The organism is Dyadobacter pollutisoli (assembly GCF_026625565.1).
In the GTDB taxonomy this organism is placed as follows: domain Bacteria; phylum Bacteroidota; class Bacteroidia; order Cytophagales; family Spirosomataceae; genus Dyadobacter; species Dyadobacter pollutisoli.
In genome coordinates this window covers 6,977,028-7,034,698 of the sequence record NZ_CP112998.1, presented here as the reverse complement: position 1 = coordinate 7,034,698, position 57,671 = coordinate 6,977,028, and the positions used below count along the sequence as shown (strand labels likewise).

Sequence of the window (57,671 nt, the reverse complement as noted above, 5' to 3'; positions counted from 1 at the left end):
TGCCTGGTTTGATGGCGATCCGTGCTGAGTACGGCCCTTCACAACCACTTGCCGGTGCACGTGTGGCTGGTTGCCTTCACATGACTATCCAGACTGCCGTTTTGATCGAAACATTGACAGCTTTGGGTGCAGAAGTTACCTGGTCTTCTTGTAACATTTTCTCGACGCAGGATCACGCAGCGGCAGCAATCGCAGCAGCAGGTATCCCAGTGTATGCCTGGAAAGGAATGAATGAAGAGGAGTTCAACTGGTGTATTGAGCAAACACTTTTCTTTGGAGAAGACCGTAAGCCTTTGAACATGATCCTTGACGACGGTGGTGACCTTACTAACATGGTTTTTGACGAATATCCTGAGCTGATCGACGGTATCAAAGGACTTTCAGAAGAAACTACGACCGGCGTTCACCGTTTGTACGAGCGTTACAAAAATGGCACATTGCATTTGCCATCTATCAATGTAAACGACTCAGTTACGAAATCTAAATTTGACAACAAATACGGTTGCCGTGAGTCTCTTGTAGATTCTATCCGTCGTGCAACGGATTTGATGCTAGCTGGTAAAGTAGCAGTAGTAGCAGGGTACGGTGATGTAGGTAAAGGTTCGGCAGAGTCACTTCGTGGTGCAGGCTGCCGTGTATTGGTTACTGAAATCGACCCAATTTGTGCGCTTCAAGCTGCAATGGACGGTTTTGAAGTAGTAACAATGGACGACGCTGCTGAGCGTGCAAACATCTTCGTTACTGCAACTGGTAACTACAAAATCATCACAGATCGTCACTTCCTTAAAATGCGTGACAAAGCCGTGGTTTGTAACATCGGTCACTTCGATAACGAAATCGACATGGCCTGGTTGAATAAATCATACGGACATACGAAATCGCAGGTGAAACCACAGGTTGATATTTATAACGTTGAAGGGAAAGACATTATCATATTGGCGGAAGGCCGTTTGGTAAACCTTGGCTGCGCAATGGGCCACCCATCATTCGTAATGTCATGCTCGTTCTCAAACCAGACTCTGGCTCAGATCGAACTTTGGACAAATACAGCAGCTTACGAAAAGAAAGTATACGTACTTCCAAAGGCGTTAGACGAAAAAGTAGCAGCATTGCACCTTTCACACGTAGGCGCGAAACTGGAAACACTTTCAGAAGAGCAAGCAGCCTACATCGGCGTAACAACAGCCGGTCCATTCAAAGCTGAGACTTACAGATATTAATATAAGTTAAGGTTCAAAAATGCTAGACTTGCCAGGTTTTGAAAACCTGGCAAGTCTTTTTTTGGGGTTACATTAAATACAAAACACGAAAAACCCCTTCTGGTAATCCCCCTCTGCCGCCTGCTAATCCCTTTGCATTAAGCCGTTTAGATTCCGCATCTTTCTCTGGTAAATAAATCTGTGAACCCTCATCACAATGACCATGAGATACAATCTACCTCTTTCAGTAGCTTTTATTTTTTGCAGTTTTGTCGCATTTGCCCAAAACAGTCGCCAGCGCGAAATTGATGTATTCATTGCGCAAACAGGAGCAGTCGCGACAACAGATAAGGCAACCAACTCCCTCAATTTTCTCCGGTTTCCAATTGGCCAGGCATTAAACCTGGAAGGTAACACGCCAGAACAAAAAGCAATGGATTTTCTTACCAAGTATCCAGCACTTTTCGAAAAAAAGACTGACAAGGATTCCTACCTGGCCAAAGACAACAAGAGAGATAATTACGGTCTGGATCACGTCACATTGCAACAATACTACGACCGGGTTCCGGTTTTCGACGGCGTGTTGAAATTTCATTTCAATAAAGAAGGAGGCCTGACTTCTCTCAATGGAAACTTCATCATCGCCGAGAAATTAAACGCAACACCTTCTATTTCCAGCGAAGAAGCCGGGCAAAGAGCCGTCAAAATGGTTACCGGACAGAAAATGGGCAAGTTTTCAGCTCCCCTGAAAATCAACAAAAATACATTGCTCGTTTTTCAAAAAGGCCTTGCCCAAGGCTACAAAGGCGCTTTGCATCTAGTATACGAAGTAGAAGTGCGAAATGATGCGGATGTGAGAGAATTCCTGTACATCGACGCGCATACTAATGAATTGGTAGAGCAGTTCACAGGAATGCACGGCATCGACCGGAAGCTTTATGAGACCTCCGTTTCTGCTCCCAATTTGAAATGGGAGGAGGCTGACGGTATACCCGGTGCAAAATTCACTGCACTGGATCAATGGCAAAAATCTGAGATTGAATCTGCTGGTCATATGTATAATTTGATGAAGAATGCTTTTGGGTATAATTCGTATGATAATGCCGGGGCGACGATGGTTACGATTAATAATGATCCAAATGTTGGCTGTCCTAATGCAACATGGAACGGAATTTCGGCTAGTTATTGTACCGGCGTAGCGTCGGATGATGTGGTCGCTCATGAATGGGGACACGCATATACGGAATACACCAGCGGATTGATCTATGCCTGGCAGGCAGGGGCGTTGAATGAGGCATATTCGGACATTTGGGGTGAAACCGTTGATCAATTGAACGCGTATCTTGACAATGGAGAAAATAACGCTGTTCGAAATAGCTGTGCCAGCTCTGCAAAATGGCTGGTTGGAGAGCAAGCCAGTGCGTTTGGTGGGGCGATCAGGGATATGTGGGACCCGACTTGTAAGAATCAGCCTGGAAAAGTTTCTGATCCACAGTACGCATGCACTTACAGCTTATTTGATGACGGTGGTGGAGTACATACCAATTCCGGTGTTCTAAATCACGCGTATGCCCTGCTAGTCGATGGAGGAACTTATAATGGGCAAGTTATTACTGGAATCGGACTTACAAAGGCTACGCATATTTTTTGGCAGGCTCAGGCCGCCCATATGATTTCAACGACCGATTTTGCAGCACAGGCCGATATTTTAGAGGCCTCTTTGATTGAGTTGATGGGCATTAATTTGCCAAAATTGTCAACTGAACCGGGCATGCAGGTTTTGTCCAATACGGTAATCACCCAAGCGGACCTGGATCAGTTGACAAAGGTGATCGCTGCCGTTGAAATGCGATTGCCAAACGTTTGTGGATATCCGTTCTTATTTGAAGCTGTTGGACCACTATGCAAAGGTGCATTGCCTGCCAACGCCATTTTCTATGAAGACTTTGAATCAGGAATGGGAGGATGGACAGTGAGCAACGTAGGAAGCGCACCAACCTGGGCACCGCGCAATTGGGTAATTGACAATAGCCCACCCGCTGGTAGGGCAGGAAACGTTGCATTCGCCGATGACTATGAAGGCGGAGATTATGTATCGAATTTTCAGAATGGGTTGATGAGCTTATTCAGCCCGGAAATTGACATTCCAGCAACATCGCCGACACAGCTTTTTATGGCGTTTGACCATTATATATCATTGCAGGATTGGGCAGATGGAGGTAATCTAAAATTCAAAATAGACAATGGACAATGGTTATGGGTGCCCGATTCAGTCTTCATCGCCAATCCGTACAATAATTTTTTCGGCGGAGGTGAGACTAATCCCTTACAATATCAAGGTACTTTTACCGGCTCTGATTATGGTTCATTCACATCGAACTGGGGGCAGAGTCAAATTGATTTGAGCTTGCTGGGGCTTCTTCCAGGACATAAAATTCAGTTTCGCTGGGATTTAGGAACGGATCAGGCTATTGGTTGGGATGGCTGGTACATCGATGATGTAAGAGTTTACTCATGCGAACTTCCGACAGTTCAATTTGCTTCTGACAGTTCTTTTACTTTCGAGGGTGAAGCTTTCGTTACTGGTTCAACACCTAATGAATGCCTGCCTTATGTCGAGAAAATCATAAAAGTCGGGATTAATGCGGCACCCAGCCAGCCGGTTACTGTTAATTTAAACACTCCAACAGGTTCCGCCTCACAGGGCGTTACATTAGACTACAGCATAAGTCCAAAAAGTTTCGTGTTGCAAAACGGAGCTTTGTCTCAGGATCTAACCGTCCGCATCTACAATGATGCTTACATCGAAGGGAATGAAACCATTTCTTTGAGCTATACATTGGTCAACCCGGCTGGGGGAAATGCCTCACCAGAGACATTCAATCAAACTCACTTTATCACAATTGCGGACGATGACCTTTCGCCTGATGTTAAATCTCATACTGCTATTTATGCGGATTTCAATACGGGTCTGCCGGAAGGTTGGAGTGTGCTAGGGGGCAAAAAATATCCAAAAGCCTGGGGTGTTGACAAGCTATTCAATACCCTCTGGCTGGATGTCAATGGAAAACCTCTTCTATATATTTCGGGGACAGCAAAATATCCAGAACCTTGGGATGATATCATTGAAAGCCCCCCTTTCAGCTCTCTTGGAATGACATCAATCAACTTCTCTTTCTCTGAATATTTTCGAGTTGACTACTACGGGAATTATCACGCTGAAAAAGCAATAGTAGATGTTTGGGACGGCACCACCTGGCATAATTTGCTTACTCAAACTGAGAATACAGGCACGTCTGGTATATGGGGAGCTCCGGCCCTTCGGAACATATCGATTCCCGTTGCATACGCGAATGCCGCAATGAAAGTCAGGTTTCACTACATCGCTAAATGGGATAACAATTGGTGGGCAATAGACAATGTCAAAGTAACGGGCACATATGATACTCAGATCATGAACAGCCTGTCCCAAATACCGGACGAGCAATATTTAGGCCCTCATGCCACAGTTTATTTCCGCGACCCACAATCCCGTAACCTTATCGCCAAGATAAAGAATTTATCTTCACATGACTATGGTTGCACATCCGTACAGGTTGATCGCAGCGGTGTTGATGAAACGGCGTGGTTTGACAACTATAAGGTCACTAATAAGACATTCAAAGTAACTCCCACCAACAACAGTCCAGACGGCAGTTACGAGATATCGCTTTATTATAAAGAAAACGAGCTCCCCAATTTCAATGGCAATAGCATCAAATCAATGGTCAAAAGTCAGGGCTCCATCGCGGGAGGAACGCTTGCGAATAGTTTTACAGCGCCAGTCCAGATGACCCAGTTCGATACCGATTTCGAATTTAAATCCACCTTTGGAGCTGGATTCAGCGGCTTTGCGTTGTCCAATGCTCCAACAGGTGGTGCGCTTCCTGTTACTTTGACCCGGTTTGAGGGAAAGCATACATCCGAAGGCAACGAATTGATTTGGGAAACCTCGTCAGAAGTCAACAACGACTATTTTGTCATCGAGCGGTCGCGTGACGCCAGAAAGTTTGATGAGATTGCCAGAGTTGCCGGGTTTGGAACTTCCGCGGTTCGCAATGCATATTCTTTTACTGATTCCCGCTATGACAAAGGGATGAACTACTACCGATTGAAACAGGTGGATACGGATGGTTCGTTTGCTTACAGCCGGATGATTGCAATTGAGTCCGCGGGAATGAAGGAAATGAAATATTTCCCTAACCCTGTCCAGTCTTTGCTAAACATTGAATTGCCAGACCATAATATGCTGCAATGCAATGTCAAGGTTTTCAATTCAGCTGGACAATGTGTGTTGGTTAAAGAAAGGATAAAATTTAGTAAGGGTAAAATGTCGTTGGATCTCGCGAAATTACCTGCGGGTGTTTATCAGATTGTTGTCTCTGACGATATAAATATCCATAATTTTTCGGTAGTGAAGATTCCGTAATGATGAACGAGACTTGCCAGGTTTTGGAAACCTGGCAAGTCTTTTTGTGTTGTGTTGTATTTTTTTATTCTATCCGACCAGTCGGCACTTGCTCCACCGGCCGCACAGGCGTAGGAAAAGCAATATTATGCTCATCAAAAACCCGTTTCACAGCCTTCATAACAATGCTTTTTGCTGGGCCGGGGCCTATTTTGTCTTGGTTGATCCAAAAAAGGATTTCAAAATCGATGCTTTTTTCGCTGAACTTCATAAAGTTGAGCTCTATCGGTTTCAGCGGGTTCAAAAAATTGAGATCTTTCATGGCGGAAAGCGCCAGATTTTCGACAATGCTCAGATCGTCCTTATAACCAATGCTGCATTCCACCTGGACTCTTCGCTCGCCTGAATTTGTAAAGTTTACTATCGGTTTTTGAAAAATGTCCTTACTTGGCAGTTCTACAATTTGTCCCGCAAAATTGTCCAGCTTAACCGAACGTAAGCCTATCGAAAGTACCTTCCCTATAAATCCATTGGTCTCAATAATGTCCCCAACCTTGATCGGGCGTTGAATCGCAATGAACGCACCGGATATGAAGTTGGTCGTGAGGTCCTGGAACGCAAAACCCAGCGCCAAAGCCAGTACACCAGCACCTGCCAGCAGTGAAGTAACGGTTTTATCCAAACCTAATACCCCCAGTGCAAAAAACAGCCCGGTAGTAAAAATCGCGATGCGGGTTATCGCGGAGATCAGACTTACTAATGCAATATTCTGCGAAGCGTGACCTAATATCCTCTCCATAAACCTGCCCCCATACCTGGCAAGGGCCCTGAAAACAACCATGATCAGCACGGCCATGATCAGGTTGGGTAGCAAGCGGTATCCTTCCAGCGTCCACCTATCCAGTTTGACTGCTATCGGATCAATTATCTTCGAAATCTGTGCAAATATCATTGTTGTCATATAACTCCTCCCGGACGTCGCCGGGTCAACATTAAACTGGCTAACCGTGCAAATGTTGTATGTTTTTAACAAAAATAAGCAGAGAGGCCCGGAAATTCCAGGCCTCTCTGCTTATTACCCTAAACTTGCCAAGTTTTGGAAACGGGGTCGCCTAGACGGGGTCGCCTAGACGGGGTCGCCCAGACGGGGGCGCCTAGACGGGGTAAGTTTGTTACAACCTAGCCAGCAACTCTTGCTTTTTAGCTTTAAACTCTTCTTCAGTAATCTGCCCTTTTTCAAAAAGCATATTAACCTTTTCAATTGTAGCAATTATTATATCTTCTGGGCTGCGGTCAGTCGTACTGCGGTCAGCCGGGCTGCGGTCAGTCGTACTACTGCGCTCGCTTCTCAAATCCGCCGTAGACGTCATATCATAGGCAATTCCGGGCGTGGGTTGGGAAGGTTCTGTTGGCTCGGAAATCACTGACAAGCTACTCAGATCGACGTTTCCTTCCTGGCTCCTGAACTTGTAGGAACTACCCGGCCCCTGCTGCTGCGATATTCCGGTAATGTGATGATGCTTGGTATCGTATATAGTCGTTTTACCATTTTCCTCAATCACTAGCCTTCTTACCGGCGCAAAATAGGCGTAACGAAAGTTATTCTGAGAGCCACTGGATGTGGGATTTCCAAAAACGGATGGCCACGAACTGCTTACATTACCCACGAAATCACCATTCACGGGATGCTTTCCATTCGAAGGATCGGATGATTCTTCAAATAGCACTTTCGTTTTGACCAGTTCTGAAAGTTCGGTACAGAGCTTATCAACAGTACTTTTCAATGTGTTATTGAACATGTCCCCAACCATTGTCATACCGCCTTTCATCCATTGCCCGGTACCGCCAAGTTCCGGAATATTAAATTGGGCCATATTACCGTTGCCGCTAATTACGGCCTTTAATAACGACTCCACCGATTCTGTTTTGAGGTTATATTTGGCAGCAATGTCATTCACATTTTGCTGCCCTTCTTTTGTCAATGCTTTCATATTCTGATCAGTTCTTTTTCCTTATACGTCACAAAAACGGTGCCATAGCATTTCATTTTCCACTATTTATTCCAATATCAATCCATTTGCGCTGCAATTGCGACTGGTCGCGGATACCCGTCTGCTCGCGCGACATTGCTTTGGCATAAGTGATCCTTTCTTCTGTAAGCGGATGGCTGCTCAGTATCTCATATTGCCCTGCGTTGCCAGCGCTGTTTTTCAAAAGTTGGAACAAATCCACAAAACCTTTCAGGCTGATACCATTGCTCTGAATGACCTTCATTGCTTTTCTATCAGCCTCTGTTTCCAGCTCCCTAGAATAAGTAAGATTGACCAGCATATTGGAATTATCAGCCATGACAGCCGCTATACCATTGATATCATTCAAAAGAAGCGAAACAAATAAGTAGCCAGCCAGGCCCCTGAACATACTTTTTAAAGAATGCTGGTAATGCACGTGGGCCACTTCGTGTCCCAACAGGGCCGCCAGCTCTTCCTTCGATTTCATCTTTAAAAGAATCTGGTCAAAAACCACGACGTGCCCGCCGGGAAGCGCGAACGCATTGACTTCATTTTCCTTGACCACCGTTACAGTAATCGGATAGGCCGTTTTGAAGTTAATGGATTTCGCAAAATCGTTGACGCTCCGGGTTAGGGAATCATCCACGGTATACCCGGCGATCATGCCGTCGTATATGGCATCTCCTAATCTTTTCTCCACACTTTCAGGAATATTAGATGCTATTTTTTCCGCAACGAATGGCAGTATATACAAATACGCCGCCCCAAGTAATGCCAGCAGAAAAAGCACCAGGCCGATCAGAATCGTATTATTTTGCTTAAAAATGTGAGTAAGCTTCCTCTCAAAAAAGATTTTTGACGGGTACTTTTCTTTTAACGCACGCGGCAAAGCTTCTTCCTTGCATTCAATCGTCTGCTGCGGAAAATCACCGTACCGAAAAATAAACAGCGTAGTAAGATTCTGATCAGTGGTGATATTTTCCAGCTTCCATTTTACTGCCTGCAATTCTCCCGACTCGTCAACATAGTGAATCAGCCAGTGATCAGGCATTAACGTCAGGGTTGCGTCGTTAGAAAGTGAGACCGTGCCGTCGTAATAGCTGATACTGAAATGCTGCATAAATTATAAATGGTCATTTAAACAAGGCCAATATCGATCATGTCTGCCAGATCTTCGCCAGTCGCATCTTTATAACTTTCTTCCGTTTGTCTGATCGCATTGACATCCAGCGCACCTTCGATGACAATGTTGGAGAATACAAAGTTCAGGGTCCGCACTATCGCCCAGGGAGTTCCTAATCCCAATGTAAACAAAATGATAAGAATATTTCCGACAATCAGTTTAAAATAACCTCCTGCAGTGGCATTGGAACGAAATGTAAGCTTTTTGTCGTCCTGATACATGCGGATATTATCAATGTAATAATTGAACAGATCCCTGACATACCAGAAAGAATAAATCCCTAACGTGATCACCAACAGGAAGTATCCTTTCAAATGCAGCACGAAAAATGTTCCTCCATCGCCTTCATAGGAAAAAGTGAGGTTGCCAAATCGCAGGTGTTTAAAAATATATTTCCGGATTTCAATAATGAGCCAGAAAGAATAAATCCCTAATGTGAATATGGTTATTAAACTGCCAATTACGAATACTCTCACAAACTCTTTGAGATCCCCGCGGTAACCGAAATGAATGCCGCGCCAGGATGAACGGGACATTCTGTACCGCAACGAGCCATGAATAGCAACAGGTATCAGTAATAGCAATGCTCCATAAAAGATCAGCATGCCAATCAGGATGACGGCTGGTTTATTGGACAGGATAGCCAGGAAAAGCACACAATAAATCGCCAGAATAATGCCAATGGCTTTGATAAAACCAACAAACATCTCCCTGCCGGTACCATGAAAAGTAAAACGGCTTTGTTCAAATTCCGTTTCTTCATAAAGGTATTTGAGCATCGCAGCTTTGGCCCAGGGATAGTAAAGTCCTAGTGTAAAAAAGGTTAAAAGGATATTTACAATGTAAATCCCAAATAACTTAGCCCCTTCTCCATGAAAGGTAACCTGACGTCTTTCGTTGTAACTCTGTTCCATTTTTTGATCTGATCGGATGAGAGGATAAAATCAAATATAATTTTTTTCTGTCTAATGATATTATCCGATTATCCTAAAACAAAAATACCGCAAGACAATTATCCTGCGGTATAGCCGACACCACAACCTCAATCACAACCAAACGGGGTGGACGCAATGCTCTTATATATTCTTCAATGGGCCGTATTACAATGCATTCACATTGCCAGTCACCCTGTCGAGTTCGATTTTGGACGATAGATAATCGAAAACAGCTTCCAGATAATTCGCTTTCGCAGTGGTCAATGCAAATTCTGCATCCACCAGTTCAAGGCGGGAGGCTACTCCCTTTTCATATCGGTATTTGGTAATAGAGTAACTCAATTCAGCTGTTTTTGAAACATTCTGCTGCGTCTTGATCCTTTCCGTTGATTCCACCAGACTCGCCAGAACTTGCTTAACCTCCGTTTTCAGCTGTTCCTGCGCATTGTTATAAATGACATCAGCCTGCTGTCTTTCGATCTTTCCAAGAGCGATCCGATTGACGTGCTGATTCCCGCTAAAAATCGGTATTGAAAATTGCACCCCCGCAAAAAATACGGGAGGATAACCTGCATTGCCATATTTGAACTGGTTAGTCTGCGTTTGCAATTGATACTGGCTTACAAAATTTACTACCGGCCGTCGCGCTGATTTGTAAAGGTCAATTTCCTTGTCGTTAATCTCTTTGTTCAGGGTGAGTATTTGTAAGTCAGGGCGCTGATGAACCGATAATCTGTAAGTACCCGCTTCGCTGGGAATGGAGTCCGACGGATTCAGTTCCAATGAATCAGACAGTACATATTCGGTTTCCGAAACATCACCGAGCAGGTTCCTCAGCTGCTGCTGGCTGATTTGTAAAGCATAAGTCAGTCTCAGGACGTCGGGTTCAAGGTTTTTGACCGAAGTATAGGCCCGTAATGTGTCCACGCGCAATGCTTTTCCCTGTGCCAGCAGGTACCGCGAATCCTTCAATGCTTTTTCGTTTCTCGCAATGCTTTCTGTTTGAAGTTTTAGCCGTTCCGCCAAAACGAGTTGCTGCACGTAGTTTTGTTTTACTCTTGCTACTACATCCACTTCTTTTTCCTGAAAGATCAGTTTGCTCTGTTTTTCAAGCAGTTTTCTTCGCTGAATTTCATATCTGTTACCCGAATTGTAGATCGGCTGCACCAATGTGACCTGCGCGCCAGCCACATCTTCACCACCGATACGTGCATAGTCGATTTTTTCTGAATTCGCATTTCCATTCAAGCCAAAAAATACTGGTCTTTGAAAATAATGCTGAAACTGACCTGTGAGGCTAATATTTGGCATCAGCAGCCCGCGGCTGATCGCTGTTTGCTGGGCCGATTTGTGAATGCCCAGCGAATCAATGCGCAATTCACGGTTACGTACTTTGGCCTGATCAATGGCCTGCTCTAATGATAACGTCTGTTTCTGCCCCGACGCCAGGAAGGGACTGATTGCCAGGATCACGGCCAAAAGCTTTGTGATCCCGAAATGTCTATTCAAAATTGTGCTTTTCATGATTGAAATGTGCTGTTAATTTTCCTTGCGGGAATCAGTGCGTGTGTAACAATGCCTCTTCTGCCAAAGGCGCCTTCCCCTCTTCCTCACGTTTCCGCAATGGTCTTGATAAATATGAATAAATGGAAGGAATGACATAAAGCGTCAGTACCCCCGCGAAAATCAACCCGCCTACTACGACTATCCCTAGCGACTGGCGGCTTCCTGAGGCAGTTCCCAGTGAAAGTGCGATCGGTAATGTTCCGAAAATCATTGCCAATGTGGTCATCAGGATCGGACGGAAACGGGATACAGCGGCAATTTTAGCAGCTTCAAATGTAGTACTACCCTCTTCCTTGCTCTGGTTGGCAAATTCGACGATCAGGATACCATTTTTGGTGATCAGCCCGATGAGCATGATGATACCGATCTGGCTGAAAATATTAACCGTTTGAGCAGTGAACCATAAGCTGAGCAATGCACCGGTAAGTGCCATTGGAACGGTTAAAAGTATAATAAATGGATCCACCAGACTTTCAAATTGCGCCGCCAGTACCAGGTAAATGAGCACAATGGCAAATACGAATGCGAAGATCAGACTGGAACTACTTTCGGAATAGTCGCGGCTTTGGCCAGCCAATGCGGTAGTGAAACCTTTCGGTAATTCTTTTGCGGTGATCTTATCCAGCTCCTGAATGGCTTCTCCTAAACTTGTTCCTGCGGCCGGTGTGGCCGATATGGTAGCACTGTACGACTGGTTATATCGGTAAATAGCGGGCGGACTGATACCTTCATTTTGCTTCGTCAGGTTGTCCAGCGAAACCATTTCGCCGCTTCCCGATTTCAGGTATAACGATTTGAGGTCAAAAGGTGCCGAGCGGTCTTTACGGTCCAGCTGGCCGATTACTTCGTACTGGCGATCATTATGAATGAAGTAGCCGTAACGTCTGCTACTGAGCGCCAATTGCAGCGTTTGCCCGATCGATTGTGTCGAAATCCCAAGCTGAGCAGCACGCTGGCGGTCAATGTTAATGCTAATTTCGGGACGGTTAATCTTGAAATCCGCATCAGCAAAAACGAGTTTTTTATTGCTACCGACCGCAGTCATTAATTTCGGCATTACTCCAATCAGGCCATTCAAACTAGGTGCCTGGATTACGTATTGCACAGGCTGGGTATTTCCGTAGCCACCAATGGTCGGCGTTTGGACCGGAATGATCAATACATTTCTGAATTGCTGCGAGGCTACTACCAGTTTCTGGAAAATCTGCGCCTGGCTAAGCCCACTTTTACGTTCCTTAGGCTCTTTCAGGAATATCCATTGAAAACCTCCGTTGACCGGCTGTGCCAATGTTCCCAATCCTGCTGCCACAGCCGTGTAAGTACGTTCCGCGTTGAGGTCAGGAATGGAGTCGCTGATATAAGTCCCGATTTGCTTCATACTCTGCTCCATACTTTCAAACGACGTTCCCTCAGGAGCAATCACTGCCAGACCTATCATTGACCGGTCTTCCAATGGTGCCAGCTCAGAAGGAAGCTTCGGAGCGAGCCAGTAAGCAACACCGAATGATGCCAGCAGCAGCACGATGCCTACCCAGCGCACTTTCATAAAAGCATTCAACGAGCGTGCATATACATTGTTCATGGCGATAAACCACGGCTCTGTTTTTTTGTAAAGCCAATTGTGGGAAGTGCCCGATTTGAGCAGATAGGCACTCATCATGGGGGTTAATGTCAGGGCGACAAAAGCTGAAACGGTCACGGAACCTGCTACTACGATCGCGAATTCTTTAAACAAACGGCCTGTCAAGCCACCCAGGAACAAAATCGGCAGGAACACTGCTACCAATGTGATCGTCGTAGAAATTACTGCAAAATAGATTTCATTGGAACCCAGCCGCGCAGCCTGTACCGGCGACATCCCCTGCTCTACCTTACTATATATATTTTCCAAAACAATGATCGCATCATCCACCACAAGCCCGATTGCCAGTACCAGCCCCAATAGCGTAAGTACATTGATCGAGAACCCAGCTACGTACATGATAAAGAATGCTGAAATAATAGACACCGGGATCGCCAGCAAAGGAATAACCGTGCTTCGCCAGTCTCTCAGGAACACGAAAATGATCAGAGAAACGAGCGCAAAAGCGAGTAACAATGTTTCTTCAACTTCTGAAAGTGAGTTTCTTACAGGAATAGTAAAATCTTTCCCCAATGCAATTTCATATTCTTTTGGGGCCGACTTTTTGATCTCTTCAAACCGTTTGGTAAAATCATCCACGATAGCCAGGGAATTTGCTCCGCGTTGCGGGCTAACGCCAGTCCCAACGCCATACTCAGCCGTTTTACCATTATAAATGATCATGGCAGTACGCTCATTTTGCGACGACATAATAGCCTGACCTACATCTTTGAACCGGACAATAGCGCCACCGCTTTCACGAAGGATCATGTTGTTGAAATCTTCCTCGGTAACCAGTCGTCCCTGCGTCCGCAGCGTCACTTCCGTATTTTCACCTTCAATGCGGCCACTTGGCAAATCCACATTTTCACGTTGCAAGGCAGTCTGAATGTCCAATGGTGTCAGGCCGTAAGCCGCGAGTTTCACCGGATCCATTCTGAGTCGCATCGCCCGTTTTCTACCTGCATACGACTCCACCAACCTCACGCCAGGGATCGATTGCAAACGCTCCTTAATGTTGATATTGACAAAATCCGTTACGTCTTCGAGCGTCTTTGTCTTACTTTGAACAGTCAAAAACACCAGAATATCATTGGTACCGGCCTTTTCAACAACAGTAGGTTCAATGTCCGCAGGCAATTGCTGGCGTGATTTGGAAACTTTGTCACGCACATCATTAGCCGCTGCTTCCAGGTCCGCATTCAGTTCAAATTCAACGGTAATGATACTCACTTGTTCACGGGAAGTGGATGATACTGAACGTATTCCATTTGCTTCGGCAATAGCTTCCTCCAATGGTTTGGTCACCTGGGAGGCAATGATGTCCGCGCTCGCTCCCGGATATACCGTGGTTACCATCACGATCGGGGAATCTGTGACGGGATATTCCCGCGTTCCCAGAAAGGTATAACCAACGATACCGAAAAGTATAAGCAGTACAGACATTACCCCGGCCAGAACCGGCCGGGAAATACTTACTTGAGAAATCGCACTCATGACAAATAGATGTTTTTAATGAATTGAGACCAATTGTACGGCAGAACCGGGGGCCAAACGAAGCATATTGCTGGTGATCACCGTGTCGCCGGGAGCCAATCCCTTCGTCACATGCACGGAAAACGCATTACGCTCGCCCACTTCAATAGGTTTGAAACTTGCTTTATTATTATTGACAACAAACACACTATAACCTTGCGACGACGGGATTAGCGCCTGGTTGGGGACCATCAAAGCGTTACCGGTATTGCTTAAACGTAAGGTCAGTCTGGCACTTTGGCCCGGCAACAGTTCGTTGCTGCTGTTATTCGATACGGCACGCATTAACAGCGTCCTGGTTTTCTGATCAAGACCTGCGTCGTGCGCAACGATCTTCGCTTTGTAAATCTTGTCGTTGGACTCGACATTGTATTGCACTTCGTCTCCGGTTTTCAGCGTATTAGCATGTTTTTCGGGAATAGCGAAGTCAATTTTGAGGTGGCTGTTATCCGTAAGCACAGCCAGCGGGCTGCCGGGAGTAACATAAGCACCCGTGTGAACATTGACAATCCCAAGATTACCACTGAATGGTGCACGAATACTGGTCTTCGCGAGCGTCACTTTCAGCTGCTCGATTTTGGCTTGCAACACTTTCAGATTTGTAAATGCCTGATCGTAATCCTGTTGAATGGCAGCCTCGTTGTCAATCAATTCTTTAAGTCTCCTTTCGTTCAACAATACCAGTTTTTCCTGTTGTTTCAATTGCTCCAGTTCCGCGATCAGGTCCGCGTCGTCGAGCTTGAAAAGTATCGCTCCTGCATTGACGAACTTTCCTTCTTTCGCGTAAACCGCAACTACTTTCCTATTCAGCTCGCTGCTGATACTTACTTCCTGATTCGCCATCAGCGTTCCCGAAACGACCATTTCTTCATTTAACGATTCCGAGCGAAGTACCTGGCCGTCAACGGGCACACCTGTAGGTTGCTGAGCAGCCGGGGCTTTTGTGGTTGGTTTTTCTTTTTCTGAGGTATATCCTTTCAAATACACCGACAATAATATCACACCCGTAATAATGAGGCCTGATATGATTTTTGCAGAGTGGATTGTCTTTTCCATGGATTGATTAATTAATTTAAGTATTTAAATGTATCGATTTATTTGAGCGAGAGACTTGGCAAGTTTGCAAAACTTACCAGGTCTTGTTAAACCTGTAATGTGTTCAGAAACTGAACGTATTCATTCAGTACCAATTTGTTAAGCTTGTATTTTACGTTTCTTCCTTCTTTTTCCGTCAGGATCAGATCGGCGTCTGCCAGCTGTTTAACGTGGTGTGAAATGGACGGTTGGGTCAGGTCGATAAAATCGGATATTTCATGACAATATAAACAGTCCTCTTTTTCACGCAATTGTTGCAAAATGAGAATACGACTGGGATCGCTCAACGCCTTCGATATCCTCTCCACTTTTCGAACCTCCATGTCTCACTATATATTGATAGATTTGAATATATTAATAAACTGTACAGTGCGTACATTACATAATCAAAATTAAAATAATTCCAGGAAGTTGAAAATATTTTTAGGGCAATCTCAATTTTGTCCAAAAACAGGGCTACACACGGTCAAGGATAAAGTTTCCGTCAATACCCAATTTCTGATGAATGGCTTTCAGGAAATGTACATCAGGTTCGCGTTTTCCATTTAAGATCTGCGATACCTTGGCCGCACCCATCCCAAACATTTCCGCCAGTTTTCCCTGGGTAATATTCATTTCGCTGATTTTCTGCTGTACCACCGCGTTGATCGTCACGGTCAAAGGCATAATATTCAGCACATTGTCTTCGTAGTACTCCGCCAGCAAGGACAACTTTTCCAGCTCATCAGTTTCCTTCTCTCCCAACGAGTGAAACCCACCTCCATCAGTAGCTTGCTGAATGTAGTTTTCTATCAATTTCATGACCTGCTGGTACTGTATGTCATTTCTTATCTTATCTATCATAACGTATATCAGCAAAAGATCCCCAATGACATTTGTGGGTTATACTGTACCAATGATTCAAAGGCTCTGCAGCATTTGGATGCAATCTGGCCAATTCAGATAGTGTGTTTTTAGTAATGATAACCATTGACCAAAAGTACAAATTTTTCATATTTTGAAAAATATTTCATAAAATGAAAAATCACTTTCACTCCTACGACTAAAACAAACGCCAACAGCACGGTATATGACGGCAGTTTCACTTTCGGCAAATTGCTAAAACAAAACCGGAAAGAAACTGGAACGGTACGCTTGCTAACTACAAAGCCAATGTGTTCTTCCGGCATAATTATTTTATAAAAGCAACTGAAACTTTTATGCCGTACGGCAACTAAAAACCATGGACATTTATCAATTAGCAACCACATATTGGGACGACACCAGAGATGGCGGAGATCCCTCAGATCCAAAGGAAACGCCACCTTTTGACCCGCGACCCGAAGTGCCGGTGCCCGACGTCCCGGAAGAGACGCCCCCCTATGAAAAGGAACCGGAAACTCCACCCGTTGAACCCTCGCCCGAGCTACCGTCCACAGAACCGGTTGTCCCCGAGGTGGACCCATTGCCGGAGCCCGGAGGAGAGCCTGATATTCCGGCATTCAAATGATTGTCCCGCCGGAAATCGGGTTACATATCGGATCAAATTCAGCGCCCTATTTTCGTAGAATATTTTTCTTTTTTCTTTATAAAACAATATTACATTTGAGTTAAATCACTTGTAATATGAAATTGTCAAACCTCGGTTAGCGTTCGGCCAGATCGTCAATATGAACTTTGGCTTTTGCACATTGCATGTATTCGAATTAGTAAACATTTGAATTATGAACAACAATCAGATCGTTAACGCACTTTTTGATGCTGTGCAAAATAATAATCTGGACATAGCAGGTGCCGATAAAAAGTTCTATACCAAGCTGGTGCTCCATGCAGCCGAGATACGGGATCTCTACACCCAGCTTTACGCCAATCACCCCGAGTTCAGCACCAATTTCACCAGATTGATCGAGGTGCTGATATCCTCGCATCAAAACAGGACTGCTGAGCTGAAAGACCGGGACTACAAGAAAAATGAAAACTGGTTTCTCAGCAACGAGATCGCGGGTATGAGCCTATATGTGGACAGATTCAGCGGAAATCTGTCAGGGCTTCCTGCTAGGCTGGATTACCTGCTCGACCTTGGGGTTAATCTGCTGCATCTCATGCCTATTTTCCAAAGTCCCGAAAAAGAAAGCGACGGTGGTTATGCCGTGTCCGATTTCCAGAAGGTCGACAAACGGTTCGGGTCGTTGAATGATTTGAAAAAAGTAAGAAAAACAATGCACGACAAAGGAATGTACCTTATGCTCGACATTGTTTTGAACCATACTTCCGATAAGCATGAATGGGTAGAAAAGGCAAAAAAAGGTGATCCGAAGTATCTGGACTATTATTACTGCTTTGATGACCGTTCGCTCCCGGATCAGTACGAGCAAACCATGCCTGAGATTTTCCCTGAAAGTGCGCCCGGGAATTTCACATGGGTGGAAGAATGCCAGAAATGGGTCATGACCGTTTTTCATCGATACCAGTGGGACCTTAATTACAGCAACCCGCGGGTCTTTGTAGAAATGCTCGACAATGTTCTGTTTTATGCCAATCTGGGTGTAGACGTTCTTCGCATTGATGCCCCGGCCTTTTTGTGGAAACAGATCGGTACCACTTCGCAAAATCTGCCTCAGGCCCATACCATTTTACAATTATTGAAACAATGTGTTCAGGTTACGGCACCGGGCATGGCCCTACTCGGCGAAGCGATTGTGTCGCCCGGAGCTATTATGGAGTACTTCGGAGAAGGCCGCTACCTCGCTAAGGAATGTGATTTTGCTTACAATGCGACCCAAATGGCGCTGCAATGGGACGCGCTTGCCACCGGGCAAGTTTCCATTATGATGGCCGCCCAACCCATACTGGCCAAAAAACCCTTCGGTACTTCCTGGATCACTTACACGCGCTGCCACGACGACATTGGCCTAGGCTACGACGACTACATGATCCGCGAAGCTGGTTATGATCCGTTTGAGCACCGTAGGTATCTGAAGGAATATTTCTCAGGACAATTCCCGGGTTCGGTTTCCAGCGGGGCCTTGTTTTCCGTAAATCCAAAAACCCAGGATGCTCGGATCAGCGGAACACTAGCTTCCCTTTGCGGGCTCGAAAAAGCGATTATTGAAAAAAGCGAAAATCAGATAGAGCTCGCGATCCAGAAAATCATTCTCATGCAGGCCAATAGTTTTTTCCTCGGTGGTGTTCCCATGCTGTTTTACGGCGATGAAGCGGCCTATCTTAATGACTATTCTTTCATCGATTCGCCCGACAGAAACTACGACAACCGCTGGATGCACCGGCCCATCATTGACTGGCAAAAAAATGAACTGACCAGCAAAACAGGCACCATTGAAAACAGGGTTTTTGCGGCAACAAAAAGATTGCTTGAGATCCGAAAAAAATTACCGGTAGTCGCTGATCTTAAAAATATTCGATGGATTCCCCGGCACAATATTCATGTCGCAGGATTTGTACGAAACGGGAAGGAAAAAGCTTTGTATTGTATTTTTAATTATAGCCACGAAAGCGCGTATCTGACATGGCACACATTCCGGTATAATGGTTTCTCGCCCGAAAAACTATACGACCACTGGCGTCAGGAATACTTCCAGGTCGGCACCGATGCGGACTACTTAATTCTCGGACCTTATGCATTTTACCTGCTGGAAGTCACTGAGTAAACATTCTTTGCACTATCTTTAAAACATATTTTACTGGAAAATTAAGTCGAACGACTTTCGGGGAAATTTATTTCGTAGTAGGTAAAAATTAAATTTGAGGGGAACTAGAAAAGTTTCTACATTTGAAATAGGGTTTCTATAAAAAACCTTGTATCCCCTCAAAAAATTTAATGCTGATTTGAATGAAAAGATTTTTACTTATCTCCTTAATTTTTTGTACCCTCACCACGCTTGCCCAGTCGTATAAACCACTTCCAGGAAAGATCGAGGCAGAAGACTTCTCAGCAATGAACGCAGTAGGCACTGAGCCTACTACTGATGTGGGTGCCGGCCAGAATGTAGGCTGGATTCGCGACGGTAGCTGGATGGACTACAACGCAGAAGTTGCTACACAGGGCTACTACACTTTCAGGTTTCGCATTGCAAATGGCTACACGCCTGATGCATCTTTATCCCTCAAATCTTCGAATGGTACCGTTCTCGGTCAAATCATTTTGCCTCAAACAGGCGGAATGCAGGGCTGGAAAACGGTGAGTTTCATCGCATTGCTTCCCCAGGGAAAACAAACTTTGCGGATTTACGCTGACAAAGGCAACTGGAATTTCAACTGGTTCGAAGCATCGGCTTCCAAAGCTATTGCGGGAAGGATCGAAGCCGAAAATTTTGACGCCATGCGCGACGTACGGACCGAAACGACAGCTGATACAGACGGTGGACTCGATGTTAACTACATTGACGATGGCGACTGGATGGATTATAATTTAAAGACCACAGCATCAGGAAGATATACAGTCAATTTCAGAGTAGCCAATAGCTATGGCAGCGGCGTTATTGAAGTAAAAAATGCGACTGGCACTGTGCTGGGGCAGGTTAATGTACCTCAAACAGGCGGCTGGCAGAGCTGGAAGACGATTAGTACCGAGTTGGACCTTCCTGCCGGAAGTCAGGTAGTAAGGATTTTTGCGAAAAAGGGTGCCTTCAGTCTCAACTGGTTTGAATTTACAACTGCTGCAGAGCCGGTAACGGTGATAGGGAAAGTAATTCCCGCCAAAATAGAGGCAGAGGCTTTTGATGCCATGAACAACGTTGCCACCGAAAACACCACGGATACTGACGGCGGCCGAAATGTGGGATGGATACAGGACAATAGCTGGATGGACTACAAAGTTCACGTTCCTGAAAGCGGTTTTTATACATTCAGTTATAGAGTTGCGAATGGTAACAGCCCCGCAGCGACACTAGTTATGAAAGCCAGCAACGGATCGGAACTGGGTCGTCTTACGGTTCCGCAAACCGGCGGAATGCAAGGCTGGAAAACGATCAACCTCATCGCATCGCTTCCTGCAGGAAATCAAACGTTGAGAATCTTCGCTGAAAAAGGTGGCTGGAATTTCAACTGGTTTGAAGCGAAAGCATCCCGCCCATTGACAGGAAAAATGGAAGCGGAAACCTTTGACGTCGCGAAAGACGTAAGGATTGAAGCAGTTACCGATACGGACGGTGGCTCAACAGTGACTTACATTGACGACAGCGACTGGCTCGACTACAATGTAAGCATCGCAACTGCCGGTACTTATACATTCAATTTCAGAGTTTCCAACAGCTACGGGAATGGTAATATCCAGATTAGAAATAGCGCAGGTACTGTCCTGGGCTCGGTAGATGTACCGCGTACCGGAGGGTGGCAAACGTACACCACCATTCGCACTACTGCTGTGCTGCCGGCCGGTAGGCAAATCATCCGGATTTTCGCCAATCGCGGCGCATTTAACTTCAACTGGTTCGAGGTGACACCGGGATCGGTACAGAGTCAATCAGTGATCACATTTAATGAAATAACACCCAAAAACCTTTCTGAGGGATCGTTTAACCTGATTGCAAGCAGTACCAATCCTGAAACGCCGATTTCTTTTACCTCGTCCAATCCATCGATTGTATCAGTGTCAAACGCGACCGGTGTATGGAAAGCTACACTCAATGCGGCCGGGCAAGCAGCGATTACCGCTACACAGCCAGGGAACAACAACTACCTAGCGGCAGCTAGCGTATTAAGGAACGTTACGGTAACCGGAAGCACTGAAAACGCTAATATCGGGACAAAAATCCCCATTGACCCAAAACGCTGGTACCAGCTGACTAATGCTTCGAATGGACTGGACGGCTTTTTTGACGGTAAGACACAAGAAAATGTGTTTACAGGCTGGGGAAAAATCATCAATAATTACGAAGCGTACTATCCCCTGCAGGATGGTGAACAAATCACCTTGCAAGGTGTCAAATTTTTCGACTACACTGGCTCCGCAATTGACCAGCCGATGGTATTGTCCGTAATTACCGACCAGTGGCAACGTATTCCCGTCGCTACGTTTACCGGCGAAATTTACAATGGCTGGGTGGGACCCTATCCCAATAGAAACGCGCAGTTTAACCTGGATGCGGCCGTTTCAAATATCCGTTATCTTGTATTGACGATCCCCAACATACTTCCTACGGAGATTGAATTTTATGGAACTTACACACCACCAAGCCCCTCGGGACAGGCAGCCCGTGCAAAAAGTATCAAAATAAAAGATATGCTGGGCGTGAATGGTTATGAATGGAATTTCCAGGACGGCGCGCATACCGGGTCATTGGTAGAAAGCAAAGTGACAGCTGCCAAGAGTTTTACCGGCCTGCGTCATTATATGGACTGGGAAAAACTGGAATCGACCGAAGGCGTATTTTCGTACAACCCTACATTGAGCGGAAGCTGGAATTATGACCTCATTTACGAAAGGTGCAAGCAGGAAAATATAGAAGTACTGGCCTGTCTTAAAACACTGCCGAACTGGATGCTGAATACTTACCCCACGGACCAAAGAGATTCAGAAAATGTGCCGGTACGCTACGGGAAAGACTTTACACAGCCAATTTCTTACATTGAGCAGGCCAAAGTGGCATTCCAATATGCAGCTCGCTATGGCAGCAACCCAAATGTAAATCCTTCATTGCTTAGCGTTTCAACTACACCAAGATGGTACGGCGACTATCCTAATACAGTAAAAATCGGCCTGAACCTGATCAAATACATTGAATGTGACAACGAAAGAGACAAATGGTGGAAAGGCCGCAAAGGTTATCAAACCGCACGTGAATATGCAGCAAACCTTTCAGCATTTTACGATGGTCACAAAAATACAATGGGAGCTGCAGTAGGTGTAAAAAACGCAGATCCAAATATGAAAGTGGTTATAGCAGGACTTGTAACCGGCCCGGATTACGTAAAAGGAATGGTTGACTGGTGCAGGGAGTTCCGCGGCTACAACCCGGATGGAACTGTCAATCTGTGCTGGGATGTCGTTAATTTTCACATATATACCGACAATGCATCTTCCAGCCAGAGCGGAACTTCGACACGTGGCGCAGCTCCTGAAAAAACCAATGCAAACCTGATCTTCGACAATTTTGTAAAAGTAGCTCGTGAAGTATCAAATGATCTACCCATCTGGATCACAGAAACTGGCTACGATTTGAGTGAAAACAGCCCGTTGAAGGCCATTGCAATCGGTGACAAATCCCCGATGCAGACCCAGGCTGACTGGATACTTCGCACTTCGTTGTTTTCGGCGCGTCACGGCATTGAAAAGTTATTCTTTTACCAAATGTATGATGACAATCCTGCGGGAGGGATGTTTGGCTCTTCGGGATTACTGAACGACAACCAGACCCGCAGGCCGGCAGCGGATTTCTTCGTCCAGACCAACAAGCTCTTTGGCGAATATGTTTACAAGGAAACAATCCATTCCGATCCTATCGTAGACCGCTACGAACTCAACGGGAAGTCGGTGTTTATCCTTACTGTACCCGATGAAATTGGCAGAACAGCTCCATATACGCTCAATCTCAATGCGACGGGCATTGCTAAAATTTACACCCCGAAAGCAGGAAGCGACAACATGGATATGGCGGAATTACCGATCGTAGACGGCAAAGTGACCGTTACAGCTACGGAAACCCCCATTTTCGTGATCGCGTCCAACGATTCTAACGCAAGGACCGGTGCAACACAACCGGCAGCGCCCGAGGAACCTTTGCATGTGGCGGTAAATGTTTATCCTAACCCGGTAGCGGACTTCATCAGCATTGACCTGGCCAACGAGCTTACCGCTGAGGTGGAGATCAGAGTGTTTGACGCTAAATCGGGACGGTTGTATAAAGATACCCGCATCCAAAAATCGGACAATAAATTTTCACACAAACTGAACATGGTCAATTTCCCCGCCAGCATCTATATCATTGAGATCAAACAAGGTAATGACCGCGCATTCAGAAAAGTGGCTAAGGTAAATTAACTAACCCTGCTGTCCAGTTTGGCGATATTGAACTTGTACCGGTATTCCTTAGGGGTGACGCCGGTACTTTTTTTGAACAGCTGTCTGAAAGATTTGAGATCGTTATACCCCGAGTTCAGCATTACTTCCAGAACGCTCTGATCTGTCTGCGCTAGCAATTTTTTAGCCGCTTCAATGCGCGTGCGTTGTAAATATTCAATGGGCGTAACGCCTATCGCCTGCTTGAACCGACGTACCACATTACGCCTGCTGGCAGGAATATCCTGGATCAGCATTTCGATGGTACTGCCTTCCTGGTACTCCTTTTCAATTTTCTGCTGCGCCATATTGACCAGCCCATCACCATGGTTCTGTGAAGGCATGAAGGTCCCGAAATAGGTTTGTTGCTCGCGGTCCATATCGATGGCAAACATCTTGGCGGTACGTAAAGTCTGTTCCTTGCCACAATGCCGCTGGATCAGGTAAAGCATTAAATGAAAGCTGCTGGTAGCACCGCCACTGGTGTAGATCCCTTTGTCCTCGGTTACTACCGCATCACTTTTCATGATTATTTCGGGAAAATTAGAGGCCAGGGCCTGGGCCGAATCGATGTGAGTAGTTGCCTCTTTACCATTGAGTAGTCCCGCAGCCGCCAGCAAAAATGCGCCGGTACAAAAACTGGCCAGCTCAGCCCCTTTTTTATATTGGTCCCAAAGCCAGGGAATAAGCATCTGGTTTTTGGCTATCGAAATTTTAAGATCACCGGCCCCGAAGGCAGGTATTAATATTAAATCCTGCTGCTCAGCAGAGTGGATAGACTGCATCGGATACGAGCCATAGAATTGGCCCGGCTGCATTTCAGGAGAAAGTAAATTGATATTAAAGAACGTCGGCTCGTTTGCCCTTTCATAAAATCCATTGACGGATTCAAAAACATCTAACAAAGCAGCAACACTTAGCAAACGGTGCTTGTGTGTTATCAAAAGACCTAGATTTACCATCCTTAATACAAGTTTAATTCAGTCATTTAACTCCTCTTATGTACCATATTTTTTGCCAAGTTAATATTTTTTTGTCTCAAATACCCCTGTTTATGGCTTTTTAAACCATTATTAAGCTGAACCTTTATTCCTATTTTTGTCATAGACAAAAAGGATTTACTACCATTACTGGCAAAAAAACTGAATCATGGGCAAAACTAAATTCGATATATCACTGGAATCAGGCGTTCATCAGAAACTTCAATCCTTTACGGGAAGTTGGGAAGGAAACACGACCACCTGGTTTGAACCGGGCGTGATCGCCGACGAGTCGCCCATGTCGGGAACGATCAGGCCGATACTCGGCGGGCGGTTCCTGCTGCACGAATACAGCGGCAGGTTGAGCGGGGATGCTTTTGAAGGAATGTCCATTTATGGTTTTGACATTGCCAGCAACACTTTCCAGGCAGCCTGGATCGATAATTTTCACATGGGGACCGGCATCATGCTTTCCGGCGGTTCATTGATCGAAAAAGGGTTTTCAGTTCTGGGAAGTTACGGCGGCCCCGATATGCCCGAGCCCTGGGGCTGGCGCACCACCGTCGAGCTCATCGACAACGATCACATCACCATTACAGCCTACAACATCTCCCCTGATGGGCAGGAAGATAAGGCTACGGAGACGGTTTACGCACGGGTAGGGTGAGCGTGGTGAAGGATTTCCACAGCATTAAACAAAAAACGGTACCGCAGGCTATATACCCACAGTACCGCTCGAATCCGTACCTTAAACAGGTTTCAGGAATTGTCAGGGATTAATACAGTAATCGCTTTTTAGGCAACTGCCACATTCGCCGTTTCCTGTTTCAATGTAACGGTTTCTGTCTCTGGTACGGCATCTCCGACCATTGGGCCGTTGGCTGCCAGTTCGCTGCCTTCCTTTTTTGATTTGAAAACAGGCCATAGGAACTGGGCATACCATTCCTCTTCCTGGTAATGTTTGATACCAAATGAAGTTGGATATTTCCGGGTAATGATGCCTGTCCCGAAAATCAGGTCCCAGACGAAAAACATGTTCCCGAAATTGCCTTTGTAATTGCCGATGCCGTCGTCTGCCGTATCAGCATGGTGTGCATAATGCGTGGCAGGAGTGGAAATCAGTCGTTCCAATACCCAGCCGATCGGATTAAGCCATTTGATTTCGTAAAACGGCTTGTCCCAGGGAATACTCGAATGTGCGCCGGTAGTGATGAGTGACTTGACCACTTTGACAAACAATGCTGCATAACCCAACCCAAGATAAGTGAGAGCCACCGTCAGGTAAGTTTGTGAGAAGAAAATGGTATAGATAATGTTCTGCCGACCGGCCATTGCCATACCCATATAAGGCGCTGAATGGTGCGTGCGGTGAAAACGCCAGAGCCATGGTAGCTGATGATGAATGCGGTGATACCAGTACTGCGTCAGATCGTCGGCAACTGCAATGATCAAAAATGCCCACCAGAATGGAACCCATTCGAAGATATTCTTGGCAGCTGGCAAAAGGTATGGCATCAGTTGCAATCCAAAGTATGCTACAAACGGCTTAACTACTAATTTGGGTACCACAAAGCAGACAATGTCCAGCGTGCGCTCATTCTTGGTCCATTTGTTTTCATAAAGACCGACCGCGAATTCGATCACGCCAACGCCCAGGACGATCGCCGCAAGTCCCCAGCTGCTGAGGTTTCTGAATACATCTTCCAGGAAACCGGGCGCTTTAAATGGCAGCTCGTTGCTACCCTGCCAGGGTTTGTAGCCAGTCAGGTAAAAAGTTGTGAACATCAGGGCAATGGGCGCAACATACAGCAAAATGCTGATCAGAGCGTCCCGTGATATTCTTTGGGCTATGGCACTTTCCACTTTCATAAACAGGAAATATTTTAAGGTGAACAGGACAGATTAATGGAGAAATTTCACCGCAAGCCAGATACCTCCGGCAATCAATGCGAATGGTGCAGCTGTTAGAAAAATGCCCACTGCGATCTTCTTAGCGAGTAATATGACGTCTGAGATTGTCATGTTGATAGTAAATTAGATTGATACGGTGGCCCGGTGGTCCATAAACGAACTATATAACATTCAGAAATATCCCGGGACAGCATGACTGGCAACTGAAATCGCCAACCACCGAAAATTTCAGATGATCAGTCAAAACTGCCTGATGGGATATTTCCGAAGTAAGATCTTGGATTAGTATCGCAGGGCTAACAACAACAGTACTGCAACGAAAGTAGGGGATCTGCACAAAGCAAGGAGGAAGTTACCACCTGTGCCTGCCGTGTCGACAGGTTTGCATAAAGTAAATTAACCGCTTTCATATTGAATGCTTGGATTAATACTCAGCTTAGGGCGGTTCAGAAGCTTTGTTATTAGTATACTTATTTGATAGACAAAGTAAGTTTAATGATTTTTAAAATGCAACAGTTTTTGAAATTTTGTTATAAAAAAATCCGACAAAGAAAATCTCCCGCCGGACATGAAAACAGACGAGGGCCAGCAGCCCCCGTCTGTCAAAAGTATATAAACCTATTTATTTCAATTCAGTCAGCCATTGCTGTGCGAAAGCGCGGGCTGCATGGGTAGGCGCTGCTCCCATCCGGTAACACAGTTTCCACACATCGTTTTTGCCTTCGTAAGCGGCATTCACAAACTTCTTGCGATCGGCCACCACTTTGGTCTGAGCGGCAAAGTCTACGCCTTTACTTTTCTCCAAAAACTCGCTCAGGCGTGCTGAAAGTACTTTTTTCGGATCTTTCCACTTCTCGTATTCCGCCGCATTGTTTTTGTTGTTCTTAGCAAGTTCACGTTCTTTCTGAGCTATTTCTTCCTGGGCAAGATGCTCGGCATACTGCTTTTTGAACGCTTCGAAATCTGACTTCAATAGTGGCTTAACTTTTTTAAAGAAAGCTGCATTACGCTTTCCGTCTTCAATGGTCTTTTTAAACTCAGCGCGCTGATCCGCTGGCAGGCTCGACAGCATACTTTCCATTCCGGCATAAGTTTCACCCGACTGGATCTGAATGTCGACCATCGGTTCAATGTTCTGAACTGTCAGCCCTTGTGCGTCTTTGATCCGGTAAGCCCTGATCTCAGCTTGCCTTTTTTCACTTAGCTTCGTATCAGTTTGCTGGTAGTTTTTGGCAAGCCAGTCGCTATAACGTTTTTGAAAGTCTTCTGAACCAAAATATAGCTTGACCAAACTGCCCGCTTTTTTGACCGCCGTTGCCTGATTTTCCGGCGCAATTGCGCGGCATGCTGTTTTGACAGAACTACTAAAATAAGGAGAGCTTACAGTTGTATTTTGTAAAGAGCTCCACAACCTTTCTTGCACATTTTTTTCGGTAATACCGAATTCGGAGTAATCATCTGAAAATGTGAAGTTCAGGAAGCAAAGGCAGAGACCGTAAAGAAATAGGGGACTTATTAAATTTTTCATGGCGATAATTTGATAAAAGAGGTACTATTGTTTGTCGGCAATCATTTCGATTTCATCTCCGTCAAGTACGATGAACACGGTCAGTTTACCTGATTTGAGATTTCCCACTTTCTGGGTGCCTTCGTAGATGTCAATTCCGGTACTTCCTGCATTTTTCAGGTTCAATGTGCCCAGGTCTTCATCCGGCTCGGAAACACCGTCGATCTTCGCTTTCATTATCCCGGTTACTACTTCTGCTGAAAATTTTTCCAGTTGTATTGTGATAACTGCTTTTGCCAGTTCCAACGGCTGCTCTTTACCATTTACCGTTAGTTTGGTCACTTTGTAATTTCCGGTTACCTGTGCGCTTAGCTCCGGTGCAGGATCTTTGTCCTTGTCATCTTTGCAGGAGAAGAATAATGTCGTAACAAATAAGAATAAAAGAACTTTTTTCATGGCTGATTTGAAAATAAATAGATGAGATGATTTTGTCATTTTGACCCGACAAAGGTAGCCTCATCCGCAAGCGGCAATCAATCCTCCAAAAGTAGGATTTTTGAAAAATCATGCTTTTAGAGGATATTATTAAAAGGTTTTATTTCAGAATTTTACACCCGTAATTTTCCAGCCCATACTCCTCTCACGGATACCATGAATTTTTTTTTAAGAATATCATTGCTTGTATTGTTATATGCCAGTGCTTCTGCTCAGAGCGTAGACGTGAATGCAATTCTGAAACGTATACAGGCCAGCAAGGAAGATACCAACCGCGTACTCGCCTACATTGAATATGGCCAGTACCACGAAAACCAGAATCTGGATAGTGCTGCCAAATATTATCTCAAGGCCGGTGCGTTGAGCGATAAACTGAATTACCTTACCGGAAAATTTAAGTTCCGTTCCAATTACACCTATATCCTCAATTTACAGGGTAAGTTTGATCAGGGTCTAAAATTGAACAAAGAAAGCCTGGTCATTGCGCGGGAAATGAACCACGCTGTCAATATCGGCAAGAGCCAGGCCAACATTGCAACCAGTTATGTGTATTTGGGTAATTTCCTCGAAGCGATCAAACACTATCAACTTTCTGTGGACCAGTTTGAAAAACTGGGAATGAAAGAATTCCTCCCACGGCTTTATATCAGCATAGGAACCGCTTTTGAGCATGCCAATTTGTTTAATAAGGCATTGGTATATAAAGAAAAAGCATTGGCACTGGCTAGGCCCGTGAAGGACAGCCTGCAATTGGCCGATATTCTTACCAACATTGGCGGGTCCTATTTCAATCTCAAAGATTATCCGAAAGGGCTGGCGCATTTCAGTGAAGGCCTTGCCATTGCGCAAAAAATTAAGTCTGATGTTTTCGTGATACAGGGCTATGCGGGACTCTCACGTACGAATCGGAAACTTAAAAATCTTGACAAAGCAAAAGAGTTTGGGGAAAAAGGGCTGGAACTGGCGAGAAAAACAGGGAATGTTTTCCTGGAAATGGAATGCCTGAAAACGCTGATGTATTTGGCCGAAGATACTAACCAGCCGGAACTTTCCGCCAAATACACGGAAGAAGCCCTTAAAATTGCCGAGGCCAATGAAATGACCGATCATTTGGTAGAGCTTTATGAAGACTACGCGACTGACCTTGCCCGAAAAAACAACTATAAGGCCGCCTACGATTACCTCATGAAATATACCATCATGAACGACTCCATTCAGGGCATAGACATACAAAAACAGCTGCAAGAGCTTGACGCCAAATACCTTACCGCACAAAAGGAAAAGCAGATCGTAACGCTTGAAAAGGAAAAACAAACACGAAACACACTCATTTATGGATTAATAGCGGGCCTTATTGCTTTGGCGCTCATATCGGTGCTGGCTTACAGAAACATTATCATCCGGAAACGTATCGCTGACAAGGAGGTTCAGCAGCTGCAGCAGGAAAAACAATTGGTCGCCACCAACTCCATTTTGAAAGGCCAGGAAGAAGAACGTACCCGCGTGGCGCGTGATTTGCACGACGGGCTGGGAGGACTATTATCAGGTATTAAATTAACTTTAAATTCCGTGAAAGGAAATGTAATTCTGCCCGAGGAAAGCGCTATGACCTTTACCAGGGCTCTCACACAATTGGACGGCGCGATCAGCGAGATGCGCCGGGTGGCACATAGCATGATGCCGGAAACACTGGTACGCTTTGGACTGATAGACGCTCTCAATGACTTTTGCGAAGGCATCAGCGCTTCGGGTCAGTTAAAAGTAATTATGCAGGATTTCGGTTTCGACAAACGTCTCGACTCATCTGTGGAGGTCGTACTTTACCGTGTTGTGCAGGAATTGCTCAATAATGTGCTGAAATATGCAGAAGCAACCGAAGCTCACGTGCAGCTAACCTGGGTTGAAAACAATGTCAGCCTTACCGTGGAAGACAATGGAAAAGGTTTCGACGTAAGCATACTCGATCAGAACAAAGGCGCGGGAATGCGAAATGTGCAGGCACGTGTGGATTACCTGAACGGCAAGCTGGACATTCAATCCAAACCAGACGAAGGAACTTCTGTTTTGGTAGAGATTGTGGTTTAACAATCCTGCGTTTGGTCTGAAAATATAAATGACATACCCTTAAAAAACTTCGTATGAGCGTAAGAATCCTGATCGTAGATGATCATCCATTGGTTTTGGAAGGATTAAAATCACTACTGTCCGACAGCGAGGGCATAACTATGGCCGGCACAGCTTCCAATGCGATCGATGCGATTGCATTTTTGAAGAGCAACGAAGTCGACATTGCTTTCCTGGACATTAACCTGCCCGATATCAGCGGAATTGAGCTTTGCAAAAAAGTAAAAGAGCAGTTTCCAGATGTTAAAACACTGGCATTAAGCACATTCAGTGAGCGCGCTTATGTGTCGCGCATGATCCAGAATGGTGCTTCGGGTTATCTGATCAAAAGTTCGAGTAAGGAGGAAATCCTGGAAGCCATTCAGCAGGTCCAGGCCGGTGGATATTTCATGAACGTGAATTTTGACCAGAGTGCATCCTCTCCTACCCCGAAAACCGTTCCCTTTCTGACCCGCAGAGAGAAAGAAGTGTTGCTATTAATTGCCGAAGGCCTCACTAATCCACAGATCGCCGATCAGCTTTTTATAAGCGTCACCACAGTCAATAGTCACCGACAGAACCTGTTAATGAAGTTTGAAGTATCGAATACAGCTTCATTGATTAAGCTGGCTGCTGGATTGGGTTTGATATAAAAAAACTTACCAAGTCTGGGAGACTTGGCAAGTTTCGTTTCGTTTCGTCTAATTCGTAGCCAGGCTTCCGAAGGGAAAAATTGAAGAGGATATATGGGCTTTATTCATAATTTGCCCCAATTCTTTCGCTTTTTCAGGAAATTGCGGGGTTACATTGGTCGTTTCGCGCGGGTCCTTGGAGAGGTCGTATAATTCAACGAGACCATCAGGATTACCGGCAGCTTTAAGCCGTACAGCCTTCCAGTTTCCCTGACGTACAGCCTGCCTGCCGCCCTGCTCGTGGAACTCCCAATACAAATAATCATGCTTTTTCTGAGTTACTTTGCCTTTCAGCGCATCTGTGAAAGGGATGCCGTCAATATTGCGGGGTGCTGCTATATTAGCCAGCTCGGCAAACGTGGGCAATATGTCCCAGAACGCCCCGATGAAATCATTCTTGCTCCCCGGCTTGATCACCCCTGGCCAGCGTGCTGCAAAAGGTTCCCTTATCCCTCCTTCGTACAAGTCGCGCTTTACGCCTCTCAGCCCACCGCTGCTATTAAAAAATTTAGGATCCGCGCCTCCTTCAATGTGAGGACCATTGTCGCTGGTAAAGATCACCAATGTGTTCTTATCCAGGCCTTTTTCTTTCAATTTTTCCATTACCTGGCCTACATACAGGTCCAGACGGGCAACCATGGCTGCGAATGTCGCGCGGGGAAACTCCTGTGAAGTGTATCCGCCATCCGTGGCTTTGGGACCGTAGTCAGCCCCTCGGTAGGGCCTTTCTTCAAATTTTCCTTTATAGTATTGAAAAAGGCTGTCATCGGGAACAAGCAGCTCGGCATGCGGGAGAATGTAAGGCAAAAAGAGGAAAAACGGCTGCTTTCCGTCCTGGCTGTTTACAAAGCTCAACGCTTGTTTCTGGATCAGATCGGGTGCATACTCTTTGCTATACATGAGGTTTTTATTGGCCTCAAGAACTATTTTTGTCTGGTTATCCCAAAGGTGGTTCGGGTAGTAGCGGTGCGCAAGGCTCTGGCAATTGTATCCGTAAAACCGATCGAAACCCTGCTTGCCCGGCTCGCCTTCCGAACCTACCGGCCCCAGGCCCCATTTACCAAAAGCAGCAGTGGCATAACCCGCTTTTTTTAAAACTTCGGCTACGGTTACCACAGAATCCGCGATAGGCTGCTGCCCCTCGGGCTCCACGCTCTTATTTCCTCTGATGTAAGTATGTCCCGTATGCTGGCCACTCAGCAAAGACGACCGCGAAGGAGCACAAACAGAAGTACCGGCGTAAAACTGGCTAAAAATCATCCCTTCTCTCGCCAGCTTGTCAATATTAGGTGTTTTTACCAGCTTCTGTCCATTAAAACCTACATCACCATATCCGAGATCATCTGCAAGAATAAAAATGATATTCGGGCGTGCCGCCTTGGGAGCCTGCGCCATCACGACATTTCCACCAACAAAAGGTAAAAGGCAGACTAGCAATGAAATATATATCTTCATTTGTACTTACTCAGTTGATACAGTTCCAAAAGGCATTGAAACCGCAAGATTACTTGTAAAAAGCTAAGTTCCGAGCTTTAAAAGCATATTTTTTGTTTTGGAGACGCGGTTAACACACATTCTGTTGACCGGCAGAGGAGAAAAAGCAGATTTGACGGGTATCTTTGCTTCTGATACCCTACGACAGCCCAGACGACCGCCTGAATTGACAACCACCGAAAATTCCCGCAAGTCGGACCGGGCTGTTCATTAGGGTATCAGAAGCAGACACTACTTATTCTTTGAGATTAAAAGCAATCTTATAGTCTACTAAGTTGATAGACAAAATAAGGAGAATAAAATCAAACAAGCAAGGTCCCGATCGTGACAAATTGAAAATAATTCCAATTTCTCATGATCGGGAATTAAGGATCAGCGAATTACCACTCGTTACTTCCTCGAGGCTTGTCCGGCGGGGCGATTATTTTTCCCCTCGCGCTTCTGCAAATCGTCACCCAGATCCTCCCTTGCCGCATCCGCTATTTTTTCCAGCTCCGCCACGATCTCAGGATTTTGTTCTAATACATTATACCGCTCGCCTGGGTCACGTGCGAGGTTATACAATGCTTTTGGGAAATCATGATCCTCGGGACTTGGGCCCGGCTGCCCATTCTTGCCTGGCAGCGATCCTTCATAAGTACGGCCGGGATGTGCGAATACCAGTTTCCAGTCGTGCTTTCTGACAGCTTCGAGGCTATTTTTCCGGTAGTAGTAAAGGAAATTTTCACGTGGGGTCTTCGTATCGTCGCCTTTCAGCAAGTCGGTGAACTCGATACCGTCTATTTTCTCTTTCGGCAACTTTGCTCCTGTAAGTTTGGCAATGGTTGGAAGGATATCAATGGTAGACAAAAGCTTATTGGAAACCCTGCCGGCGGGTACAACGCCTGGCCAGCGCATAATACAAGGCTCACGCTGCCCGCCTTCAAATGACGTTCCTTTTCCTTCACGGAAACCGCCCGATGAGCCTGCATGGTCACCATAGTTCAGCCACGGGCCATTGTCACTCGTAAAAATCACCAATGTATTCTGGTCAAGGCCTTGGGCTTTCAGCTCTTTCATAATCTCCCCTACCGACCAGTCGAGTTCCATCAGCACATCTCCGAAGATCCCGCGCTCGCTTTTACCTTTAAACTTAGCCGAAGCTGCCAAAGGAACGTGCGGCAACGGATGCGGCACGTACATAAAGAATGGCTTGTTCTTGTTTTTCTTGATAAATGCAACCGCATGCTCGGTGATGGTTGGTGTCAGTTCACTGGCGTCTTCCAGGTTTTTGATCTCTTTGCCTGGCTTGTTACCATCAATCCAATGTAGCGGTGGATACTTTGCGCGTTCCTGCCATGGATGCAACGGCCACATATCATGTGAGTAAGGCACACCATAGTATTCGTCGAAACCTTGTTGCAGCGGCAAAAACTCCTCATCGCTTCCCAAATGCCATTTACCAAAAATACCAGTCGCATAACCCTGCGCTTTTACCAGCTCGGCAATGGTTTCTTCTTTTTGGCTAAGACCAACCGCTGACTGAGGCCCCAATGCACCTGAAATCCCCACGCGGTTCGGATAACAACCCGTCAATAATGCGGCACGGGATGCGCTGCACACGGCCTGCGCCGCCATAAAATTGGTAAACCGCGTTCCTTCCGCAGCCATTTTATCGAGGTTCGGTGTTTTGTATCCCAATGCACCATTGACCGACAAGTCGCCATAACCGAGGTCATCGATAAAGAAAAGAACAATATTAGGCGTTTTTGCAGCTGGCTTCTGAGATTGAAAACTCATCAGAACACATAAGCACAGCGAAACAAAAAGCACAGAAAGTAATCGGAACATATGAAGGTTTTGGTTTAGAATAAAAGATCCGGTTCGGACAATCCGGGAAATTTATCAAATATTTCAATCCCGAGACTACCAGTTCGGGTTTTGTTTAAAATTAGAATTAAGATCCCTTTCCTTTTGCGGAATGGGCCGTAGTTTACAATGCATTTTGAGAAATTAAAAAACCAAAAATCAGAAAGGAAACCGTAAAATGAATTGTAAAACCGCTTTATTAGGGGCACCGCCAATGAATTACAGTCATTTGCAGTACTTACAAATTTTGACATTCAAATTTTAGCTTTCCGAATGGAGAAAGACAACACCTATTTTGGGGTAAAAGAAATAGCGCGAAGGGCCAATGTTTCCATCGCAACAGTAGACAGGGTGATCCACAACCGGACCGGTGTTTCAGAAAAAACCAAGAAAAAGATCATTGAAATCATCAAGGAGCTTGACTACCAGCCCAATATTCTGGCGAGCCGGCTGGCTTCTAAAAAAATCATATCATTGGCGGTACTAATTCCTCGTGTTTCGGAAGAGACTGATTTCTGGGAAGCGCCGCTGAAAGGTGTTGTCCGAGCCGAAGCCGAGATCAGGAAGTATGGCGTATTGGTAAAAACATTCTTTTTCGACCTGAATAGTGAAAAGTCTTTTAATGAACAGGCCGCGCTGATCCTCGATGGACACTTTCAGGGAGTCCTGCTCTCTCCTTCCTTCATCGAGGAGTCACGGCAATTTGTACAGGCCTGCCACAAGCACAAAATCCCTTTTACATTCATCGATTCCGACATTCCTGGCCAGGACAAGCTGTGCTACATTGGTCCGCATTTATTCCAAAGCGGCTACGTCGGTGCCAGATTGCTCACGTACAGGCTGAAAGAAAACCATAAAGTACTGGTAGTCAACATCTCAAAAGAGATTGATAACTACAATTACCCGCAGATCGAAGAAGGTTTCCGCGCATACTTTAAGGATCATAACCTGCCCGGCGAAATCATCCGCATTGACATTAAGGATACGGATAGTCTGTCGGTAACCCGCGACCTGACGCAAGTTTTACATAAGCACAATGATATCGAAGCCATTTTTGTGACCAATTCACGCGTTTTTTCGGTCGCCTCTTTTCTGGAAAAGAGTAACAGGACTGACATATCGCTGATTGGCTACGATTTCTTGAAGGAAAATATCGAGTTTCTCAAAAAAGGCCTGATCGATTTTCTGATCTGTCACAAACCGGAAGAACAAGGCTATCGTGGATTGATGGCGTTGTATCAAACATTGGTATTAGGCGCACCGGTTGACAAGGTGCATTTCATGCCCATTGACATTATCACAAAGGAAAATCAGGCGTTTTATCAGAATTGATTCGGGGTGTCAGCATTCTGCCAATGTTACATCGCTACGCGATTTTGGACATGAGGTGTGGTGAATAATTCTACCAATATTATCGCTACGCGATTCGCAGTTGCTACAATTCGACGCTACACATTGGGTAGCGAAACAAAGCAAAGCGCTGCCAAAATTCCAAAACGCCAAGTGCCGTCAGGCACGAAATATTGGTAACACGTCACTAGGAATTTCAATTTTCAAATGCCGTCAGGCATGTAACAATCCCACATCCGGCAAATACCGCGATCTCGTCTTTACGCAATAGATACTAGCACCAAAAAAATATTTCACAAAATTTTTTGTAAACAATTAAAGCAATAACTTGTAAATAAAAATATGTTAGTATATTTACGGGTACGTACCCGAAATGATTGTTCAAAGAGATTATTCCTAAACACCTTTTCCTAAATTATATGCATTCCCTGAATCGAAGAAAGTTTATTTTGAAGTCGGTGGCGACCGGTATCGGACTTGGTTTATTAGATTACACAAGCCTGAAAGCGAGTTCTGCGGAGGGAAAAAGAGTGGGTATTATCGGGCTTGACACTTCACATAGCATTGCCTTCGCCAAAGGCCTCAATGCCGAGCAGCCTGACCCAATCTATGATGGCTTTCGGGTTGTTGCCGCCTACCCTTACGGCAGCAAAGACATCGAATCGAGTACCAAACGTATTCCAGGCTACATTGAGGAGGTCAAAAAGCTGGGTGTCGAAATCACGGGCTCAATTAAAGAACTGCTTGGAAAAGTTGATTTCGTAATGCTTGAAACCAACGATGGAAGACTGCACCTTGAACAAGCCCTGGAAGTTTTCAAAGCTGGAAAAAGGATGTTTATCGATAAGCCGGTAGCCGCTTCTTTATCGGATACGCTGGCGATTTATGAGGCTTCCAAAAAATATAAAATACCCATCTTTTCGGCTTCCTCTTTGCGCTATATCAAAGGGATCGAAAGCATTGATAAAAAGAAAGTACTGGGCGCCGACACATATAGCCCCGCTGTTCTTGAAAAAACACACCCGGACTTTTTCTGGTATGGCATTCACGGCGTGGAAACGCTGTACACCGTGATGGGGACGGGCTGTAAAAGCGTAACCCGCGTCAGCACACCCAATACGGACATTGTCGTAGGTATATGGGCGGACGGTCGCACGGGCACATTCCGTGGTACGCGTACGGGGAAACATGATTACGGCGGAACTGTATTTACCGAGGACGGAAACAAAGTTTTGGGCCCCTACGGTGGATACGAGCCTCTTTTGGTGGATATTATTAAGTATTTCAAAACCGGGGAAACGCCTGTGACACCGGAAGAAACCATTGAAATTTTTGCCTTCATGGAAGCGGCGGACGAAAGCAAACGGCAAGGCGGGAAAAGCGTTACACTGGAAAGTGTATTGAACAAGGCGAAAAAATAACCAACCATTCTGTCATCCTGAATCTGTAATCCAATGAAACCGTTCCAAGAAAAGGTGTCGCGCAGGGCGTTTATCAGGCAAAATTCAATGGCCGGACTGGGTGTCGCGCTCGCTTCCACCAGTATAGCCAGCCCACTTGCAGTTCATATCAAATCAGCACAGAAGCCTGCAATATTGGGTGGTCCGTCTGCGTGGGCCGCTGACAAATGGCCGGTATGGCCGATGTGGAATCCCGAAACGGACGAAAAACAGGTATTGGAAGTGCTCCGCAGCGGTATTTGGTCGCGTGCGCATGTGGTAACACAGTTTGAAAAAGAATGGGCGGCGGCACTCGGCGCAAAACGCTGCCTTTCCACAGTGAATGGCACCAATGCTTTGGTGATCGCCATCAATCAATTGGGTATCCAGGCCGGCGACGAAGTACTGGTGCCGCCTTATACGTTTATTGCCTCCGTTTCCTCGATTTTGTCCAATGGCGCTATGCCTGTTTTCGTGGACATTGATCCGGAAACATTTCAGATTGACCCTGCCAAAATAGAAGCTAAGATCACGCCGCGTACCAAAGCCATTATGGCCGTTCACATTCTTGGGCTGCCTGTGGATATGGACAGGATTATGACGATTGCAGAGAAACATAAACTTCTGGTGATCGAGGATGCTTGTCAGGCGCATTTGGCTGAGTATAACAAGCAAAAAGTGGGGACGATCGGAGACGCAGGCTGTTTCAGTTTTCAGAATTCCAAAAACCTGCCGATCGGTGAAGGAGGTGCCATTGTGAGCAACAATGACGCATTTATGGACCGTTGCTTTTCTTATCATAACTTCGGCTACGCTTATGGAACTACTGTTGGCTCGGTGAGTACCGGATGCCTTATTCAGGGTACCAAATTGCGTTTTACAGAATATCAGGCGGCAATCGGTCTTGCTCAAATGAAACGGTTGGACAGCCAGACTACCGTAAGAAATGAGAATGCTGCTTACTTGAAATCCCTCATTAAGGACATCCCGGGCATTGTTCCCTACAAACTTTATGACAACGTTACCAGAGGAGCATTTCACCTATTCCCTTTCCGCTACAAAAAAGAAGGCTTCAAAGACCTGTCCAGAGAAGATTTCCTGAAAGCGATGAAGGCCGAGGGCGTGCCATGTTCGAGCGGCTATGCGACATTGAACACACAGCCTTACCTGAAAGATACATTTGAATCCAAAAACTACCGGAAAATGTATCCGAAGGAAATGTTGGATATTAATAAATACAACGAGCAGAATAAATGTCCGCAGAACGATAAAATGTGCAACGAGGAAGCCGTGTGGTTCACTCAAAATATGCTGCTAGGCAGCAAGGCGGATATGAAAGACATTGCCTCCGCCATTGAAAAAATTCACAATAACGTGGACCAAATCAAAACGCTCAGCAAAAAATGAGGGTATTCGTACTGATATTACTGGCTTTGCTGCATTTCCTGCCGGCTTCCGCACAAACCAAAGGATGGAAGGCGGGCGTTGCCAAAGTGGCTATTACCCCGCAGGATCCCATGTGGATGGCTGGATTTGCGTCACGTACGCACGCTGCCGACGGCAAGTTGCACGATCTCTGGGCCAAAGCACTGGCGTTGGAAGATGCGGATGGTAAGCAGGCGGTGATGATCACGACCGATCTGCTGGGATTTCCTAAAAAATTATCCGATGATATTCGCGCGCAGATTTTCACAAAATACAAGCTTTCCAAGGCCCAGATCATCCTCAACAGTTCGCATACACATTCCGGGCCTGTACTTGGGACCGCGCTTTCGGACATTTATCCATTAAATGCCGACGAGCAAAAGAAGATAGACACTTACACAACGAAACTCGCAGAGCAGATCGTTGCGGTGACCGGCGATGCATTGAAAGCATTGCAGCCTGCTACTTTGCATTCTCAAAATGGCGTCGCCCGTTTTCAGGTAAACCGGCGGAATAATGATGCGGCTACTTTGGAAAGACTGACTGAAATTACAGGCCCCGGCGATGCCGCAGTACCGGTTTTGAAAGTAGCTGACCAGAAAGGAAAATTATTGGCGATTGCATTTGGCTATGCGTGCCACCCCACGGTTTTGGACATTTACAAATGGTCGGGCGACTACCCCGGATTTGCTCAGATTGAACTCGAAAAGCTTTACCCAGGTGCTGTTGCATTGTTCTTCCAAGGCGCGGGAGCAGATCAGAATCCATTGCCGCGACACACCGTACCATTGGCTATTCAATACGGAAAAACGCTCGCGGCGGCCGTAGAGCGGGTTTTGAGCGAAGAAATGAAACCATTGGAAGCCAAACTCAATACTGCTTATACCGAGATAAACCTTTCTCTGACCACCGCTCCAACCAAAGTCCAGCTAGCTGCGATGGCCGAAAAAACCACCGGCTACCAGCAGCGGTGGGCGACACGGATGATTGACCTCATCAACAAAGGTGAAAAGTTTGCCACCTCCTACCCTTTTCCATTGCAGGTATGGAAGCTCGGCGACCAGCCCATTATGACGCTCGGAGGCGAGCTGGTGGTGGATTATGCGATTAACATTAAAAAAATATTCGGCCAGGAAACGTTTGTCATGGGCTATTCCAATGATGTGATGACCTACATTCCCAGCACCACTATCCTGCGCGAAGGCGGGTATGAAGGTGAAGTGGCCGCTATTGTCTATGGCCTGCCTGCTACCTGGGCTTCGGACGTCGAAATTGAAATTTTGAATGGAATAGTGCAGCTGGCGAAGCAGGCAGGCGTGACGAAGCCCGAGTCGAGGGTTATCAAGAATTAGTTACGCAACGATCTTATATAAAGTGACCAGTACCGATTATTTCTTTGCTTTTGAAGCTTTAACTGATAACAATTCCTTGACTGCAAAACATTACTATTCCGGTTTCGAAAGAGCGCATGACACTTACAATGCCATTTCTGCGGCTAGTGACGGGAAAATATACTACGTACTGTCGTCCGACAATCATGAAATCGGTGGACAAATGTATGTCTTTGATCCCCAAACGGATAGTACCCGGTTTATTGGTGATCTGACGACCATTTGTGGCGAGCAGGATTTAAAAGCCATTCCGCAAGGCAAAAGTCACGTTCGTTTTTATGAGCGGAACGGTAAGCTTTATTTCTCAACGCATGTAGGTTTTTACCAGCTGATCGATGGTATGGACCGGCTTCCTGAGACTGCCCCCGAAGGTTATCAGCTCTACCCTGGCGGTCATTTCTTGTCCTATGACCTGAAAACAGGCGAATTTGACGATCTGGCATTGGTACCGGATGGTGAAGGAATGGTTTCGATGACGATGGACAAAGATCGCGGGCATATGTATGGGCTGACCTGGCCGAGAGGCAATTTCATCCATTACGATGTTGACAATGATATTTTGAGAAACCTCGGCCCGGTTTCGGCGGGAGGAGAAGCCGGAACACCCGGTGAAGATTTCCGGTCATTGTGCCGCTCGCTTTTTGTGGATGCCAGAAACGGGGCGGTCTATTTTTCGATAGCTGAGGGTGATATTTTTACATACAGCCCTGAAAACAATGTGGTTCGCAAGCTGGAAAATGTAGATCTGCGGCTGGACTATTTTGGAAAATATGACCCTACCCGTCCGGGAAGTATGTCTTACAACTGGCGCAAAATCTTCTGGCATCCTACTGAAAATGTCGCTTATGGTGTTCACGGCAATTCAGGATATCTTTTTCGGTTTGATCCAAAAGCTGAGACCATTGAAATCGTTGAACGCATTACTTCCAGTCCTTCCAAAAAAAGCGGGATGTTTGACCAGTTTAGCTACGGCTACCTCGGGTTTCAGCTCGGCCCGGACATGGAAACCATTTACTACCTCACGGGCGGCCCGATTTACATTGACGGTAAACGATTAAAAGGAGAAGATCAGATTGCAAAAGGTGCGGCGAAAGGACTTGAAAACCTACATTTGATCACATTCCACATTCCCGGCCAGACTTACATTGACCACGGCCCTATCTTTTATGAAGACGGAGAGAGGCCTACTTATGTGAATTCCATTGCCATCGGTAGCGACGGAAATGTGTACACGCTGGCGCGTTTTGAACATCATGGAAAAACCATTCTGGACCTGGTTAAAATCACCAACCCATTTAAATAACAACTGGTTATGAAGCATCTGACCATTTCTGCACTGACCATTCTTGCGCTGATCGTCACTTCCTGTTCGCAAAAACGCTATGCCGATGCGCTTACCCCGGAGGAAGCATTAGAAAGTTTTCAGCTCGACGATAATTTCAAAATTGAAGTTTTCGCCGCAGAGCCTTTCGTATTGGATCCGGTAGAAATGGTTTTTGATGAAGAAGGACGTGCTTTCGTTGTTGAAATGCCTGACTATCCTTACAAACCCGAACCTGGAAAAGGCAAAGGCAGCATTCGGATGCTGACTGATTCAGACGGTGATGGAAAAATTGACAAATCGGTGATTTTTGCAGACAGTATTTCCGAGGCCACCAGTGTTCTGCCGTGGAAAGGTGGTATGCTGGTGACAGCGGCGCCTAATATTCTTTTTATGAAAGACACTACCGGTGATTTCAAGGCGGATATTAAGGAAGTATTGTTCACAGGTTTTTTCGAAAATAACTCAGAGGCACAGATTACCAATCTCCGTTTTGGCATAGATAACTGGATATATGCTTCCAATAATGGACAAAATGGAACGGTTACTTCCACCAAAAAAACGGGTAGCGAGCCTCTCGAAATGCGCAGTGCAGACTTTCGTTTCCGTCTTGACAATGATGAATTTGAACAGGAGACCGGTCCGGGGCAATTTGGACACACATTTAACGACTGGGGACACCGTTTTGTAACTCAAAACACTTTGCACATTCAGCATGCCGTGATTCCCTGGCGCTATACGCACCGCCATCCCAATATGCCTTCCGCAAAAGGAGTATTTGATGTTTCGAACAAAGAAATGATCATGTACCAGGTCACTCCGGCACCCTACTGGCGCGCAGAACGCACCCGACAGCGTCAGAAACAATACGCAGAGCAAAATCTGGACAGGCAGGAATATGCCGACGATCATTTTACCGGTGCATCGGGCGGGACTGTTTACAATGGTGACCTTTTTCCTAAGCAATATTATGGCAATGTATTTACCGGGGAAGTAGCGGGTAACCTGATTCACCGCGATGTACTCACGCCATTGAAAAACAGCCCGACCTACATGGCGGCGCGAGATAGCGTTCTTCAAAAAGACAAAGAATTTCTCGCCTCTACCGACCCGTGGTTTCGCCCAGCTAGCTTTACCGTCGGCCCGGATGGCGCATTATACGTAATCGATATGTACCGTCAGCACATTGAAACGCCGGTTTCTATACCCGAGGAACTGAAAACGGATATGGATTTTAATGCGGGAATGGATAAAGGAAGGATTTACAAGATCACTCCCAAAAATGCGGCAGGTCGCAAAACCATTGCTCAGTACCCGGGCAAAATGACTTCCGCAGAGTTGGTCAAGCTACTTGCTCATGCCAATCAATGGTGGAGCGGGCAGGCGCAAAAACTACTTCTGGAACGTCAGGACATCACTATTGTTCCTGCGGTCAAGACATTGTTTGAAACTAATACTGACCCCAGGGCAAGGCTTCGCGCATTTTTTGTATTGGAAGGACAGCGTTCGCTCAATGCTGAGATAGTCAAAAAAGCAATGGCTGACGCACATCCCGGCGTAAGGGAATATGGTGTGATGCTTTCGGAAAAATACCCGCAGCTACTACCTGAACTTATCAAAGCTACGGCTGACACTTCGGCGCGGGTAGCATTTCAGGCGACATTGAGTTTGGGGCAATTTCCCGCTTCAAAATCAGCCGCACCGTTAGCGGAGGTTTTACAGAAGCATTATAAAGATCAATGGTTTAGAATGGCCGTTTTGAGCTCGGTACCAGGTTCTTCGCCAGCGTTTTTAAAGTTATTGACGGATCAGTATGGCTTTTTCAAAACCATGGATGAGGAGAAAACGGAGTTTAAGAAAGACTTTGACCAAATAATAGAAACTAGTAAAAATGGTACCCTTGCCAGCCAGCAAGCAATTGGAAAATAAGAATGGCGAATAACACAATTACCCGGAAAGAATTTATTGCAAAATCCGTTTGCATGACCTCAACATTGGCAGGCTCCGCCCTGTGGCTGTTGGCATGCAGCGCTAAAACGGAGGAGAAAAAACAAGACGTGGCTCCTCCCAAAGATCCGTGCAGCGATTTTTCGAATGTGACGGAAAATGATCTGAATGCGCGCAAAAAGCTCGGATACGTTAAAGAATCTCCCATTCCCGATTCCAAATGTGGTAATTGCCAGCTGTGGCTACCGCCCAAAGATGGTAAAACCTGTGGCAACTGCCAGCTGTTCAAAGGACCTGTGTTCACGACTGCCTATTGCACTTATTGGGCACCACAAATCCACGAAGGCTGACGACCAGTATGAATCCCTTTTCAGGCCTTTTTAAACCTGATGATCTTAAACTCTTATTTATGAAAAGCATTAACAACTCAACCCAAACCGACATGTCTTCCAACAATACAGAACAAGGAGATAACAGAAGGGATTTTATCAAAAAATCCATTGCAGGCAGCGCGTTACTTACTATCGGAGGTGTGTTGCCGGGTTTCAGCCCGAAAAGTTATGCCCGGATTTTGGGAGCCAATGAAAAAGTACGCGTGGGTATGATGGGTGTGAATAGTCGCGGTCTTGCGCTGTCTTCCAATTATGCATTGCAGCCCAATTGCGAGGTTGTTTCCATATCTGATGTGGATACGCGGGCAGCCGAAAAAGCAATTGCAACAGTAAATGACATTACAAAATCCAAGCCTGCCAATGTGCCTGATTTTCGCAAAGCGTTGGAAAATAAGGATATGGATGCATTGGTAATCGCCGCGCCGGATCACTGGCACGCACCAGCTGCGATCCTTGCCTCCAAAGCTGGCAAACATGTGTATCTTGAAAAACCTTGCAGCCACAATCCTAATGAAGGAGAGATATTGGTTTCGGTCGCTAAAAAGTATAAAAATGTGCTCCAGATGGGCAACCAGCGCCGTTCGTGGCCGAATGTTGCTGCTGCCATCAAAGAAGTTCATAGTGGTGCGATCGGTCGTCCGTATTTCGTAAAAGGCTGGTATACCAATAACCGGGCATCTATTGGAATTGGAAAAGAAACGGCGGTACCGTCCTGGCTGGACTATGAATTGTGGCAAGGTCCTGCTCCAAGACGTACCTATAAAGACAACCTGATACATTACAACTGGCACTGGCTCTGGAACTGGGGAACCGGCGAAGCGCTGAACAATGGTACGCACATGCTCGACCTCATGCGCTGGGGATTGCAGGTGGACTATCCTACCCGCGTTACCTCCTCAGGTGGGCGTTTCCGTTACAAAGATGACTGGGAAACACCCGATACTCAGGTCATTAACCTTGAATTTGCCAATAATACCGCCATGTCGTGGGAAGGTAGGAGCTGTAACGGACGCACCATTGAAGGTGCCAGCGTGGGTGTGGTTTTTTATGGGGAAAAAGGCTCGCTGCAAATCTGGGAAGGTAATGCTTACACCATTTATGGTCTTGACAATAAAGTAATTAAAGAAGTAAAAAATGACTTTGTGATTGACCCAAGAAATAAAATGAACCCGTCGCAAGGCCTGGACGCATTGCACATTCAAAATTTCTTTGACGCCATCAAAAAAGGTACTCCGTTGGCTTCAGAGATCGTTGGCGGTCACCAAAGCACCTTGCTGGCACAGCTTGGCAACATTGCGATCAGATCCGGCGGAACATTGAACATTGACCCAACCAATGGTCACATAAAAGGCAACAAAGAGGCCGAAAAACTCTGGAAACGCGAATACCAAAAAGGCTGGGAACCAACTGCGTGACAGGCAGATGCGCACACGTGACCCGTGACCCAGGATCCCGTAACCCATAGCCCAGGACTTAAGTCCTGGGCTAGTAAGGCCCCAACCAAACCCAACAACAATGAAAAGCGAAGCCATAACAATCAAAGTCGAAAACCTGACGAAGCGGGAGACTACCATATCGATTTTTCTGATCGGTTTGATGTTTTTCATTTTTGGCTTTGTGTCCTGGGTCAATTCCATTTTGATCCCTTATTTCAAAATTGCCTGCGAACTGACCAGCTTTCAGGCTTATCTGGTGGCGTTTGCGTTTTACATTGCCTATTTCGTGATGTCGGTGCCTTCATCTTATCTCTTGAAAGCGGTAGGGTTTAAAAAAGGAATGATGTTTGGCTTCTGGGCGATGGCTTTGGGGGCATTCATATTTGTGCCGGCTGCTATGTCGCGGACTTACGAGATCTTCCTGCTGGGCTTGTTTACGATTGGTATAGGGCTGGCGATTCTGCAAACTGCGGCCAATCCGTACATTACGATTTTGGGAGCGAAGGAGCGGGCGGCGCAACGGATCAGTATGATGGGGATCTGCAATAAAGCCGCGGGAATTTTATCTCCAATCGTATTCGCGGCGGTGATCCTTAAACCTACTGATACCGATTTATTCAAGCAACTGAGCTCGATGACAGATGTTCAGAGAAGCGCAGCATTGGATGAGCTCATCCAAAGGGTGATCGTTCCTTATATTGGTCTCGGTACATTTTTGTTTGTTTTAGGGTTTCTGGTTTTCAAATCACCGCTTCCGGAAATTGATACCGAGCATGAAAGTCAGGATCTCGCTACGGCCAATGCTGGCAAGAATAGTATTTTTCAATTCCCGCATTTGATACTCGGTGCGCTGGCGATCTTCCTACACGTGGGTACGCAGGTGATCGCGATCGATACCATTATAGGGTATGCCAATTCAATGGGCATTGATTTGCTGGAAGCGAAGGTATTTCCGTCCTATACATTATTTTGCACAATCTGCGGTTATCTGATTGGTATTACGGTGATTCCTAAGTTCATCAGTCAGGTTAATGCGTTGAGAATCTGCACGATCCTCGGGACTATATTTACATTACTGATCATTTTTGCGCATGGCCAGGTTAATTTCCTGGGTCATCAGGCTGACCTCTCAATCTGGTTTGTGGTATTGCTTGGCCTGGCAAATTCGCTGGTTTGGGCAGGTATCTGGCCGCTCGCACTTGACGACTTGGGAAGATTTACAAAGCTAGGCGCATCCATCATGATCATGGGGCTCTGCGGAAACGCGATCATGCCGCTTTTTTACGGATATTTTGCTGATAAACTGGATGTAAGGCAGGCGTACTGGGTATTGCTGCCGTGTTACCTGTATCTGGTTTTCTATGCGGCGAAGGGACATAAGTTGAGGAAGTGGTAGCTAGTTCGAAGTTCCAACTTCGAACCCCTATTCGCAGGCCTCTGGCCGGTCTAAGGGAGTGACAGCTTGTAAGTAGCGCCCCTTCGACCGCGCGGCGGCCAGGCTCGTTCAGGCAGACAAAAGGAGAGAAAGCTATTTAATGTCAAATTAAAAGAGCAAGAATGAGACTAAAAATCATAAACGGCACGATCATCACCCCCTACCGCTACATTCGTAATGGCACGTTAGTCGCGGAGGATGGGGTAATACTAGAAATAAAAGAAGGGGATATTGATTTTCCGGACGCAGAAGTAATTGATGCCGGCGGTAAATATGTGTCCCCCGGCTTTATCGATCTCCATATCCACGGCGGGGGCGGCCACGACTTCATGGACGGAACTGTTGAGGCTTTCCTCAAAATCGCTGAAACACACGCCCAATATGGCACTACTGCACTAGTACCTACCACATTGACCAGCGAAAAAGAGGATTTGCTGATCACATTGGATAATTATGAAAAAGCCAATGCGAATAACCTCTTTGGTGCGCAGTTTCTGGGAATGCACTTGGAAGGGCCCTATTTTGCTTTAAGCCAAAGAGGTGCGCAGGACCCACGCTACATCCGAAATCCTGATCCGAAAGAGTATGAAGAAGTGTTGGCCTACTCCTCATCCATTACCCGATGGAGTGCTGCACCGGAACTTCCCGGCGCCATTGAATTTGGTAAAAGACTGCGTCAGAAAGGCATTTTGGCGGCAGTAGCACATACGGATGCGATTTATGAGGAAGTGTTGGAAGCCTATGAAAATGGTTACACACTGGCGACACACCTTTATTCTGCGATGTCGGGCGTGACGCGTAAGAATGCATTTCGTCATGCAGGCACCATTGAAAGTGCTTTTTTGCTGGATATGGATGTGGAGATTATCGCCGACGGTGTGCATTTGCCTGCGCCGCTTTTGAAATTGATTTATAAAATAAAAGGCCCCGACCGCATTGCATTGATCACCGACGCTATGCGTGCTGCCGGAATGCCGGAGGGCGAGAGTACATTGGGTTCGCTCAAAAACGGTTTGAAAGTGATTGTTGAAGATGGAGTAGCCAAGTTGCCTGATCGTACATCATTCGCAGGAAGCGTTTCTACGGCTGACCGGCTGGTTAGAAATATGGTTCGAATGGCGGATGTTTCGCTGCTTGATTCGGTACGGATGATGACTGCTACACCGGCCCGGATTATGGGTGTTGACAATAAAAAAGGAACATTAGTGGCTGGGAAAGATGCTGACATTGTCATTTTTGGTGAGGACATCAGAGTCCAAACCACCATTGTACAAGGAAGAATTATCTACGAAAAGCAATATCAAAAAATCTAACTACCACAATAATGAAGGTCGATCAGCTCGAAATTAGGATTTTTGAAACCCGACAGGAAATGGGCGAAAACGCAGCCAAGATGGTGGCTGACAAGATCCGGGAAATTCAGGATACGAAGGATTTTGTCAATATCATTTTCGCATCCGCCCCGTCACAGAATGAATTTTTGGAAGCATTGAAAACTGAGCAGGGAATTGCCTGGGAGAAAATCAATGCATTTCATATGGACGAGTACGTGGGCGTTCCGGCGGATGCGCCGCAGAATTTCGGGTATTTCTTAAAAGTACGTCTGTTCGATCATGTGCCGGTGCATTCTGTTTCTTATCTCGACGGTAACGCTACCGACATTGAAAAAGAATGTGAACATTACGCAAATCTGCTGCTTGAAAACCCTATCGACATTGTTTGTCTGGGAATCGGAGAAAATGGTCACCTGGCATTTAATGATCCTCATGTTGCTTTTTTCGATGATCCATTGATCGTAAAAAAAGTAGAACTCGACGATGCGTGTCGTCAGCAACAGGTGAATGATGCCTGTTTCGATACTTTTGATGAAGTACCTGAAACCGCATTAACACTCACCATTCCGACATTGCTGAAAGCCAAATATGCATTTTGCATTGTCCCGGGAGAGAAAAAAGCTGATGCGATTTACCATACCGTAGCCGAAGATATCAAGGAAGAATTCCCTTCTACGATTCTCCGCACGCATCCTCATGCCATTTTATTTATCGATAAAGCCAGTTCAGGGAGGCTGAAAGAAATTTCGTCTTACAGTCAGGCATAGTTCCGTTTTGGGATTATCTTGCAAATATTACCTCAACCCATTCAAATGAGAAAAGAACTCTTGACGATCGCTTTATTGAGCGCAATGGCATTAAATCAGGGATGTAGTACGAAAAAAGAGGAGGCTAAGGATGAGGCGAAGAAACTTTTGAGCCTGATTGTTGTGGAACCCGGCCACTTTCACGCGGCATTGGTTCAGAAATCAATGTATGCGGATGTGGATTCCGTGGTGCATGTTTACGCTTCCGAAGGCCCGGATGTGAAGGCTTATCTGGACAAAGTAGAGAAGTATAACAGCCGCCCAGAAGACCCGACGCATTGGAAAGAAGAAGTATACACCGGCGCGGATTTCCTGGACAAAATGCTTGCTGAAAAGAAAGGCAATGTAGTGGTACTGGCTGGCAACAATCAGAAAAAGACAGATTACATTAAAAAATCGGTAGACGCTGGCCTGAATGTGCTGGCCGACAAGCCTATGGCGATCGATGCTGCCGGTTTCGACAAGTTGAAAGAAGCATTTACAAGTGCTGAAAAAAATAAGGTGCTTTTGTACGACATCATGACGGAGCGCTACGAGATCACCAATGCATTGCAGCGTGAATTAGCTTCATTGCCTGCTATTTTTGGCGAACTGCAAAAAGGTACTCCCGAAAATCCTGCGGTAGTGAAGGAAAGTGTTCACCATTATTTCAAATACATTTCCGGCGAGCCGCTGGTACGTCCTACCTGGTTTTTTGATGTAAATCAGCAAGGCGAAGGAATGGTGGATGTGACGACGCATTTGGTCGATCTGGTACAATGGAGCGCGTTTCCGGATGTGACATTGGATTATGGAAAAGATATTGAGCTGCTAGGTGCCAAACGCACAGCAACACAACTAACGCCATCGCAGTTCAAGCTGGTCACCAAAAGTGAAACCTTCCCCGACTTCCTAAAAAAGGATATTAAAGACACGGTTTTGAATGTGTATTCCAATGGCGAATTGAGCTATAAGCTAAAAGGTGTGCATGCAAAAGTTTCCGTTCTCTGGAATTTCCAGGCACCGGAAGGAACCGGCGACACCCATTATTCGATCATGAAAGGCTCCAAAGCTAACCTGATCGTACGCCAGGGAAAAGACCAGAAATACAAGCCAGTACTGTACATTGAAACGACCGACAAAAGCAAAGCCTACGAAGACGGCGTGGCAGCAGCATTCAAAGCGGTACAGGACAAATACCCGGGCGTGGAGCTGAAAAAGATCGCTGCGGGTTGGGAAATCACCATTCCAGTTAAATACGATACCGGCCACGAATCGCACTTCGCGCAGGTTGCGAACAAGTATATGGAGTATCTGAAAGCAGGCAAGCTGCCGGAGTGGGAAGTACCGAATATGATCGCGAAGTACTATTTGACGACGACGGCGTTGAAGCAGGCGAAGGATAAGAAGTAGCACTAACCGTAGGCTTCAGCCTACGGATCAGACAGAAGACACCAACCGTAGGCTTCAGCCTGTGGATCAACCCCAAAAGCCAACATCCCGGCTTTAGCCACGAACCTGCAAGGTCTTTGGCTAAAGCGGGATGTTTTTCCTCTTTCTCCTATGCACCCACGACTGAAGTCATGGGCTAATGTCATGGGCTAGGGTCGCGGGCTATCCCCTCTCCTGATCCTTTCCACCTTCTCAAAAAATTCCAACAGCTCCTTAAACGAAAAATACGTGTTACTCAGGTTGGGTGCGTGGCCGAGGTCTTTGAGGGCGATGATGTAGCCGCCAAACATTGTCCATATTTCGGCGGACCAGCTTTCGGCGGGGATGTTGCTCAGCAGCTCGCGCACTTCTTTACCATACGCCAGTAATGTCGAATCCGCGGATTCGTGAATGTGTGTTTTCGTGTTCATGATTTGTCGATTTCAAAAGTGTTGATGAAAACCTTGCATTAAGACTTCCTTTTTTGTTTTGCAGCAAAGCACCGATTCCCGCAAATGGTACCCAACACATCCCACTGGTACATTACGCCGAAATGTGTGTAAATTACCCGAAAACTTACCGCCGGATTTATATAAATTGCCTTTTCAAAACAATCGCTTTCCGCATGACACCCACTACCTCCAACCCTAAGATCCACGAAGGCCGCAACCTGAAACGCTTCCGAGAAATGCTCGGTATCAAACAAGACGTCCTCGCCTTCGAGCTCGGTGAAGAATGGAACCAGCAAAAGATTTCTTTACTCGAACAAAGAGAAAAGATCGATTCCGACCTATTGGAACAAGTTTCGGCGATACTTAAAATCCCGGCTGAGGCGATTCGGAATTTTGATGAAGAGAAGGCCGTTAATATTATTTCAAATACATTCAATGATAGCTCAATGATTAATGCTATCAATAACAATCCTACTTTTCATCCTGTTGAGCAACTTCTCCGACTTCACGAAGATAAGATTGCATTGTATGAGAGGATGTTGAAGGAGAAGGATGAGATGATGGGGCGGTTGGAGAAGTTGATTGGGAATAGATAGGGATGACCAAGAAATAAATTTGGCTTCTGTTTGGGATAGAGTTACAGTTTGAATGCTTGACTGACTACCAACACCTTAAAGTCTCAATTCCCTTAATTTTCGCCGCAGAGCGCTCCAAAAGCTTCACATTGATATCGATTTACGATGTTGATATTGGCTGAAAACCGTTAAATTTATCATCAACAATGTCAATAGTAAAAGCCAATCATAGCGTGAGTTTTACATCAATCGAAATATGCGCAGGAGCTGGCGGGCAGGCAATCGGACTCGAACAAGCTGGTTTTGAGCATCTAGCACTCGTCGAAATTGAGCCACTTGCTTGTGAAACCCTTAATTTAAATCGGGCCGACTGGAATGTAATTAACACGGACGTCAAAAATTTCAGCGCAGCTGAATTTGGAAGTGTGGATTTATTTGCGGGAGGCGTTCCATGTCCTCCTTTCTCAATTGCAGGCAAACAACTCGGTCATTTAGATGAAAGGGATCTATTCCCTGAAGCGATTCGCCTGGTAAGAGAATGCAATCCCAAGGCCGTAATGCTTGAAAATGTTCGTGGTATACTCAGCTCAAAATTCTTGGATTATAGAAGGCGAATTTTACAGGAATTTTATAAAATGGGTTATCAATGTGATTGGCGTATTGTGAATGCATCAGACTACGGTGTATCTCAATCACGGTCAAGAGCAATATTGGTAGCATTGAAAAAAGAATATTTCGAATACTTCCAATGGCCAAAACGGCATGAAAACAGTCCTCTAAGCGTGGGTGAACTTTTATACGAGGAAATGGCATCACGCGGCTGGGAAAATGTAAACAACTGGAAAATCAAGGCTGATAAAATTGCTCCTACGCTTGTGGGAGGTTCGAAAAAACATGGTGGTGCAGATTTGGGACCCACACGCGCAAAACAATCTTGGGCCGAGTTGGGAGTTAATGGAAAAGGTTTGGCAGACCACCCACCAATGAACGGTTCTAGCGAGTTGCCGAAGCTCACACTTAAAATGGCAGCTCTAATTCAGGGTTTTCCAAAAGACTGGGAATTTGCAGGTAAGAAAACACCAGCCTATCGACAAGTTGGAAATGCCTTCCCTCCTCCTGTGGCAAAAGCTATGGGGTTATCGATAAAAAATGCACTGAAAAAATATGAGCACGAAAGCTCCGAAAGGAAAAGGCTCACGAGCCAAATTGCGTGAGATTTTCTATGAAAATGTAGGTCATGTTCTAAATTCAGACTTTTTACGCGAAGTTGCGGGAACGAGTGAATGGGGGCGTCGGCTAAGAGAGTTGCGCAACGAAGAGGGTATGAATATCGTCACTCACAATGATAGAAGTGATTTAAAGCCTGGTGAGTATTTATTGGTAGATATTAAGCCCCTCCCTTTCTTTGATCGGTCGATTTCAAAAGAAACCAGAGCGTTTGTACTTGACCGAAATGGATTCACTTGTCAAATGTGCGGCGCCGCAGCAGGAGAGCCACATCCTTATGATCAAGGAAGAAAAACCCGACTACACATTGGGCATATTATTGACAAATCTATGGGTGGAAGTGATGAACCTTCCAATCTTCGCGCTATATGCTCGATTTGTAACGAGGGTGCCTCGAACTTAACATTGAATCGACCACAAGCTATTAAACTGCTTGCTCAGGTAAGGAGAGCTCCGACTTCTGATCAATTGGATGTATTGAAGTGGATTGTTGAAAAATTTCCTCTGCAAGCGGCTGGGGTACTTAAAAAGTTCGATTAGCCGATTAATAGCTGCTTTACAGGGCGAACAAACATGCTGTAAAGCGTTAACTAAGTTGATTTTGCCCGTCGTAGGCTTCTTTATACTATTATATTGCTCTAAATTTTAGCATATCTTCTCGCATCCGCTGCTCCGACTCTTCCGCCATTATATTTAAATAATCGACTAGATCTAGGAGTATAGCCATATTGTTATCCACTCCCATTTGAACGGCTCGGATGTTTAGGTCAAAATTTGTATTCGTCTTAGGATCGCCTATTTTAGTATGTGCAATATGAGGATTATCGGACTGTATGTAGAATCTTAATGCACTTATTTTTTCGGAAGACCTAAGTGACGATGTCACGATTTCTCGCATTACAAAAGGAACTCCTGCGGCCAAATAAGCATCAAACTTTTTCGTAGCTTCATTATTACCTGTCAAGTGTAGCTGAATTAGGAGCGATTTACTTTGAGACTGGTACCAGGTTATTAAGTCGATGTCCAAAAAGTAAAACCCGTTTCTCTTTCCCCAATTGAAAGCGTAGTCAATTATAAAATCGCCGCTCACCTTCCTTCCCATATTTTCTGAAAAGAGTTTGTATAAAGGGCGAATCAATTCGTCAAAGCCATCTTTAAACTCCTTTCTGAAATCAGCGTAAACCTTTTCCCTGAGAAAAACCGGCACTTTACAATCATCAATAATGATGGGAATGATGTGAACTTTCCGTTCTTCTATTTCACGCATTAACCCAGAATTCAATTCTTTTTTACACCACTCGCTTTCAACTGAATTTTTCGATAACACTACCAACAAGTAACTCGAATCAGTCAGTCCATTTTGGATTTTATCTAATAATGAATCGCCAGGCTGCATCTCCCATTTATCCAACCAAACCTTGATTCGCTTAGCAACAAGAGCCAATGCGAGTCTGTCAGCAAACTCGTGATCCTTTGAGGAATAACTAATAAAAACGCTCATGAAATTTATGAAAGAGAGATTTTAATATTTTTTCATTTACTTCAAAATAAACAATCGATATTCAAAAAGTTCAGCGATATAATCACCTTTATCGCATATTCATCATTGTCTAAGTACAACATTATTTCTTCCTTAAAGAGACAACATCAATTGGAATTTCTAAATTTACTTGAATTACCAGCGTTACTATAAATTTACCAAACTAAAAAATTCGGCAAATCTTATCCTTGCCACGCCAACTCAACCCCCTCCCCCTTCAAAAACTCCTGAAACCCAGCCAACAATTCCTTCCTCTCCCGCACAACCCGCGGACTAACCTTTTTCCCAATAGCAAACTTCACCAGCAACCCCACAGCCTCCCCAATACTCCATTCCACCGGATGCAGCCGGTAACAGCCATTCGTAATGTGCGTAGTACCGATATTCTTATTAGCAGGAAGTACATTCTCCATTCTCACGGGCAGTAATGCTCCTAGTGGGATTTGGAAGGGTAGTGATGCGAAATCGATGTAGTTGTTGCCTCCTGTGCTTGGGTGGAGGTCTATGTGGTAGTAACCTATGCCTACGCTGTCGTGGAATTCGGCGGCTTTGTCTTTCGGGCCTGGGGCGCCGTTTGCTACGGCCATTTCGCGGTTGGCGGCTCCTACGTGTTCTTCTTTGATGGTGAAAACGGCTTTGATGCGCCGCGATTCTCTTACGTAAGGATATTTGGCCAGGCCGTCTTCGGTACCCATGATGTCTTTGCGCAACCGTATTCCTGGCCAGCCTTTGCCGCCGTCGGGGCGAGGGGCTTCGGTTTGCAGCCAGTATAGCAGCGACAAACTCAGCTGCTTGCCTCTTTCAAAATGCTTGTTAAATTCCTTCTCATTCGCGCCTATCAGGTTACCGAGGAAATAATCGTTTTGCGGCCAGTTTACGATCGTAATGTCGCCTTTGTACGTGCCTGGTGTGAAGTTGGCCTTGCTGATGATCCTGCGGTAGTTCCAAAGGTTCAGTTTATCGCCGGTAGCAATGCCTTCCGGGTGAAAACCGAGTTCTTTGGGTTCCAATGTTTTGGGATTGGAGTATGACAGGTCGAGCAGCTTTCCAGACCAGGGCTTCGTCATTTTGGGGATGTAATTCTTCCAGATATCGTATTCCGCCGGTTTGTCGATCACATGGTTCTCTCCGGGCTGATAGTCTATCGCGAAGCAAACGGTGAATGCCTGTACGTTGTCGGGATTTGCTTTCTCGGGTGCGTGTAATTCATTGGTTTCGCTTTTGGCTTCGGTACCCGTTACAAACTCGGTACCTGTTACCGGCAGCAGATCGCCAAGCTCGGTAGCGTCTACAAAATAGGGTGCAGCAAGGGTTACCCGGGCTTTGCTTTTGGTATTGACAAATTCCAATGATTTCGCCTGGTTACCTTTCACTTCCGCGGAGACTACTTTATGCTCCAAAAGCAATGTCAATTTCCCCGAACTAATGTACGGCGCCAGCATATCATTCAAAACCGCCACCGCAACGCGCGGTTCGTGGCATAACCTGGAAACCGCTCCATCTCCGGGATTCAGGTTTTTACGGCTTTTGGCTTCGGCTGTCAGTGGGTAGTTTCTGATGTAATACTGCCTTACCGCATTGCGAAAATCACGGTAAGCCCTCGGAGCGCCGTGCGTTTCGATCCATTGATGCTCGTCCGGCGGTACTCCCTGCTGCGACACTTGGCCGCCAATCCAATCCGTTTCCTCCGTCAGGATCACCGACAAGCCATTCCGCAAAGAAGCCAGCGCAGCCGCGCAGCCCCCGAGTCCCGCACCTGCGACTACTACATCAGCCGAAAGTGTTTCCTTCGACTTATTTTCACGCAAAAAAGGCCCGGACTCTGCAGCCGGACCTTCGTTGTTATTTACTAATGCACTGGTGAGTGCGATACTTCCTAAAAAACTACGACGCTTCATACATCAACTCACTTTCCCCATTACATACATTTGTTCCATAGTCGGCGACGGTACGCCTCCTTCTTTTTCAAGCGTGATCGCGAATGCTACTGCACCGGGCTTGGTCTCCTTCATTTTTAAAACCTTGCCTGAAAACTGGTTATCGAGCATTCCCACATCTACTGGATTTCCATCCACGATCGTCCAAAGCTGGTACTGCTTGCCCGCCGGAGCTGCCGGGAGCTTTTGCACGTCTACGTACACCTCGTTCGTTTGCTGGTTCCAGAATGCAGACACTGCGCTTTCGGGAGATTTGGGCATGCCAGCCATTTTTACGACTTTATAACTCGGATCACTGTAAAGGCCTGCCAGTGAATGATTGTAGTCAAATCCCTGCTTCAAACCAGCCATTTCCGCCTTCATCTCATTCATTTCACCGGCCAATTGCTCATTGCTGCCTTTGTACTCGGTCATTTGAATAGCAGACCATCCTGCAAACATCGCCAGCAATACTGCTGCTGCAACCGCCAGTTTAGCCCAGAAAGGTGTTACTTCCCTCGTTTCGACCCTGTCGAATACATTTGAAATTACCTTCGGATCTTCGGTATTCACAGGCTGTAAAATGCCCGGAGTTTCGTCAGATACCTGCTCAGTTTTTCCAATTGTCAGTTCATCGGCTTGTGTATCATCTATATCTTTAACGGAATCAAAATTCATTTTGGCAAAAAGCGATTCTTTTAAAGATGCTGGTGGCGGAGTCTGATGTTTCAGTGCATATTCTTCCAAAGCACTTTCAGTTCGCAACAGCTCTTCTTTTATCTCAGGGTAAATATGAGACATACACTCCACCTCCTGTTTTTCCTGAGGAGAAACAGTGCCCAATACATATTCCTCTAATATACCGGACTCTATGTAGGCTTGGATATTCATACTGCAAAGTATTGTTTTAACTCGTGTAATGCGGTTCGGATCCTCGATTTTACCGTACCCAAAGGGATACTCAGCTCCTCTGAAATTTCCTCATGGGTATAGCCCTGAAAATAAGCCATATCAATGAGAATCTTTCTCTCGGGCCTGAGCATATCAACGATTGCTTTCATTTCCGAACTGACGGTCTGCGAATCTTCATACACATCCCGTTCATTCAGGACAGCCCTGTTTTCGATATCATCCATCGCCGGTTTTCTACCTTCCGCTCTGGCCGCGTCAATCGCACCATTTCGGGCGATATTCATGATCCATGTAAACAGTCGTCCCTTTTCCGGATTATAGGAAGCAATATTTTTCCATATCTTTAGAAAGGATTCCTGTAACACATCTGCGGCTCTCTCCTCGTCCCTCAACGTTTTTGAAATGATATTAAACAAAGCTCCTGAGTAATGGTCGTACAGGAATTCAAAGGCGGTTTGCTCGTTTCTTTTCAGAGCTAGCACCAATTCCTCTTCCGAGTATTTTACCTTGTTGGTCGCCAAGAGTTGTTTAACATTTAATTGTACATTACTTACTGGCAATCTAATAAAATTTCGGAAGAACCAGGCATGGGCATTATAATTAATTGCCTCCGTCTGAAATCCACCAAATATTATCAAAATTGGCAGCGCTGATGGTAGTCCCCACCGGGCGTTTAAAGTCGTCATCGCTAGTGTGTTTTTATCATATACGATCAACACACCTGCTTTGGATCAAACAATTAC

At 45.8% G+C, this 57,671-nt stretch carries 43 protein-coding genes (1 of these 43 only partly in view); 23 read left to right on the top strand and 20 right to left on the bottom strand.

Annotation, left to right across the window (positions count from 1 at the left end; genetic code table 11):
• A protein-coding gene (ahcY, locus tag ON006_RS29220; protein ID WP_244821714.1) for an adenosylhomocysteinase crosses the window boundary here: on the top strand, positions 1–1,220 show its 3' portion. 97 nt of this gene lie to the left of the window's left edge; only the last 1,220 of its 1,317 coding nucleotides appear in the window; its start codon lies beyond the left edge, outside the window; it ends in the stop codon at positions 1,218–1,220.
• Positions 1,221–1,422: 202 nt separating this feature from the next.
• The gene (locus tag ON006_RS29215; protein WP_244821713.1) at positions 1,423–5,667 is read left to right on the top strand and encodes a M4 family metallopeptidase; all 4,245 of its coding nucleotides are present in this window, start codon (positions 1,423–1,425) and stop codon (positions 5,665–5,667) included.
• 64 nt (positions 5,668–5,731) lie between these two features.
• Here the strand turns inward: ON006_RS29215 and ON006_RS29210 are convergent, their stop codons facing one another.
• From ON006_RS29210 to ON006_RS29170, 9 genes are all read right to left on the bottom strand, one after another.
• The gene (locus tag ON006_RS29210) at positions 5,732–6,598 is read right to left on the bottom strand and encodes a mechanosensitive ion channel family protein (protein WP_244821712.1); all 867 of its coding nucleotides are present in this window, start codon (positions 6,596–6,598) and stop codon (positions 5,732–5,734) included.
• 220 nt (positions 6,599–6,818) lie between these two features.
• A complete protein-coding gene (locus ON006_RS29205; RefSeq protein WP_244821711.1) occupies positions 6,819–7,637 on the bottom strand; it encodes an SHOCT domain-containing protein in 819 nt (272 codons plus the stop codon).
• Between the two features lie 52 nt (positions 7,638–7,689).
• On the bottom strand, positions 7,690–8,778 hold the full coding sequence (locus tag ON006_RS29200; protein ID WP_244821710.1) for a M48 family metallopeptidase: 1,089 nt from the start codon (positions 8,776–8,778) through the stop codon (positions 7,690–7,692).
• Positions 8,779–8,795: 17 nt separating this feature from the next.
• Positions 8,796–9,755 carry a YjgN family protein gene (locus ON006_RS29195; RefSeq protein ID WP_244821709.1) on the bottom strand — a complete coding sequence of 320 codons (960 nt, stop codon included), beginning with the start codon at positions 9,753–9,755 and terminating at the stop codon, positions 8,796–8,798.
• Between the two features lie 186 nt (positions 9,756–9,941).
• The gene (locus ON006_RS29190) at positions 9,942–11,300 is read right to left on the bottom strand and encodes a TolC family protein (RefSeq protein WP_244821708.1); all 1,359 of its coding nucleotides are present in this window, start codon (positions 11,298–11,300) and stop codon (positions 9,942–9,944) included.
• A 34-nt stretch (positions 11,301–11,334) separates the two neighbouring features.
• Positions 11,335–14,460 (bottom strand): efflux RND transporter permease subunit, encoded by a 3,126-nt coding sequence (locus ON006_RS29185; RefSeq protein ID WP_244821707.1) that lies wholly within the window; start codon positions 14,458–14,460, stop codon positions 11,335–11,337.
• 15 nt (positions 14,461–14,475) lie between these two features.
• A complete protein-coding gene (locus tag ON006_RS29180; RefSeq protein ID WP_244821706.1) occupies positions 14,476–15,555 on the bottom strand; it encodes an efflux RND transporter periplasmic adaptor subunit in 1,080 nt (359 codons plus the stop codon).
• A gap of 86 nt (positions 15,556–15,641) precedes the next feature.
• Entirely contained in the window at positions 15,642–15,917 is a 276-nt protein-coding gene (locus ON006_RS29175) for an ArsR/SmtB family transcription factor (protein ID WP_244821705.1), read from the bottom strand.
• A gap of 133 nt (positions 15,918–16,050) precedes the next feature.
• Positions 16,051–16,437: a helix-turn-helix domain-containing protein gene (locus tag ON006_RS29170; protein WP_267609924.1), complete on the bottom strand. Its 387-nt coding sequence runs from the start codon at positions 16,435–16,437 to the stop codon at positions 16,051–16,053.
• Positions 16,438–16,816: 379 nt separating this feature from the next.
• Here ON006_RS29170 and ON006_RS29165 point away from each other — a divergent pair, with 379 nt between their 5' ends.
• The 3 genes from ON006_RS29165 to ON006_RS29155 all read left to right on the top strand — a co-directional run bounded on the left by ON006_RS29165 (position 16,817) and on the right by ON006_RS29155 (position 23,572).
• Positions 16,817–17,083 carry a filamentous hemagglutinin gene (locus ON006_RS29165; RefSeq protein WP_244821703.1) on the top strand — a complete coding sequence of 89 codons (267 nt, stop codon included), beginning with the start codon at positions 16,817–16,819 and terminating at the stop codon, positions 17,081–17,083.
• A gap of 214 nt (positions 17,084–17,297) precedes the next feature.
• On the top strand, positions 17,298–19,241 hold the full coding sequence (locus ON006_RS29160; protein ID WP_244821702.1) for an amylosucrase: 1,944 nt from the start codon (positions 17,298–17,300) through the stop codon (positions 19,239–19,241).
• A gap of 182 nt (positions 19,242–19,423) precedes the next feature.
• A complete protein-coding gene (locus tag ON006_RS29155; protein WP_244821701.1) occupies positions 19,424–23,572 on the top strand; it encodes a carbohydrate-binding protein in 4,149 nt (1,382 codons plus the stop codon).
• Here the strand turns inward: ON006_RS29155 and ON006_RS29150 are convergent.
• The gene (locus tag ON006_RS29150) at positions 23,569–24,552 is read right to left on the bottom strand and encodes a GlxA family transcriptional regulator (RefSeq protein WP_244821700.1); all 984 of its coding nucleotides are present in this window, start codon (positions 24,550–24,552) and stop codon (positions 23,569–23,571) included. The two genes, ON006_RS29155 and ON006_RS29150, sit on opposite strands and share 4 nt — an antisense overlap.
• 187 nt (positions 24,553–24,739) lie before the next feature.
• Between ON006_RS29150 and ON006_RS29145 the strand changes: the two genes are divergently transcribed.
• Positions 24,740–25,237 (top strand): DUF1579 domain-containing protein, encoded by a 498-nt coding sequence (locus ON006_RS29145; RefSeq protein ID WP_244821699.1) that lies wholly within the window; start codon positions 24,740–24,742, stop codon positions 25,235–25,237.
• Positions 25,238–25,365: 128 nt separating this feature from the next.
• Here the strand turns inward: ON006_RS29145 and ON006_RS29140 are convergent, their stop codons facing one another.
• The 3 genes from ON006_RS29140 to ON006_RS29130 all read right to left on the bottom strand — a co-directional run bounded on the left by ON006_RS29140 (position 25,366) and on the right by ON006_RS29130 (position 28,444).
• Positions 25,366–26,439, bottom strand: coding sequence for a sterol desaturase family protein (locus ON006_RS29140; RefSeq protein ID WP_244821698.1), 1,074 nt, complete (start codon positions 26,437–26,439; stop codon positions 25,366–25,368).
• Between the two features lie 664 nt (positions 26,440–27,103).
• Positions 27,104–28,009, bottom strand: a complete 906-nt coding sequence (locus tag ON006_RS29135) for a hypothetical protein (RefSeq protein ID WP_244821697.1) — start codon at positions 28,007–28,009, stop codon at positions 27,104–27,106.
• Positions 28,010–28,033: 24 nt separating this feature from the next.
• The gene (locus tag ON006_RS29130) at positions 28,034–28,444 is read right to left on the bottom strand and encodes a hypothetical protein (RefSeq protein WP_244821696.1); all 411 of its coding nucleotides are present in this window, start codon (positions 28,442–28,444) and stop codon (positions 28,034–28,036) included.
• A gap of 195 nt (positions 28,445–28,639) precedes the next feature.
• On the opposite strand from ON006_RS29130, the gene ON006_RS29125 reads away from it, so the two are divergent.
• Together ON006_RS29125 and ON006_RS29120 are read left to right on the top strand one after the other, a co-directional pair.
• Positions 28,640–30,568 carry a tetratricopeptide repeat-containing sensor histidine kinase gene (locus tag ON006_RS29125; RefSeq protein WP_244821695.1) on the top strand — a complete coding sequence of 643 codons (1,929 nt, stop codon included), beginning with the start codon at positions 28,640–28,642 and terminating at the stop codon, positions 30,566–30,568.
• A gap of 53 nt (positions 30,569–30,621) precedes the next feature.
• Complete coding sequence (locus tag ON006_RS29120; RefSeq protein ID WP_244821694.1) at positions 30,622–31,239, top strand: response regulator; 618 nt, start codon at positions 30,622–30,624, stop codon at positions 31,237–31,239.
• A 48-nt stretch (positions 31,240–31,287) separates the two neighbouring features.
• Here the strand turns inward: ON006_RS29120 and ON006_RS29115 are convergent, their stop codons facing one another.
• Together ON006_RS29115 and ON006_RS29110 are read right to left on the bottom strand one after the other, a co-directional pair.
• Entirely contained in the window at positions 31,288–32,733 is a 1,446-nt protein-coding gene (locus ON006_RS29115) for an arylsulfatase (RefSeq protein WP_244821693.1), read from the bottom strand.
• A 429-nt stretch (positions 32,734–33,162) separates the two neighbouring features.
• Positions 33,163–34,602, bottom strand: a complete 1,440-nt coding sequence (locus tag ON006_RS29110) for a sulfatase family protein (protein WP_374760221.1) — start codon at positions 34,600–34,602, stop codon at positions 33,163–33,165.
• A 291-nt stretch (positions 34,603–34,893) separates the two neighbouring features.
• Here ON006_RS29110 and ON006_RS29105 point away from each other — a divergent pair, with 291 nt between their 5' ends.
• From ON006_RS29105 to ON006_RS29050, 12 genes are all read left to right on the top strand, one after another.
• Entirely contained in the window at positions 34,894–35,952 is a 1,059-nt protein-coding gene (locus ON006_RS29105) for a substrate-binding domain-containing protein (protein WP_244821692.1), read from the top strand.
• Between the two features lie 437 nt (positions 35,953–36,389).
• On the top strand, positions 36,390–37,391 hold the full coding sequence (locus ON006_RS29100) for a Gfo/Idh/MocA family protein (protein WP_244821691.1): 1,002 nt from the start codon (positions 36,390–36,392) through the stop codon (positions 37,389–37,391).
• 33 nt (positions 37,392–37,424) lie between these two features.
• On the top strand, positions 37,425–38,816 hold the full coding sequence (locus ON006_RS29095) for a DegT/DnrJ/EryC1/StrS family aminotransferase (RefSeq protein WP_244821690.1): 1,392 nt from the start codon (positions 37,425–37,427) through the stop codon (positions 38,814–38,816).
• Positions 38,813–40,186 (top strand): neutral/alkaline non-lysosomal ceramidase N-terminal domain-containing protein, encoded by a 1,374-nt coding sequence (locus ON006_RS29090; protein ID WP_244821689.1) that lies wholly within the window; start codon positions 38,813–38,815, stop codon positions 40,184–40,186. The genes ON006_RS29095 and ON006_RS29090 overlap by 4 nt, the downstream gene beginning before the upstream one ends.
• Before the next feature lie 76 nt (positions 40,187–40,262).
• Positions 40,263–41,528 (top strand): hypothetical protein, encoded by a 1,266-nt coding sequence (locus ON006_RS29085; RefSeq protein WP_244821688.1) that lies wholly within the window; start codon positions 40,263–40,265, stop codon positions 41,526–41,528.
• A 9-nt stretch (positions 41,529–41,537) separates the two neighbouring features.
• Positions 41,538–43,475, top strand: coding sequence for a PVC-type heme-binding CxxCH protein (locus ON006_RS29080; RefSeq protein WP_244821687.1), 1,938 nt, complete (start codon positions 41,538–41,540; stop codon positions 43,473–43,475).
• 53 nt (positions 43,476–43,528) lie between these two features.
• Entirely contained in the window at positions 43,529–43,843 is a 315-nt protein-coding gene (locus ON006_RS29075) for a high-potential iron-sulfur protein (RefSeq protein WP_244821686.1), read from the top strand.
• Between the two features lie 92 nt (positions 43,844–43,935).
• On the top strand, positions 43,936–45,300 hold the full coding sequence (locus tag ON006_RS29070) for a Gfo/Idh/MocA family protein (protein ID WP_244821783.1): 1,365 nt from the start codon (positions 43,936–43,938) through the stop codon (positions 45,298–45,300).
• Positions 45,301–45,400: 100 nt separating this feature from the next.
• Positions 45,401–46,717, top strand: a complete 1,317-nt coding sequence (locus ON006_RS29065) for a sugar MFS transporter (RefSeq protein ID WP_244821685.1) — start codon at positions 45,401–45,403, stop codon at positions 46,715–46,717.
• Between the two features lie 161 nt (positions 46,718–46,878).
• A complete protein-coding gene (nagA, locus tag ON006_RS29060; protein ID WP_244821684.1) occupies positions 46,879–48,069 on the top strand; it encodes an N-acetylglucosamine-6-phosphate deacetylase in 1,191 nt (396 codons plus the stop codon).
• Between the two features lie 11 nt (positions 48,070–48,080).
• Entirely contained in the window at positions 48,081–48,857 is a 777-nt protein-coding gene (locus ON006_RS29055; RefSeq protein ID WP_244821683.1) for a glucosamine-6-phosphate deaminase, read from the top strand.
• Between the two features lie 45 nt (positions 48,858–48,902).
• Entirely contained in the window at positions 48,903–50,288 is a 1,386-nt protein-coding gene (locus tag ON006_RS29050; RefSeq protein WP_244821682.1) for a putative oxidoreductase C-terminal domain-containing protein, read from the top strand.
• A gap of 188 nt (positions 50,289–50,476) precedes the next feature.
• On the opposite strand, the gene ON006_RS29045 is transcribed toward ON006_RS29050, so the two are convergent.
• Positions 50,477–50,737 (bottom strand): hypothetical protein, encoded by a 261-nt coding sequence (locus ON006_RS29045; protein ID WP_244821681.1) that lies wholly within the window; start codon positions 50,735–50,737, stop codon positions 50,477–50,479.
• Positions 50,738–50,931: 194 nt separating this feature from the next.
• Here ON006_RS29045 and ON006_RS29040 point away from each other — a divergent pair, with 194 nt between their 5' ends.
• The 3 genes from ON006_RS29040 (at position 50,932) to ON006_RS29030 (ending at position 53,100) form a co-directional block, all read left to right on the top strand.
• Positions 50,932–51,354 carry a helix-turn-helix domain-containing protein gene (locus ON006_RS29040; protein ID WP_244821680.1) on the top strand — a complete coding sequence of 141 codons (423 nt, stop codon included), beginning with the start codon at positions 50,932–50,934 and terminating at the stop codon, positions 51,352–51,354.
• Between the two features lie 185 nt (positions 51,355–51,539).
• Positions 51,540–52,547, top strand: a complete 1,008-nt coding sequence (locus tag ON006_RS29035; RefSeq protein WP_244821679.1) for a DNA cytosine methyltransferase — start codon at positions 51,540–51,542, stop codon at positions 52,545–52,547.
• Positions 52,498–53,100, top strand: coding sequence for an HNH endonuclease (locus ON006_RS29030; RefSeq protein WP_244821678.1), 603 nt, complete (start codon positions 52,498–52,500; stop codon positions 53,098–53,100). The genes ON006_RS29035 and ON006_RS29030 overlap by 50 nt, the downstream gene beginning before the upstream one ends.
• A gap of 88 nt (positions 53,101–53,188) precedes the next feature.
• Here ON006_RS29030 and ON006_RS29025 read toward each other — a convergent pair whose 3' ends face one another.
• The 4 genes from ON006_RS29025 to ON006_RS29010 all read right to left on the bottom strand — a co-directional run bounded on the left by ON006_RS29025 (position 53,189) and on the right by ON006_RS29010 (position 57,449).
• Entirely contained in the window at positions 53,189–54,061 is an 873-nt protein-coding gene (locus tag ON006_RS29025) for a toll/interleukin-1 receptor domain-containing protein (RefSeq protein ID WP_244821677.1), read from the bottom strand.
• A gap of 221 nt (positions 54,062–54,282) precedes the next feature.
• Entirely contained in the window at positions 54,283–55,998 is a 1,716-nt protein-coding gene (locus ON006_RS29020) for an FAD-dependent oxidoreductase (protein ID WP_244821676.1), read from the bottom strand.
• 3 nt (positions 55,999–56,001) lie between these two features.
• A complete protein-coding gene (locus tag ON006_RS29015) occupies positions 56,002–56,907 on the bottom strand; it encodes an anti-sigma factor (RefSeq protein WP_244821675.1) in 906 nt (301 codons plus the stop codon).
• Positions 56,904–57,449, bottom strand: coding sequence for an RNA polymerase sigma factor (locus ON006_RS29010; protein WP_244821674.1), 546 nt, complete (start codon positions 57,447–57,449; stop codon positions 56,904–56,906). Before ON006_RS29010 ends, ON006_RS29015 begins: the two co-directional genes overlap by 4 nt.
• Between the last annotated feature and the right edge of the window lie 222 nt (positions 57,450–57,671).

Bases quoted from the DNA above. Each gene is read 5' to 3' on its own strand.
- ON006_RS29075 (WP_244821686.1), top strand. From the start codon at position 43,529: ATGACCTCAACATTGGCAGGCTCCGCCCTGTGGCTGTTGGCATGCAGC.
- ON006_RS29110 (WP_374760221.1), bottom strand. From the start codon at position 34,602: ATGTTCCGATTACTTTCTGTGCTTTTTGTTTCGCTGTGCTTATGTGTT.
- ON006_RS29090 (WP_244821689.1), top strand. From the start codon at position 38,813: ATGAGGGTATTCGTACTGATATTACTGGCTTTGCTGCATTTCCTGCCG.
- ON006_RS29080 (WP_244821687.1), top strand. From the start codon at position 41,538: ATGAAGCATCTGACCATTTCTGCACTGACCATTCTTGCGCTGATCGTC.
- ON006_RS29155 (WP_244821701.1), top strand. From the start codon at position 19,424: ATGAAAAGATTTTTACTTATCTCCTTAATTTTTTGTACCCTCACCACG.
- ON006_RS29130 (WP_244821696.1), bottom strand. From the start codon at position 28,444: ATGAAAAAAGTTCTTTTATTCTTATTTGTTACGACATTATTCTTCTCC.
- ON006_RS29050 (WP_244821682.1), top strand. From the start codon at position 48,903: ATGAGAAAAGAACTCTTGACGATCGCTTTATTGAGCGCAATGGCATTA.
- nagA (WP_244821684.1), top strand. From the start codon at position 46,879: ATGAGACTAAAAATCATAAACGGCACGATCATCACCCCCTACCGCTAC.
- ON006_RS29190 (WP_244821708.1), bottom strand. From the start codon at position 11,300: ATGAAAAGCACAATTTTGAATAGACATTTCGGGATCACAAAGCTTTTG.
- ON006_RS29105 (WP_244821692.1), top strand. From the start codon at position 34,894: ATGGAGAAAGACAACACCTATTTTGGGGTAAAAGAAATAGCGCGAAGG.
- ON006_RS29035 (WP_244821679.1), top strand. From the start codon at position 51,540: ATGTCAATAGTAAAAGCCAATCATAGCGTGAGTTTTACATCAATCGAA.
- ON006_RS29040 (WP_244821680.1), top strand. From the start codon at position 50,932: ATGACACCCACTACCTCCAACCCTAAGATCCACGAAGGCCGCAACCTG.
- ON006_RS29020 (WP_244821676.1), bottom strand. From the start codon at position 55,998: ATGAAGCGTCGTAGTTTTTTAGGAAGTATCGCACTCACCAGTGCATTA.
- ON006_RS29055 (WP_244821683.1), top strand. From the start codon at position 48,081: ATGAAGGTCGATCAGCTCGAAATTAGGATTTTTGAAACCCGACAGGAA.
- ON006_RS29025 (WP_244821677.1), bottom strand. From the start codon at position 54,061: ATGAGCGTTTTTATTAGTTATTCCTCAAAGGATCACGAGTTTGCTGAC.
- ON006_RS29180 (WP_244821706.1), bottom strand. From the start codon at position 15,555: ATGGAAAAGACAATCCACTCTGCAAAAATCATATCAGGCCTCATTATT.
- ON006_RS29140 (WP_244821698.1), bottom strand. From the start codon at position 26,439: ATGAAAGTGGAAAGTGCCATAGCCCAAAGAATATCACGGGACGCTCTG.
- ON006_RS29175 (WP_244821705.1), bottom strand. From the start codon at position 15,917: ATGGAGGTTCGAAAAGTGGAGAGGATATCGAAGGCGTTGAGCGATCCC.
- ON006_RS29205 (WP_244821711.1), bottom strand. From the start codon at position 7,637: ATGAAAGCATTGACAAAAGAAGGGCAGCAAAATGTGAATGACATTGCT.
- ON006_RS29065 (WP_244821685.1), top strand. From the start codon at position 45,401: ATGAAAAGCGAAGCCATAACAATCAAAGTCGAAAACCTGACGAAGCGG.
- ON006_RS29165 (WP_244821703.1), top strand. From the start codon at position 16,817: ATGGACATTTATCAATTAGCAACCACATATTGGGACGACACCAGAGAT.
- ON006_RS29210 (WP_244821712.1), bottom strand. From the start codon at position 6,598: ATGATATTTGCACAGATTTCGAAGATAATTGATCCGATAGCAGTCAAA.
- ON006_RS29145 (WP_244821699.1), top strand. From the start codon at position 24,740: ATGGGCAAAACTAAATTCGATATATCACTGGAATCAGGCGTTCATCAG.
- ON006_RS29015 (WP_244821675.1), bottom strand. From the start codon at position 56,907: ATGAATATCCAAGCCTACATAGAGTCCGGTATATTAGAGGAATATGTA.
- ON006_RS29135 (WP_244821697.1), bottom strand. From the start codon at position 28,009: ATGAAAAATTTAATAAGTCCCCTATTTCTTTACGGTCTCTGCCTTTGC.
- ON006_RS29070 (WP_244821783.1), top strand. From the start codon at position 43,936: ATGTCTTCCAACAATACAGAACAAGGAGATAACAGAAGGGATTTTATC.
- ON006_RS29170 (WP_267609924.1), bottom strand. From the start codon at position 16,437: ATGATAGATAAGATAAGAAATGACATACAGTACCAGCAGGTCATGAAA.
- ON006_RS29115 (WP_244821693.1), bottom strand. From the start codon at position 32,733: ATGAAGATATATATTTCATTGCTAGTCTGCCTTTTACCTTTTGTTGGT.
- ON006_RS29120 (WP_244821694.1), top strand. From the start codon at position 30,622: ATGAGCGTAAGAATCCTGATCGTAGATGATCATCCATTGGTTTTGGAA.
- ON006_RS29160 (WP_244821702.1), top strand. From the start codon at position 17,298: ATGAACAACAATCAGATCGTTAACGCACTTTTTGATGCTGTGCAAAAT.
- ON006_RS29100 (WP_244821691.1), top strand. From the start codon at position 36,390: ATGCATTCCCTGAATCGAAGAAAGTTTATTTTGAAGTCGGTGGCGACC.
- ON006_RS29045 (WP_244821681.1), bottom strand. From the start codon at position 50,737: ATGAACACGAAAACACACATTCACGAATCCGCGGATTCGACATTACTG.
- ON006_RS29095 (WP_244821690.1), top strand. From the start codon at position 37,425: ATGAAACCGTTCCAAGAAAAGGTGTCGCGCAGGGCGTTTATCAGGCAA.
- ON006_RS29215 (WP_244821713.1), top strand. From the start codon at position 1,423: ATGAGATACAATCTACCTCTTTCAGTAGCTTTTATTTTTTGCAGTTTT.
- ON006_RS29030 (WP_244821678.1), top strand. From the start codon at position 52,498: ATGAGCACGAAAGCTCCGAAAGGAAAAGGCTCACGAGCCAAATTGCGT.
- ON006_RS29125 (WP_244821695.1), top strand. From the start codon at position 28,640: ATGAATTTTTTTTTAAGAATATCATTGCTTGTATTGTTATATGCCAGT.
- ON006_RS29200 (WP_244821710.1), bottom strand. From the start codon at position 8,778: ATGCAGCATTTCAGTATCAGCTATTACGACGGCACGGTCTCACTTTCT.
- ON006_RS29185 (WP_244821707.1), bottom strand. From the start codon at position 14,460: ATGAGTGCGATTTCTCAAGTAAGTATTTCCCGGCCGGTTCTGGCCGGG.
- ON006_RS29195 (WP_244821709.1), bottom strand. From the start codon at position 9,755: ATGGAACAGAGTTACAACGAAAGACGTCAGGTTACCTTTCATGGAGAA.
- ON006_RS29150 (WP_244821700.1), bottom strand. From the start codon at position 24,552: ATGGTAAATCTAGGTCTTTTGATAACACACAAGCACCGTTTGCTAAGT.